The sequence below is a fragment of the Eudoraea chungangensis genome (assembly GCF_029360665.1).
GTDB classification, from domain to species: domain Bacteria; phylum Bacteroidota; class Bacteroidia; order Flavobacteriales; family Flavobacteriaceae; genus Eudoraea; species Eudoraea chungangensis.
On sequence record NZ_JARDUB010000001.1, the window covers coordinates 57,672 to 115,342 of the forward strand.

The 57,671-nt window shown below is 37.0% G+C and carries 47 protein-coding genes (2 of these 47 cut by a window edge); 27 read left to right on the top strand and 20 right to left on the bottom strand.

Annotated elements, in window-relative coordinates:
* The 8 genes from PXG98_RS00290 to PXG98_RS00325 all read left to right on the top strand — a co-directional run.
* Window positions 1-1,275, top strand: partial view of a hypothetical protein gene (locus PXG98_RS00290; RefSeq protein WP_276388280.1) — the 3' portion only. The gene continues 48 nt to the left of window position 1, outside the view; the window shows 1,275 of its 1,323 coding nt (coding positions 49-1,323); the start codon falls outside the window, past its left edge; it ends in the stop codon at window positions 1,273-1,275.
* The gene (locus tag PXG98_RS00295; RefSeq protein WP_276388281.1) at window positions 1,248-1,895 is read left to right on the top strand and encodes a condensin complex protein MksE; all 648 of its coding nucleotides are present in this window, start codon (window positions 1,248-1,250) and stop codon (window positions 1,893-1,895) included. Before PXG98_RS00290 ends, PXG98_RS00295 begins: the two co-directional genes overlap by 28 nt.
* Before the next feature lie 119 nt (window positions 1,896-2,014).
* The gene (locus tag PXG98_RS00300; protein WP_276388282.1) at window positions 2,015-5,143 is read left to right on the top strand and encodes a DNA repair protein Rad50; all 3,129 of its coding nucleotides are present in this window, start codon (window positions 2,015-2,017) and stop codon (window positions 5,141-5,143) included.
* Window positions 5,144-5,280: 137 nt separating this feature from the next.
* Window positions 5,281-6,120 (top strand): hypothetical protein, encoded by an 840-nt coding sequence (locus tag PXG98_RS00305; protein ID WP_276388283.1) that lies wholly within the window; start codon window positions 5,281-5,283, stop codon window positions 6,118-6,120.
* Window positions 6,121-6,147: 27 nt separating this feature from the next.
* A complete protein-coding gene (locus PXG98_RS00310) occupies window positions 6,148-7,332 on the top strand; it encodes a Shedu immune nuclease family protein (protein ID WP_276388284.1) in 1,185 nt (394 codons plus the stop codon).
* A 93-nt stretch (window positions 7,333-7,425) separates the two neighbouring features.
* Window positions 7,426-7,800 (top strand): ArsR/SmtB family transcription factor, encoded by a 375-nt coding sequence (locus tag PXG98_RS00315; RefSeq protein WP_276388285.1) that lies wholly within the window; start codon window positions 7,426-7,428, stop codon window positions 7,798-7,800.
* Window positions 7,797-8,396, top strand: coding sequence for a mercuric transport protein MerTP (merTP, locus tag PXG98_RS00320; RefSeq protein ID WP_276388286.1), 600 nt, complete (start codon window positions 7,797-7,799; stop codon window positions 8,394-8,396). Before PXG98_RS00315 ends, merTP begins: the two co-directional genes overlap by 4 nt.
* Window positions 8,396-8,602, top strand: a complete 207-nt coding sequence (locus PXG98_RS00325; RefSeq protein ID WP_276388287.1) for a GDCCVxC domain-containing (seleno)protein — start codon at window positions 8,396-8,398, stop codon at window positions 8,600-8,602. Before merTP ends, PXG98_RS00325 begins: the two co-directional genes overlap by 1 nt.
* A gap of 16 nt (window positions 8,603-8,618) precedes the next feature.
* On the opposite strand, the gene PXG98_RS00330 is transcribed toward PXG98_RS00325, so the two are convergent.
* The 20 genes from PXG98_RS00330 to PXG98_RS00420 form a co-directional block, all read right to left on the bottom strand.
* Window positions 8,619-9,281, bottom strand: a complete 663-nt coding sequence (locus PXG98_RS00330) for an ATPase (RefSeq protein WP_276388288.1) — start codon at window positions 9,279-9,281, stop codon at window positions 8,619-8,621.
* A complete protein-coding gene (locus tag PXG98_RS00335) occupies window positions 9,265-9,984 on the bottom strand; it encodes a hypothetical protein (protein WP_276388289.1) in 720 nt (239 codons plus the stop codon). The genes PXG98_RS00330 and PXG98_RS00335 overlap by 17 nt, the downstream gene beginning before the upstream one ends.
* A gap of 3 nt (window positions 9,985-9,987) precedes the next feature.
* Complete coding sequence (locus tag PXG98_RS00340) at window positions 9,988-10,272, bottom strand: helix-turn-helix domain-containing protein (protein WP_276388290.1); 285 nt, start codon at window positions 10,270-10,272, stop codon at window positions 9,988-9,990.
* Window positions 10,273-10,594: 322 nt separating this feature from the next.
* Window positions 10,595-11,431, bottom strand: coding sequence for an RteC domain-containing protein (locus PXG98_RS00345; protein WP_276388291.1), 837 nt, complete (start codon window positions 11,429-11,431; stop codon window positions 10,595-10,597).
* A 257-nt stretch (window positions 11,432-11,688) separates the two neighbouring features.
* Window positions 11,689-12,606 carry a LuxR C-terminal-related transcriptional regulator gene (locus PXG98_RS00350; protein ID WP_276388292.1) on the bottom strand — a complete coding sequence of 306 codons (918 nt, stop codon included), beginning with the start codon at window positions 12,604-12,606 and terminating at the stop codon, window positions 11,689-11,691.
* A 9-nt stretch (window positions 12,607-12,615) separates the two neighbouring features.
* A complete protein-coding gene (locus PXG98_RS00355; RefSeq protein WP_276388293.1) occupies window positions 12,616-13,101 on the bottom strand; it encodes an asparaginase domain-containing protein in 486 nt (161 codons plus the stop codon).
* Window positions 13,102-13,185: 84 nt separating this feature from the next.
* The gene (locus tag PXG98_RS00360) at window positions 13,186-15,156 is read right to left on the bottom strand and encodes a heavy metal translocating P-type ATPase (protein ID WP_276388294.1); all 1,971 of its coding nucleotides are present in this window, start codon (window positions 15,154-15,156) and stop codon (window positions 13,186-13,188) included.
* A complete protein-coding gene (locus PXG98_RS00365; RefSeq protein WP_276388295.1) occupies window positions 15,153-15,527 on the bottom strand; it encodes a DUF3703 domain-containing protein in 375 nt (124 codons plus the stop codon). The genes PXG98_RS00360 and PXG98_RS00365 overlap by 4 nt, the downstream gene beginning before the upstream one ends.
* A gap of 55 nt (window positions 15,528-15,582) precedes the next feature.
* Window positions 15,583-15,999, bottom strand: coding sequence for a Fur family transcriptional regulator (locus PXG98_RS00370; RefSeq protein WP_276388296.1), 417 nt, complete (start codon window positions 15,997-15,999; stop codon window positions 15,583-15,585).
* A 16-nt stretch (window positions 16,000-16,015) separates the two neighbouring features.
* Window positions 16,016-17,218 carry an efflux RND transporter periplasmic adaptor subunit gene (locus PXG98_RS00375; RefSeq protein WP_276388297.1) on the bottom strand — a complete coding sequence of 401 codons (1,203 nt, stop codon included), beginning with the start codon at window positions 17,216-17,218 and terminating at the stop codon, window positions 16,016-16,018.
* Entirely contained in the window at window positions 17,218-21,564 is a 4,347-nt protein-coding gene (locus PXG98_RS00380) for a CusA/CzcA family heavy metal efflux RND transporter (RefSeq protein ID WP_276388298.1), read from the bottom strand. Before PXG98_RS00380 ends, PXG98_RS00375 begins: the two co-directional genes overlap by 1 nt.
* Window positions 21,565-21,685: 121 nt before the next feature.
* Window positions 21,686-21,994, bottom strand: a complete 309-nt coding sequence (locus tag PXG98_RS16450; RefSeq protein ID WP_338150215.1) for a DUF6660 family protein — start codon at window positions 21,992-21,994, stop codon at window positions 21,686-21,688.
* A 52-nt stretch (window positions 21,995-22,046) separates the two neighbouring features.
* Window positions 22,047-23,819: an efflux RND transporter periplasmic adaptor subunit gene (locus PXG98_RS00385; RefSeq protein ID WP_276388299.1), complete on the bottom strand. Its 1,773-nt coding sequence runs from the start codon at window positions 23,817-23,819 to the stop codon at window positions 22,047-22,049.
* A 25-nt stretch (window positions 23,820-23,844) separates the two neighbouring features.
* A complete protein-coding gene (locus tag PXG98_RS00390; RefSeq protein WP_276388300.1) occupies window positions 23,845-26,346 on the bottom strand; it encodes a heavy metal translocating P-type ATPase in 2,502 nt (833 codons plus the stop codon).
* An 81-nt stretch (window positions 26,347-26,427) separates the two neighbouring features.
* Window positions 26,428-26,880: a heme-binding domain-containing protein gene (locus PXG98_RS00395; RefSeq protein WP_276388301.1), complete on the bottom strand. Its 453-nt coding sequence runs from the start codon at window positions 26,878-26,880 to the stop codon at window positions 26,428-26,430.
* Window positions 26,881-27,441, bottom strand: coding sequence for a DUF3347 domain-containing protein (locus PXG98_RS00400; RefSeq protein ID WP_276388302.1), 561 nt, complete (start codon window positions 27,439-27,441; stop codon window positions 26,881-26,883).
* A 19-nt stretch (window positions 27,442-27,460) separates the two neighbouring features.
* On the bottom strand, window positions 27,461-28,681 hold the full coding sequence (locus PXG98_RS00405; protein ID WP_276388303.1) for a TolC family protein: 1,221 nt from the start codon (window positions 28,679-28,681) through the stop codon (window positions 27,461-27,463).
* Window positions 28,678-32,424: an efflux RND transporter permease subunit gene (locus PXG98_RS00410; protein ID WP_276388304.1), complete on the bottom strand. Its 3,747-nt coding sequence runs from the start codon at window positions 32,422-32,424 to the stop codon at window positions 28,678-28,680. The genes PXG98_RS00405 and PXG98_RS00410 overlap by 4 nt, the downstream gene beginning before the upstream one ends.
* A gap of 118 nt (window positions 32,425-32,542) precedes the next feature.
* Window positions 32,543-32,962 (bottom strand): HYC_CC_PP family protein, encoded by a 420-nt coding sequence (locus PXG98_RS00415; protein WP_276388305.1) that lies wholly within the window; start codon window positions 32,960-32,962, stop codon window positions 32,543-32,545.
* A gap of 157 nt (window positions 32,963-33,119) precedes the next feature.
* Window positions 33,120-34,325, bottom strand: coding sequence for a site-specific integrase (locus PXG98_RS00420; protein ID WP_276388306.1), 1,206 nt, complete (start codon window positions 34,323-34,325; stop codon window positions 33,120-33,122).
* A 540-nt stretch (window positions 34,326-34,865) separates the two neighbouring features.
* Here PXG98_RS00420 and PXG98_RS00425 point away from each other — a divergent pair.
* The 19 genes from PXG98_RS00425 to PXG98_RS00515 form a co-directional block, all read left to right on the top strand.
* Window positions 34,866-35,354 carry a hypothetical protein gene (locus PXG98_RS00425; RefSeq protein ID WP_276388307.1) on the top strand — a complete coding sequence of 163 codons (489 nt, stop codon included), beginning with the start codon at window positions 34,866-34,868 and terminating at the stop codon, window positions 35,352-35,354.
* 109 nt (window positions 35,355-35,463) lie between these two features.
* A complete protein-coding gene (locus PXG98_RS00430) occupies window positions 35,464-35,982 on the top strand; it encodes a RidA family protein (protein ID WP_276388309.1) in 519 nt (172 codons plus the stop codon).
* Between the two features lie 109 nt (window positions 35,983-36,091).
* Complete coding sequence (locus PXG98_RS00435) at window positions 36,092-37,006, top strand: glutaminase (protein ID WP_276388311.1); 915 nt, start codon at window positions 36,092-36,094, stop codon at window positions 37,004-37,006.
* Window positions 37,007-37,197: 191 nt separating this feature from the next.
* Window positions 37,198-38,010, top strand: coding sequence for a PhzF family phenazine biosynthesis protein (locus PXG98_RS00440; protein ID WP_276388312.1), 813 nt, complete (start codon window positions 37,198-37,200; stop codon window positions 38,008-38,010).
* Between the two features lie 157 nt (window positions 38,011-38,167).
* Window positions 38,168-38,689 carry a GNAT family N-acetyltransferase gene (locus PXG98_RS00445; protein ID WP_276388313.1) on the top strand — a complete coding sequence of 174 codons (522 nt, stop codon included), beginning with the start codon at window positions 38,168-38,170 and terminating at the stop codon, window positions 38,687-38,689.
* 142 nt (window positions 38,690-38,831) lie between these two features.
* A complete protein-coding gene (locus PXG98_RS00450; protein ID WP_276388314.1) occupies window positions 38,832-39,872 on the top strand; it encodes a serine hydrolase domain-containing protein in 1,041 nt (346 codons plus the stop codon).
* 73 nt (window positions 39,873-39,945) lie between these two features.
* Window positions 39,946-40,731 carry a DUF6090 family protein gene (locus PXG98_RS00455; RefSeq protein WP_276388315.1) on the top strand — a complete coding sequence of 262 codons (786 nt, stop codon included), beginning with the start codon at window positions 39,946-39,948 and terminating at the stop codon, window positions 40,729-40,731.
* Between the two features lie 918 nt (window positions 40,732-41,649).
* Window positions 41,650-43,005, top strand: coding sequence for a metal-dependent hydrolase family protein (locus tag PXG98_RS00460; RefSeq protein WP_276388316.1), 1,356 nt, complete (start codon window positions 41,650-41,652; stop codon window positions 43,003-43,005).
* 255 nt (window positions 43,006-43,260) lie between these two features.
* Window positions 43,261-44,325: a ribosome small subunit-dependent GTPase A gene (gene rsgA / locus PXG98_RS00465; RefSeq protein ID WP_276388318.1), complete on the top strand. Its 1,065-nt coding sequence runs from the start codon at window positions 43,261-43,263 to the stop codon at window positions 44,323-44,325.
* A 565-nt stretch (window positions 44,326-44,890) separates the two neighbouring features.
* The gene (gene bla, locus PXG98_RS00470) at window positions 44,891-45,619 is read left to right on the top strand and encodes a subclass B1 metallo-beta-lactamase (RefSeq protein ID WP_276388320.1); all 729 of its coding nucleotides are present in this window, start codon (window positions 44,891-44,893) and stop codon (window positions 45,617-45,619) included.
* A gap of 154 nt (window positions 45,620-45,773) precedes the next feature.
* Window positions 45,774-47,057, top strand: a complete 1,284-nt coding sequence (locus PXG98_RS00475; protein WP_276388321.1) for an agmatine deiminase family protein — start codon at window positions 45,774-45,776, stop codon at window positions 47,055-47,057.
* A 158-nt stretch (window positions 47,058-47,215) separates the two neighbouring features.
* Window positions 47,216-50,401 (top strand): WD40/YVTN/BNR-like repeat-containing protein, encoded by a 3,186-nt coding sequence (locus PXG98_RS00480; RefSeq protein ID WP_276388323.1) that lies wholly within the window; start codon window positions 47,216-47,218, stop codon window positions 50,399-50,401.
* Window positions 50,402-50,755: 354 nt separating this feature from the next.
* A complete protein-coding gene (locus PXG98_RS00485) occupies window positions 50,756-51,079 on the top strand; it encodes a carbohydrate porin (RefSeq protein WP_276388324.1) in 324 nt (107 codons plus the stop codon).
* Between the two features lie 207 nt (window positions 51,080-51,286).
* Window positions 51,287-52,801, top strand: coding sequence for a sulfatase family protein (locus PXG98_RS00490; protein WP_276388325.1), 1,515 nt, complete (start codon window positions 51,287-51,289; stop codon window positions 52,799-52,801).
* 168 nt (window positions 52,802-52,969) lie between these two features.
* A complete protein-coding gene (locus PXG98_RS00495) occupies window positions 52,970-53,440 on the top strand; it encodes an OsmC family protein (RefSeq protein WP_276388327.1) in 471 nt (156 codons plus the stop codon).
* 22 nt (window positions 53,441-53,462) lie between these two features.
* Window positions 53,463-53,828, top strand: coding sequence for a cupin domain-containing protein (locus PXG98_RS00500; protein WP_276388329.1), 366 nt, complete (start codon window positions 53,463-53,465; stop codon window positions 53,826-53,828).
* A gap of 22 nt (window positions 53,829-53,850) precedes the next feature.
* Window positions 53,851-54,294, top strand: coding sequence for a pyridoxamine 5'-phosphate oxidase family protein (locus PXG98_RS00505; RefSeq protein ID WP_276388330.1), 444 nt, complete (start codon window positions 53,851-53,853; stop codon window positions 54,292-54,294).
* Between the two features lie 149 nt (window positions 54,295-54,443).
* Entirely contained in the window at window positions 54,444-55,289 is an 846-nt protein-coding gene (locus PXG98_RS00510) for a hypothetical protein (RefSeq protein ID WP_276388332.1), read from the top strand.
* A gap of 274 nt (window positions 55,290-55,563) precedes the next feature.
* Window positions 55,564-57,671, top strand: the 5' portion of a protein-coding gene (locus PXG98_RS00515) for a phosphoenolpyruvate carboxylase (protein ID WP_276388334.1). The gene runs 604 nt beyond the window's last position; 2,108 of the gene's 2,712 nt are visible here — the first part of the coding sequence; it begins with the start codon at window positions 55,564-55,566; its stop codon lies beyond the right edge, outside the window.

The window sequence follows — 57,671 nt, forward strand, 5'->3', positions numbered from 1 at the left end:
GAACCAGGTGTTTACCAACTACTCTTCCCAAAGAAGGAAGTTGGGTTGGCCGTTATGGTTTTATTTGAGAAAATTAAAGACAAATCTTTACCTGACGGAAAGTTTGTCGAAAAAGACCTTCACAATGCTTTTGCCCAGATAACCAAACCAAACGAAAGATATCCTAAAGAGATTTATAGCGAACATATAAAGGACCTTCAGGAATATTTTTTAGACTATAATCAAGAAACGCAGAAATATTATTTTAAGGATTATGCACATAGGTTCTATGCTTATGCAAAAGAAACTTTAAAGGGTAACTTCAGTCCTACACATATAGAGAAAATATGTAGCCTTCTTACTGCTTCATTAAAACAAAGAGAATCCTTAGAAGATTTAAAGTTTTGGCTCAAATCTGAGTTCAAAAAATATGAGCCCGACCTGAGAGAACAGGTGGATTTTTTAGATAGACAAATTATTGAATCTGTAAATAAGCTTAAAAATAATACCACTAATTCCGATAAGAAATTTATTGACCTTTTACGTGAAGTAGAAAGCAATCTAGATAGAGCACAAGACCAAAGTAGAGAATTAGCAGCAGCCTATTCTGAAACTAAAGTGATACGCTCAATTCTAGAAAAACGAGACGATACAGATTCTGAAGCAGACGATTTAATTGCAGACGTTCACTTCTTTATCAAATATCTCAACGAAAGACTAGATTCTATCGATGGAAAACTCGATAGAATTCAGCCAAAGATTAGGCATTTGTTCTCTATTTTAAATAGACCTCAGTTCAACAGTAAAATTGAAAAATTTCTGCACTTCCTATTGGATAAAAGTACCATTACCAGCAAAAAGGAAACCCTTCTTCCAAAGGTGGTCGAAAATCCAATTTTACATATAGACACACCTAATTTCACCATAGTTGAGAGAGAAAGAGAATTATTCCCTTCTAAACCCAAAAAGAGAGTTTCCTATAAATCAAACGAAGTGAAGATTGAGGAAAATACGCAAAGTATTTTAAAGGTGCTCACTCAACAGGATTTGATTAGAAAATGGGAACAACACATCATTGCCGAAATAGAACTAAGGGGCAGCATCGATTTGTCCGAAACATTTTTCAAGATTATGGAAGAAACAAATGATGGACAGATAGCTGTAAGTGCAATCTATAGCTCAATACAACAAGCACGTAAATCAAAAAGTTTTGATTTCAAAATGAATAAAACCAAACAGACCAATAGCAAAATAGAGCATATAAGTTTATGGAAAATGAGTATACAAAAGATATAAGGGTACAATTTTTAGACCATCCTGACACAGAAGAATTATTTGCCTCTTTGGACTATATGTTGAAAGATGGCGTTCATTTTCAAAGGGAAGGAAGTCAAGCAAGATTCTACAACTATATCTATTCTAATATAGATAGCTTAAAAGCATACTACCAGTCTTTATTCAATGTTGAATTGACTTTTGGTGGAACAGAAACAAGAGGGTATTACTTTTTAGATTTTATAGGTAATACAAGAGGTCAAATAGATGCGGGACATAGATATCATATGAAGAGTGAGCACGTTATAATCGGCTTCGTTATTTACAAGATTTTTTTCATAGATAATCAAATAGATGTTGTTTCTGTAAAAGACTTGCAAAAGAAGATTAGAACTGATTATGAAGATTTAAAGCCAGGTATTTATAGATTGATTGCAAAATCGAGAAATACCAACCCTGGAAATTTAAACGATGATGCCATAGATTCAACTGTAGAATCTGCACTTAGAGAATTCAAAAAAATAGGTTGGGTAACATTAAATGATGACGAGTTCGACTTATTGCCAGCTTTTGATAGATTGATTGCCATACACGAAGACCATATAAACAATATAGACGAAACCCTAAATGAATTGAAATGAAAAGATACCCTAGAATAAAAAGATTATCCACTCTGGGCATCGTGCATCATCAATCATTTGATTATGATTTCAACCCATTTAGAACCGACTTTGTTGGCGAGGGTGGTTCTGGCAAAAGTATGATTGCAGATATTCTACAACTCATTTTTGTTGGTTCTGCTGCATTTCATTCACCTACAGATAGTAGCGAGCCAAGGAAACCCAAAACAATGGTATTAAGGACTGGTGGCAAAGGAACAGATATGGGTTACGCCTTTATTAATGTAGAACTTGGCAAAGATGCCTTTGTAGCCATAGGCATATACCTTGAAAGTACAGGAAGCTCACACTCTTTCATTATTCAACAAGGCGAAAATTTTGAGCCAGAAGATGAATTACTTCCATTTGGTAAAGCCCTTGGTTTCTCAGATTTTCTAAAGGACAACAGCATCTTGCCAATAGAGGATTTAAAAAATCACATATTCGATACTAAAGGATATGTATGTGAATCTTGGACAAGATTAGATAAGTTTCACAAGCTATTATTTGAAAATTATATTATTCCGGTTGACTTATCTATTAATCAAGAATCTTTAAAAAGCTATGCTAAAATTATTCAGGCTTTTTCCAGAGAATCATTGGATATAAAAAAAAGCGAGAAAATTCAGGAATTTCTCTTTGGAAACGATAAGGAAAAAGAGCTTAAGCTAGATTTTGATAAGGCTGTTGAAGAATTGAGTGGCGATATACGTCAGTTTGAATCTAATAGAGATGAGATTGATAGGTTAACACATAAGCAAACAGAACTACAAGAACTTCTTAGTTTAAAAAAGGATAGAGACGAGGCTCAAAGCGATTTTTCAAACACAAAATTTCACTACTTAAATCAGCAGATTGAAAAGTCTAATGTGAAAATGGTACAAAGGTTAAATTCCTTTTTCAATAATCGAAACATCTTAATTGGGCTTAAAAATTTTGCCGAGACTAAAGTTGAAGAACTGAAATTGAATATACCTGCTTTAGACGAAGAATTTGATAAAGCTTCTGCGGCAAGAATGTTATGGCTAGGAAAAAGCAATGACTTGAAAAAGTATTTTTCTTGGATGCAACACTTTGAAAAGACGGGTAAGGAACTGTTAGAACATTATCGAAACTATCATAAAAATAAACAGGACATTGAGCGAATAGAAGAGTTTAAGTCACTTTTAAAAGACAGTGGTATTTACAGTTTCTTTGGAAAAAATAATAAACTCAACAAGGATTCATTGTTGAATATAGCAGAAACAGTCAATGCAATCGAGAAGTCACTCGAAGAGAAAAAGAAACTAAAGGTCCTCAATAATTTAGATGATACTTCATCACTTGCGCATTGGGCGTTAAATCTTAAAAGAGGATTGAGCCCTAAAGAGGAAAGTGTAGTACACAAATATCAAAACGATAATATTACCACCAAAGAACCTATAAATGGGATAAAGTCAAGGTATATTCCAGACCCAAAATTGTTGATTGAAAATCTGCAGGTCACAAAAGATGAAGATGATGGATTTTGGTTGGATTTAGGTGGTGTTCGTGAGTATATTCCTTATGTACCAGAACCAATATTTGATACTGGTAACTCAGATAAAATCAAGGAATATTTTTCAAATCAAAAGGCAACTTTGGACAATGATATCAAGGATTTAGAAAAAGAATTTAGGAACTGGACGATTTTAAAAGGATTGCTAAATAAGCTGGATAACCCATCAGCGTACCTTTTGTCTTGGGAATTAAAAGATGCCAATTCTAAGTTCGATAAGCACGAGTTGTATGAGGAAACAGCGGATGAAGTAAAACGTTATTTGAAATTACTTGATGAAGACGAAAAGATAGATGATGGACTCAAAAAGGCAAACAAGACCTACAAGAAAATAGACAAAAAGCGTTCTGAAAATTCTTCTATAATTAAAGGATTAGGAACAAGTCTGAAAACGATTTCAATTCCTGAAATCGATGATGATGTCAGGAAATTGACCACAAAGTATAATTATCGGACAAAAGACACGGATGGCTTTGAGAGTGTAAAAACAACACTTAATGAACAAAAGAGTTTCTATGATGCTTTTATTACTACCCTACACAAAGAGTCAAAAAATGAAATTGCTATTGAAGATTTAAAATTTGAAGATAAAGCAATAGATGTCTTTAAAGCGGATTTGCAAAAATTAGTTGATGTACACCCAAAAGTTATTTCAGAAATTAATACGGATGAGAGTGAAGTTACCGCAGAAGCATTAGATGCAAAAGATGCAATTAATTCAGAATGCCAAAGACAATACAATCATAAATATGTTTTAGTCATAAAGGAATTTTTGAAAGAAAAAGCCAATCGCTATTTAGAAACAGATGATTTTAAACAGATATGCTCAGAAATTCTACCACCAGAGATTTTTTCGGAAAAGGATTTAGAAGATGATGAAATCATCCCACGTATTAAAAAGTTGCTTGACGACATCAACATCAAGAATAAAAAACTGAATATTAGAAAGCTGCAAAAGTTAACGAGCATCGTTGATAAGGTCAATACTGAGGTAAGCGAACAGATATATTACTCAAGAAAAATTAGGGATTTCATTGATGCAGACGATAAGACGATTACTGGCGGTCACAGGGCAAAACTGTCCATCAATTTTGAAAACAGTTATCCTAGAGGCTGGATGGAAGACTTTATTGATAAAATACGCGAAGATATTAGAGTGTCTAGTGAGAATAATTTATTCAATGATTTACAAGGTGTTTCAAACGAATTGGAAAAGTACACGTCTTTAGAAGAGAAAATGCAGGAAGCTTTTTATAGATGCGGTGGTTCTAGAAATCTAAAACCTAAAGTTTTAGAATTACTTAATCCAAAATCATATTATGGATTAAACTTTACCATTCAATCCTTACACGGAAAAACTAATCCAGGAAGCACAAGCCAAACCTATGCAGCAATTGCCCTTTTGTGTATTGCTAGACTCTCATTAATTAATAGAGGTGCTAAAGATAAAGTAAGGGATGGAATTAGGTTTATGCCCATTGACGAAGCAGCAGGACTAGGAAGTAATTTTGATATGCTTTACGACATTGCTAAGGCAAATGATTACCAGATTATATCGTTATCAATACAGCCATATAAAGTAGATATGTTGAACCAATATATCTATTTGCTTCATAATAACTTAGAAGAATCTGATAAGGTAAATTATGAACCGGTTCCAATATTTGGGGATTTTGAGAACAATAATAATTAAGACGTAAAACACCAATATGTAAAATCAGAATGAAAAAAGATGTTGAATGGAAATATCTGATTGGTCTTAACCAACTATATAAAAACGAAAAGACCAACTTGAAGATTAGCAACAATAGCTTTATTAAACAAATACTAATGAAGCAAAAAAAGTTGATAAAGCCCAAGATGGGTAACCCTAATATTTTGGAAGCCAAATATGGCTTTAAGGTATATTATGAAAAAGAATTTTTGGACTATTTCGAGTATTATTCCAACTTCTTTGAAAAAGCTGGATTAGAGAGTAACGCACACAAAACCTATAATGAGGATGACTTAAAAAGTTTAGCTTTTATTTATTATCAGAAAGACCAACTTAAAAAAAATCTTACAACGGAATATACTTTCTCAGCGAGAGTTTTTAAAGGGAAAGGGGCAAAATATTTAACAAATAAGCCCAGTTTACGCAATGCAGTATTACAGCTTCTGGAAATTGATGAGTTCCCAGAGAAAGACCCGAAGAATGCACAATGGCGATTCGTAGTAGATTGTGAAAATCCTAAGTTGGTTGTTATTTGCGAAAATATAGCATGCTTAAAAGTACCCTACGAATACAAACAGAATAATATAGAATTATGGTATGTAGGTGGTAACAATACCAATCCTTTAAAAGATATTCCTGACAAAAAAATAGAATTACCTCTATTTTACTTTTGCGATTGGGACCATCACGGACTATCTATTTTTTCGAGAATAAAAGACATCTTTAAAGAAAAAGGAAAAGAAATAACATTAATTGAACCTACTTCATTAGATGATGCACTACCTGTAAATTCGCCACATCATAAAAGTAAATGGCGCAAAAAGGAATTTTCAGGATTAAAAATTGAGGACTTTTCTACGCAACAACAAGAAATAATCAACAGTTTAATTCAAGATGATATTTGGGTAGAGGAAGAGTCGATGGACTTGATTGAGCTTCTTTCTGAGATAAATTGAATTAAAAAAACCTATAAATATTGAGATTTGGTAGAGATAGAAAAAATAGATTCAAAACTTGTATTAAAATACTATTCCGATTATGAACCTACGGAATGGTTAGATAAGAAACTGGAAACACTAATTCCTTTTAAAATCAAGCACATTTTTAATGTTGGAAGTAAATCTCTTCTTAAAAGGGTTGAAAATGAATTTGAAGAATCTGAGTACTTTTTTGAGATTGGGGAATTGATGGACAACTATTATGGTGTCTATAGAGAAGTTTTAGGACTTAATAATACTTTCTTCTTTCATAAATCCTTGGATATAAATCTTGATTATTTTTTTGTAAAATCCAAGTCCTCGCTTCTACTGCAAATAGATAGGCATTTACAAGAAGATATTTATATTGGTGGCTCAAAAGAGACAATATTACCAATTGAAGAGTTCGAGAATCTAATTAAAATTTTCCCTACTACCCACGAAATTAGCCTCTATCGTCAGGCAAAAGTTACTTCAATCCTAAAGAATTATTTTGACCATATTTCAGATAAAGAAGAGTCTTATCAAAACTATCTAAACAAGAAAACACCGACTTATGGTAGCAACTTAAGAAAAACTTTTAGAGAAGCTGATATTATAAAATATCAAACGCTTTTAGAGAAACTAAAAGAAATGCTTTCTAACGAGGTAAAGTATACGGAACATCAATGGCAGGCTGAGATAATCGAAATAATATTATTACTCTTTCCCAAGTATATTGCCGTATTTGACGAAGTAAAGTTTAAAGATATTTATAATAATAAAACTAGAAGATTAGATTATGGATTAATTGACTTTATGGGGAATCTTGATATTGTTGAAATTAAAATCCCTTTTGATAAGAATATAGTATCTGCCAATCCTTACAGAGACAATCACATTCCTAATAGAGATTTATCCGGGACGATAATGCAAATTGAGAAATACATATTCTACTTAAATAAAACTGGTGCAATTGGCGAAAAAAAGTTAACTGAAAAATACAAAGACCAGTTGCCATCAAATGTAAAAATTAAAATTACTAATCCAAATGGATTGATTATTATGGGAAGAGATAATAAGCTAACTGAAAGTCAACTTTCAGATTTTGAGATTATCAAGAGGAAGTATAAAAATATCATAGATATTTTCACGTATGATGATTTAATAAGAAGAATGGAAATAATGTTGGCTCAATTAGAGCGTATTTGATTATTTGCTCTTGTCCTCGCCAATTCACTAAAACCAATTCAAATATTCTATTTTAGTATTTGCTTAAATAAGAAATTAATGTAACTTTGTTCAATGGAAAATAATTCTTGCATAAGACAACAAGCCGATTTAGAACAAATTAATCGTTGCAAAGAGACAGTTTCAGAACTAAGTGAATCTTTTGATTATTTAGCGAATGGACTTTCATTAGTTGGGAATAGCGTAAGACTTAAAATACTATACCTACTCTTTGAAGAAGATAGGCTTTGCGTTTGTGATTTAAGTGATATTCTTGGAATGAATATTTCGGCCATTTCCCAGCATTTGAGAAAAATGAAAGACCGAAATCTATTAGAAACCGATAGAGAAGCCCAAACGATTTATTACTCATTGACCGCTGGATATGAAAAACTACTCAATCCGTTTTTTGAAATTCTAGATAAGAACAAAGTTTTAGAAGCGATATGAAAAGTGAAAACAAATTAATTGGAGCAGGTTTACTAACAGCACTTGCAGCTTCCTTATGCTGTATTACGCCTGTTTTGGCTCTTATCGCAGGAACAAGTGGAATTGTTTCAACATTTTCTTGGATAGAACCTTATAGACCTTACCTAATCGGGCTCACAATTTTAGTTCTTTGTTTTGCTTGGTATCAAATGCTAAAGCCAAAAAAGGAAATCGACTGTGAATGTGAGACAGACGAAAAACCAAAATTCACGCAGTCCAAAACTTTTTTAGGAATTGTAACTGTATTTGCAATAGTAATGTTGGCATTTCCATACTATTCAGGAATTTTTTACCCAGACACGGCAAAACAAATTATCGTTGTAGATAAATCGGATATTAAAATAACTGAATTTAAAATTAGCGGAATGACCTGCGCGAGTTGTGAAGAACACGTAAACCACGAAGTGAATAAACTCAGCGGAATCGTGAGCTCAAAAGCGTCGTACGAAAGTGGAAATGCAATCATTGAATTTGACAAATCCAAAACCAATGAATCGGAGATTGAGAAAGCAATTAATTCTACTGGTTATAAAGTGACCGACAAAAAAGAAAAATAATGGAAACTATACTGACATCTGAAATAACTTGTCCAAACTGCGGACACAAAAAAGTAGAAGAAATGCCAATAGAATCCTGTCAATTCTTTTATGAATGTGAGAATTGCAAAACGGTTCTAAAACCAAATGAAGGAGATTGTTGTGTTTATTGTTCTTATGGGACTGTACCCTGCCCACCGATTCAAGAGAGCAAAGGGTGTTGTTGAAAAATCATATTTAAGTTCACTTCCTCTTATCCCCAGCCTCTTTATCAAAGGCAATTAGATTAAACAGTTCTCGCATTCTGCTACGAACACGATTGCCATAACGTTCTTCTAATTCTTCAGCATTTAGGTTGGTGGTTGCGTGAGTTTTGATTTTATGTTTGGTCTCAAGGTATAGTTCATATCGAGATAAAAGTACTTCGCCCATTACGTTCAGGTCTTTACCATAAAAACGTCCGGCAGGTTCAATGCCTAAATCATCAAAGCAGAAAAATTTGGTGTTTCCATACTCTTCAATGGTCTTAAAACCAAGATGGTTAAAACTGAAGGTCACATTTCTGCAAGGAATCATTTCATAGGGTCTTTGCATCGGAACAATATATCTCAGTAATTTCATTAAGCTAGTTTTTCCGCAACCAACTGGTCCGGAAAGTAAGATACCCTTATCGATGTCAATTCCATAGGTTATACAATTGGCTTTATCCTTAATGAAATACGAGCAGAGCTTTAGCAGTATATCTCTATCTTCGTCATAAATTCTGAACTTTTCGCCGAAAAGCAGTTTCCCTTTGGCGTTCAGATAAATTAAGATTTTTGGAAAATCGTAGAGTACACTTTTGCCATCAAATTTTCCTAGCGAGTATTCCACGCCACCTTCGGTAATTTTAGAGGGGTTGTCCATAATCTTTGTTTTTAGTGGTTCGCAAGTTGTCCTTTATTTGGGACGCTTGTTTTTTGTTTGATTCGTTTTTTTCGTCGAACAATTCTGTTCTGTCCATCCAATTTGTGGCTAGAGCTCGCCAATCACGAATTGCTTGACCATCGCTTGTTTGCCAGTTCCGGGTTTCATAGTGCTCAAAGAACTTTTTTCCCTCATCTGCATCAAAACCATTTTCTTCAAAAAAATCAATAACCGCCTGCCTGCCTTTTGGCTGTTTTATATAGTTTTCTTGTTTGGTATTGTTTGTATTAGATACCAATACTTGTCCATTTATGGGATGGTGCTGTCCCACAACTGGTTCACGTATGGGATGGTACTGTTCCGCAAGCTGTTCTAATGTGGGATTGTACCGTCCCATATCTGGTTCACTACTTGTACCAATAATGAACATCTTGATTTTACTTCCTTTGTATGGATTGTTAGATGGGAAATAGGATAAATAAAGCCACGAGTCCAAATCCGTAACGCAGCGATGGTATGTGGATTTTGAGCCTATTTTGGCACAGCGCATCAAATCTCTACGATTCACATAAAATTCATCTGCAAAGCGACTACTGTTCCATTCTTGGAACAGCGCCATATACAGACTGATATGGGTAGGATTTAGGCGGTCATCAAAATAGAACTTTTCAAAAGCCGCATTAAGTAGCTTTATATAGTTCATTATTTAAGAATTTGAACCGTGCTGTACACGGTTGGAAGTCATTATGTTTTGTATTTCCTCGGCATCGTAATAGATAATACCACCAACTTTGGTGTAAGGTAAAGTACCATTGATGCGAAGGTTTTGCAATGTGCCTGGACTTACCTGAAGCAAATCCATAACCTCTGAAGATTTAAGGTATTTTTTGAGTTTACCAGTAGCTTGTTTGGATAATAATTTTTTGATGTCATCGAGCAATTCCATTTTGAATTCCCGAAGGTCGTCTGTTGTAATAATACTTGTCGGCATAATAGAACGGTTTTTAAAGAAAGAGACTATCGCATCGCTTTCAACTAATTTGATAGCCTCTGACCTGATTTGACTTTCGTTCTACAAATTTGAATAGCTTTAATGGATTTTATTCCCCAGTATAACCGTACTACCGTCAAAATTTAACATTTTGAAATTCAGTTTATTTTGGTGGTGTTTTGAGGTGTTTCCATAGTTAACATACCCTTGAATTGCATTAAAATTTATGAAAAATGAGTGAAGAATGTAATTACCGTAGGTCAACCGTAGTACGGTCTTTTTTTAACATATAAAAGAAGGAACGAATGATAGCAACTAGCGACTATTCCTCGCTTTTGTCCATTTCCGAAAGAAGGGAAGCTGTCAACTGGTCGAGGAACAACGTCCGGCTATTTTTGCGATTTTTAATGTCCTGAAATGTTTTGTAGATTTCCTTTGGAGTAAAGTCGAATACTTCTTGCAAAATTTTAGATAATTTAATAATACTTAGACCCTTTTGTTTCGTCATTCCAGCAGCACTTAGTGAATATAGAAGTTCAACCCAGTCTGTATTTGTGAACGGCCATGGAATTTTTTCTGTAGGTTTTATAGTCACACTATTTCCGTTCACTCTACTTTTAATAGAATGTTTCTTTTGGTCCATATAGTTGATAAGAGATATATAAGCCTTGAACTTTCCTAAAAGCATATCTCTCGGTGTACAAAAATCAGGGTCTTGAAAATAGAATTTGGAAGTAGTAATATGATAGATATCAAGATGCTTTCTGGTGTAATAAGCTTTGTCAAAGTGGGTTGCACCAGATTTAACGTATTGGCCGAAATCAAGGTTATAAAGGAAAAAGCGATTTAATTTACTAATCTTCTTTTTTATAAATTTTAATTGTGCAGCTCTGTCTGCTTTGGGAAATTGAATTTCAAAAGAATGAATTTCTGAGAAATATATAAGTTTAACCAATGGCACTTGTTTTATTTTTTTGAAGAAGATTATTTCATTCTCAACACTTTCAAAATCATTGGTCAGAATGTTTCTTTTAAAAACAGTAAGCAAGTTTCTACTTAACTGAATAGAACGATAGGATTGTTCCAAAATCGGTAGATTTTCGAGACTTATCTCGTCTAATGCTACGAGAAGATTTTTGCCTAACGTTTCTAAATCCATTTGCAGCCATAAATACAGTTAAGCCCAACAATATTGGGGGCAGTCTTAGTTTGGGTGGATTAGTTGTTGTTAGAGCTCTTTAGTTAGCGAATGCGCAGGACAGGTACTTTGTTAGCAGAACTTTTTACGACAAGGGACATCTAAAGAGCTACTGAAATGTAATAACATAATTTTGAAAGAAGGTTATTTTATTCCGTAGATATCTACGGAATGAACCGTATTTTCCTACGGTAATCGCTGCAACCCTAGTATAAATGCTATTTTGATTTTTTTCGATAGCGAGAAATAAACTGTCTTCTGTTTTTTACCCCTGTTTTTTTGTAGATGTTTGAAGCGTGTTTAGAAACAGTACTTTCTGCAATAAATAAATCTTTGGCTATTTGTTTGTAACTGAGATTGCTGAGAATGGACAAGGTAATCTCTATTTCCCTTCTTGTCAAGTTTTCATAAATGATTTTCGTTTCTGCTGAGTTAATTGCCTGTTCTTTACTCATAGCAAATACTTCGTACATTTTGGTCTTGTTTTCTAAAAAATATAAATGTCTATCTATTTCAATAATGGATATGGCGTAAAAAGCTGTGTTCATAACTGTAAAAGTCAACCATTGAAAATCCCCGATTAAGGTCAATATAGGTAACAATGCAATACTTGTCACACTAATCATCGATAATCTGTTACGACGTAGGATATATTCATTTGGATTGTTTGGATGCGAAATTCTTTCATAAAACATTCCTAAGAACACAAAGGCAAGAATTGAAATAGGGATGGTAAAAAGTAACCTTGAAGAGTCCAAGGAATAAGTAAAGAAGTATGGGATTAAAAATAGTATAATAAAACTTCCAGAAGACAAAATCGCCAAATTTCTAATGGAAGAATTGTACTTTAATACTATGATATCATATTCTTTATAGAGGTAGTAAACTATATAAACACATAAAGCTATGGCAACACCATAGGTTATGATATACTGAAGAATAAGAGGGCCAGGAAAATTCTTGATTGGCAAAAAACCACCGGTTAGATTATAAGTAATGAATAGAATACCCAAAGATAAAAATCGTTTATAACCACTTGAATCTTTTCTAGTTGAATAGTAGAGTGTAAACAATACAATGACTGTATCTAATAAAAGATAGAAAAAAGTAGTCCAATGTATTGATGTTCCAAACATTTATCTTTTTCATCGCTGCTCAAATTTGTTGGTTTCTAAATTTTTTTTCACATTTCCCCAATGAAATATAGTACCGTTCATTGCTACATATACATCTGGTTTTAGAAATTGAACTGAGCATAAGGCGTAACCTAAATTAAAAGGGGCATCTGTACCATTGGATGTGCCTAGAACAAATGAGCCAACCAAGACTATCGTTTTCTTTAGGTTAAGTTTTCCGATATATTTTGCGGTATCTTCCATAGTGAAAGTACCGTGGGTTAATATTATTTTTCTCGCGCTCGTAGCTTTGATTTTATCAACCAAAAGCCGGCGGTCATCATCTGTAATAAAGCGACTATCTTTATTGAGGACATTTTCTATCGAATAGGAAAATGAAACATTTGCCGACTCAAAAAATTCCTCAATTGAGATTTTATTTTCTTGGGTCTGATTATTTTCTGTATCGTAGTCCAGCCCCTCAATTGTACCGCCTGTTGTGATTATATGTATCATAAAATAGGACTTGTTGTGACCTATAAATATAATGGTTATTATTTGTAATTTATTTTCATTCAGTCAATTGGGCGGTCAGGAATTCTAAGATTCCTTCCATTTCATTCTCTGCAACCGTACCGCATTTAAAATGGCCAACAAAGCGACACCCACATCCGCAAAGACTGCTTCCCACATTGTAGCCAATCCACCCGCACCTAAAATCAGAACTATTGCTTTCACACCAAATGCCAAACCAATGTTCTGCCATACAATTCTTCGGGTAGAACGACCAATTTTAATTGCTCGTGCAATCTTGCTCGGTTGGTCGGTTTGGATGATGACATCCGCTGTTTCAATGGCTACATCGCTACCCAAACCACCCATAGCGATTCCTACATCGCTTGCAGCAAGCACTGGTGCATCATTAATACCGTCGCCTACAAAGGCTACCTTTGTATCGGGTTGCTTTTTTAGTTCTTCTACTTCGTTCAGTTTATCTTCTGGTAGCAAGCCGCCCTTTGCCCAATCAATATTGAGTTCATTGGAAACCTGTTGTGTAATGGAATCTTTATCGCCCGAAAGCATTATGATTTTTGATATACCTGCTTCCCTTATTTGCTTGATAGCTTGGTGGGCATCTTCTTTAAACTTGTCAGCAATCGTTACATAGCCTACAAATTTTCCGTTTATGGCAACCATCACAATGGATTCAACAACATTATCCGTTTCAGAAGGAACCTCTATGTTGTTTGAGGCCATCAAAGCTTTATTACCGACCAACACCGTTTTTCCATTGACCGTTCCTTTTAGTCCCTTTCCGGCAACCTCTGAAACATCGGTCGCCTTATAATCCAAACCATCCGCTTTATATTCCAGTATCGCTTTGGCAATGGGATGGGTGGATTGTTCTTCCATCGCCATCAGGTATTTCATAAACTCAGCTTCGTCAAATGTGATGGACTTGATTTCCTTGATTTTAAAAACCCCTTTTGTAACGGTTCCGGTCTTGTCCATTACGACCGTATTTACCTTGGTCATTGCATCCAAAAACGATGCACCCTTAAACAATATTCCATTTCGGGATGCTGCACCAAGTCCGCCAAAATATCCTAATGGAATGGAAATGACCAATGCGCAGGGGCAGGAAATCACTAGGAATATCAGGGCTCGGTAAAGCCAATCCCTAAACACATAATCGTCCACAAAAAAGTAAGGCAGGAAGGTCAGGCCAATGGCGAGGTACACAACGATTGGTGTATATATCCTTGCGAACTTTCGTATAAATAATTCTGTCTTTGATTTTCTTGCAGTCGCATTCTGTACCATATCCAAAATCCGGGCAATGGAACTGTCCTTAAATTCTTTATTGGTTTCCACTGCAATGACACCATTGAGGTTGATACTTCCTGCAAAAACTTTTTCGTCTTTTGCAATGGTGTCGGGTTTGCTTTCACCAGTTATTGCAGCTGTATTCAACGATGCTTTTTCGGATAACAGAATGCCGTCCAAGGGAATTTTTTCGCCCACGCGTACCTGTATCTTTTCGCCAATCTCGACTGTTTCGGGGTTGACTACAACAAAATTCCCATCACGATAAACCACCGCCTCATCCGGTCGTGCATCCAACAAAGCCTTAATGTTTCCCTTCGCACGATTAACCGCTGCACTTTGGAACAGTTCACCCACGGCATAAAATAGCATTACTGCCACACCTTCGGGGTATTCGCCTATGGCAAATGCACCCAAAGTGGCAATGGACATCAGAAAAAATTCAGTAAAAAAATCGCCATTCTTAATACTGTTCCATCCTTCCTTGATAACAGGAAATCCAACAGGAATGTAAGCTACCGAGTACCAAACGATTCTGACCCATCCCTTGAAAAATGGAAAGGCATCAAAATAATCAATGGCAATACCAATGATAAGCATCACGAAGCTGAAAATCGCGGGCAAGTAGGTTCTTAAGTTAGAAACTTCTTCAGGACTGCTATGGTTATGACCATCGTCGTGACTATGGTCGCCCTGGTGTTCTTTAGGGGCTAGGTCACGTAAATTCACTTTTTTCTTCTTCATTGGGCTGGTTTATATTGGCTTAAAATCTTATTTAAATCACTTGGTAGTTTCATTCTTTTTAGTGGTGGAACACCGGAACCACCTGTATTTCCGGTTGGTACGTGGTCGATAAATGATTTCCACCCACCGACAAGAAGACGAATGATTTGACCAAATATCTCTTTTAGGTCTTTTTGGCGAAAACCAAATTTGAGCATCAACCAATGACTATAAGTGTGTTCCAAAGGATAAGACTGACCGATAATATGTGAGCGTTCAAGATGAAACCAAGCTCTTGAAAAATTGTCTTTTTCGAGATATGAACGATATTGATTAAGCTCTTCAGAATAATGTTTTTTGAGTTCTACGGGTATGATTGTGTTGAATTTCATCAGTACGTTATTTAATTGCCAAATTACTACCTAAGACGATGCAACGGAAGTGCATTTATTGACCACTACATTTCTCGCAGATTCCCTTTAATACTAAGTTGGCGTCCTCAGTTACATAGCCATCTGGTAGGTTGATATGTGGTATTTTATGCTCGGTTAAGCACACAGTTTCATCACAGTTATTACAATGGAAATGAAGGTGCAAATCCTGTTCAAGACTGCAATCGCAACCTGGTTCACAAAGCGCGTACTTCTGTATTCCCGTACCATCATCTATTTGGTGGACAATCTTCTTTTCCTCAAAAGTGCGTAACGTTCTATACAAGGTTGTACGTTCCGCTTTTGCGAAAGCAGTCTCAATATCCGTCAAAGAAATGGCTGCATCTTTTTCTGCTAAATACTTATAAATTAGTATTCGCATTGCCGTTGGACGAACGCCATTTTCAGTAAGTCTTTTTTCTATTTCTTTCATTATTTAGTTTTTTTTATCAATGTCCGTCTTCTTCAGATTCGCCCTTTTTCATTTCTGCCATTAAGTAGTAGGCGTTGTTAAAGGCATATTTTGCATTTAATTTTTGTTCTGTTAAAAATGTAATGGCAATCCAATCACCATCCTGTGTACCCTTAATTATTTCATACGGTATAAAAGCCCAATTATCATCTTCCTTTTCAGATGAAAACACAAAGAACCTATTACCATCAGCAGCTATGGCACTTTCGGGCATAGCCAATGTTTTAGTGTTGTCTGTTTGGATGCGTCCCTGAATATACATTCCGGGAATAAGGTTACCTTTCTTATTTTCAATATCGGCGTGGACGTGAATTGCTTTTGGATTCTGTTCAAAAGTCTTTCCAACGGAATAGATTTCTGCGGTAAGTTCTTTCCCAGGAATGGATTGGACATTGAAAGTAACTTTTTGCCCTTCCTTGACTTTATACACATCCTTTTCAAAAACCATTAAATCCGCGTGCACGTGTTGAGTGTCCACGATTTCCATTAGGTCGGTCTGTGGGTCTACGTACTGGCCTGTTTTAATTTCTACTTTTTGAACAAATCCCTCAATGGGACTTCTGAGCGATACACGCTGATAAATTGTGCCGTTTCTCACACCAGCTGCGCTGATACTCAACTGTTGCAATTGCGCTTCAAGGCCTTTTACCATACTTCGGGATGCCTGATATTCGGCTTCTGATTTTTGAAAATTTGCACCGCTTCCTACCCCAGCATCATATAGGGTTTTTTGTCGTTCATATTCCTTTTTAAGGAACTGACTATTGCTGTATGCATTGAGGTAATCTGTTTGTTTCTGGATGATATTGGGATGAGATAAATAGGCAACGGTTTGGCCCTTGTTGACTTTATCGCCCTCAATGACGTTGATGGACACCACATTTGCACCAACCACGGTCGTGATGGTGGCCTCGTTCTGTGGCGGGACTTCCAATTGACCGTTGGCTTTCACATACCCGCTCATATTTCGCATTTGCAATGTATCGATTTGCATTTGTAAAGCTTCGAACTGTTTGGTAGTGAGCATCACTTCCTCAGCTTCACCTTCGGAATGTTCTTTTTCCATTTCGGAATTTGCCTCTTTGTTCTCTGAGGTATCGCTTTTTGAATTGCCACAAGAGGTCAATGCTAATAGCATCACTAATAGTCCGATGGCTCTATATTTGGATAGGTTTTTCATTATTGTTTGAAATATTGTAGTTCGAAAACTGATTTTAGATAATTGTCAAGAGTGTCCAGCGCATCCATTTCGGTCTGTATGGCATCCCTTATTATTTGAGTAAAAGCTGCATAATCGACTGCACCTTCTTTATAGGCTATCAAAGCACCCCGTCGCTGTTCCTTGGCGAGTGGCAACGCTTTGTTTTTGTAAAATTGCCAAGATGCTTCCCACTTTTGGTAAGCTTGTAAGGCTTGTCGATATTCTGATTGTAATTGGCGTTTAACAAAATCCGCATTAGTCTTGGCGATTTCGCTATCAATTTTAGAAGCCTTGGCCTGACTGCGTTTGGTGCCAGAGAATAGGGGAACGGATATTCCTGCCTGATAGGTGTAGAATCCGCTGCTTCCGTTCACTTGTTGCAATCCGCCCTGAAGGTTGAGATTAGGCAACAAATCAGAACGAGCAGCTTTGTAGCTGGCTTCAGCTTCGTCGATTCGCTTTTGTGAAAGTTCCAGTTCGGGATGATTCTCAATACTAGTGGGTATTCCCATTAAAGCCATTTCACTTTCGTCTAGGGTGTCGGGAACGGTGTAAAAAGTATCGGAAACCAACCATAGATTGAGCTTTTGAAGTGCAATGGCATAGTCGCTCTCGGCTTGTAACAGTTTATTGTTGATTTGCAATGCTTGATTGGTCGCAGACGAATATTCCAATCGTGAAATGGCCTCTACTCTGAAATTGAGTTCGATTGCTTTTTCAAATTGTGAATAGATGGAATCCAGTTCACGGTAGAGTTCATATTTCTGTCGTTGTTGATACGCTTGAGACCACGCCTTTTTTGCTTCCTGTTCCACTTGCAGTCCTGAAAGGTCAAGAGAGGTTTCGGCTAAGGCAATACGCTGTTTTTGCAAACGCTTTTTTGCGCCAATTCCGAAAAGATTTATGTTTTGTTGCCCTACACCTACCAAAGTATAAATACCCTGACCGTCGCTTACTTCCTCACCACCAGTAAACACTTGGGTATTACCGAAGTCATAAGCCGTACCCTTAAGGGCGTTCTGTTTCTGGATTTCCAACTGTTTCGTTTTCAACAGAGGATAGTTTTTTTTAGAAATTTCTACCGCCTGTTCCAATGAAATTATAGGTAAACTATCTCGTTTAGTTTGTGATTGTTGTGCTTCCACCTTCGTGAAAGCAAAAAGGAAACAGACTACCGCCGTCGCGGTAACAAACTTTGGACTTATTTTTTTCTTCCGTTCTGAACGCTTCTCGACCCATTGATAGAAGATGGGAAGGATAAAGAGTGTTAAAAGTGTAGAAGTAATCAAACCACCGATAACGACGGTCGCCAATGGTCGCTGTACTTCTGCCCCTGCGGAAGCTGAAATAGCCATAGGAAGGAAGCCTAAAATATCTGTAAATGCGGTCAGCATAATGGGGCGTACTCTTCTTTTTGTGCCCTCTATAATACGTTCTTTGAGGTCGGTAACACCTTCCTCTTTTAACTCGTTGAGTCCACTTATCATTACTAATCCGTTCAATACCGCAACCCCAAAGAGCACAATAAAGCCGACCCCTGCGGAAATGCTAAAGGGCATATCCCTGAGCCATAAGGCAAATACACCGCCTATGGTCGCCATCGGGATGGCCAAGTAAATCATCAAGGTCTGTGGAAACGATTTTAACGCAAAATAAATCAGGATAAAAATAAGGAACAACGCCACAGGAACTACAGTCTGCAATTTGTCACTTGCCCTTTCCAGATTCTCGAATGCGCCACCGTAGCGAATAAAATATCCTGGTGGTAAATCTAGGTTAGCATCCAGCTTAGTCTTAATCTCGTTGACTAAAGATTCCACATCACGTCCACGCACATTTACACCCACGTAGGTTCTACGGTTGGTATTGTCCCGGCTTATCTGCATCGGTCCCGGTGTGTACTCGATATTTGCCAATTCTTGAAGGGGAATCTGTGAACCGTTCGGTAAATTGATATACAGATTCCTAATGTCGTTGATATCTGTACGGTTCTGTTCGTCGAGCCTAACGACTAAATCGAAACGCTTTTCGCCCTCAAAGATGACACCTGCATATCCGCCAGCAAAAGCAGATTGGACTATCGTATTAAGTTGGTCGATGCTAACACCGTATTGTGCCAGTTTATCACGATTGTACTTTATAGTCATCTGAGGCAGGCCTGAAGTAGCTTCCGCTCTCATATCGCCTATACCTTCGGTACCCGCTATGATTTTGGTAATCTCGTCCGCTTTAGCAGCAAGCACATCGATATCCTCACCATAAATTTTAATGGCAACATCCTCACGGATACCTTCCAACAGTTCATTGAACCTCATTTCGATGGGTTGGGTAAACTCATAGTTGACACCTGGAATAATACTTACGGCATCCTTTATCTTGTCGATAAGTTCATCCTTTGATTCAGCTGACACCCATTCGTCCTGTGGTTTCAGTATAACAAATACATCGGCAAAGTCCATCGGCATAGGGTCGGTTGGTACTTCAGCCACACCTATACGACTCACAATTTTTTCTACTTCGGGAAATTCGGTTTTTACGATGCGCTCTATCTTGGTAGTGGTCTCAATCGTTTCGCTGAGGGAACTACCCGGCTTCAAAATGGCGTGGAAGGCTATATCGCCCTCATCTAATTGTGGAATAAACTCGCCGCCCATTTTAGAAAATACAAATACAGCTATTGCAAATGTTGCAACTGCAATACCCACGACCCACTTTCCTTTTTTTAAAGTTCGTAATAAAAGAGGTTCATACTTTCTTTGCACCCAAAATACAAAACGGTCGCCCCACGATTTCTTTTCCGTTTTTGGTGGTTTTAAAAATAGGGCTGACATCATAGGTACATAGGTTAAACATAGAAACATTGCCCCTATCATCGCAAATATGAATGTTAGTGCCATTGGTTGGAACATCTTTCCTTCTACACCTTCCAATGTTAAAATGGGTAGGAACACAATTAGGATTATCAATTGCCCGAAAAAAGCAGCGTTCATCATCTTTTTGGATGCATTAGCGGCTATTGAATCCCGGTCTTCTTTTTTCAAGGTCTTCTTTTTGAGTATATAGCTGCCCATTAAAAATACGCTGGCTTCCACAATGATGACCGCACCATCTACGATAATACCGAAGTCGATTGCCCCTAAACTCATCAGGTTTGCCCAAACATCAAAAATGTTCATCAGTATAAAAGCGAATAATAAGGATAGTGGGATAGTAGAAGCTACAATCAATCCACCACGCCAGTTACCTAACAAAAAGACCAAAACAAAAATTACTATAAGTGCACCTTCTAGTAAATTGTTGCGTACTGTTCCCGTAGTTTCACTTATGAGTTTACTTCTATCCAACAAGGGCTGAATGATAACCCCTTCCGGAAGTGATTTCTGGATTTCGGTCATCCTATCCTTTACACGGACAATGACATCGTTTGAGTTTGCCCCTTTAAGCATCATAACAAGTCCACCAACGACCTCGCCTTCGCCATCCTGTGTCAATGCCCCATAGCGCACGGCAGAACCGAATCGTACATCGGCAACATCACTTACGGTAATTGGCACACCGTTTTCATTTTTGATAATGATTTTTTTGATGTCATCAAGGTTGCGTACCAAACCTTCGCCACGAATAAAGTTGGCTTGGTGGTTTTTTTCGATATAAGCACCACCCGTATTTTTATTGTTCGCTTCCAAGGCTTCGAAAACATCTGTAATTGTAAGACCAATAGCCTTTAGTTCATTGGGGTCAACGGCTACCTCATATTGTTTTATTTTTCCACCAATGGCGTTGATTTCAACAACCCCTGGAACCATTGCCATTTGTCTTTGGACAATCCAGTCTTGCATTGTGCGTAAATCGGACAAGGAATACTTGTCCTGAAACTCAGGTTCAACTTTCAGGGTATATTGATATACTTCCCCCAAGCCTGTTGAAATAGGCCCCATAGAAGGTTGACCTAGTTCTTCGGGAATCTGCTCACGTACTTCAGTCAGTTTCTCGGAAACGAGCTGACGTGGCAGATACGTTCCCATATCATCATCAAATACAACCGTTACCACGGAAAGTCCAAAACGAGAAATCGAGCGAATTTCCTTTACATTGGGCAGATTGCTCATAGCAACTTCTATTGGATAGGTCACGAATTGCTCTATATCCTCTGTTCCCAGATTGGGCGATTGTGTGATGACCTGTACCTGATTATTTGTAATATCCGGTACGGCGTCAATGGGAACTTTAGTCATACTATAGATACCTGCACCGATTAGTGCCAAGGTTAGCAGACCAATTATAAATTTGTTATTGATTGAAAAATCAATGATTCTATTAATCATAGATTAAGGTGTTAATTCAGTTAAAATGATATTATGCTCTCGCGCAAGCGAAATGCACCAACTGAAGTTTTCAAAATTTGAAAACTTCAAAACGGGATATAGCTATCCTGTATAAACTAAATTAAACCTGCGGGGGTTGCAAAGGGGAAAGGGAAATATCTTTACCTATACTATCAAAATGGTTAAAGTTATCTTGCGGAATTAGTGGTTGCAACGGTTCAAATGTCGTAAGTCCGAAACTTATAGTATGAACGTGGCAACAATGGCAATTGCAAAATGGCGAGCATAGTTCGCAATCTTGGTCGTGGTCGCCATCAAAATCAGATACGGATGTGATTTGGGTGTCGTCTTTAACGTTCCCTGCATCACTACAAGGCACTACATTGAGTGCTAAGAAATATATTGATAGTATGATTGCTACAAATTTCACATTGCAAAGATAAAAATATTTTCGTGCAACTGTGTTGCAAAGATGAGTTACACTATTGAACCGAATCAATTACACTTCCACAAGTTAACATCTGTTCCCCATAATATGGGTTACTAATTTCTTTATCTTCACTTATCCAGAATGCCCCTCTATTATTATTTGCCATTGGACATTTTTGAATATATACCTTCGAACTTAGACCTTGTATAGTCTTAACAATCGGCACGAAATTTTGATTCAACACAACAAAATGACTACGCTGAGTTTCAATGTCTTCACTTTCATTAATTGATACCAATATTTTCTTGATTTTGGAAATATGGGCTTGTTCCATTTTACCCAAACCTGAATCAGAAACGGTCTTTAATCCTTCCAAAGTAGCCTTTGAGAAAGTCGAAACCTTTTGAGCATCACTAGCTACAAAGGCATCTTTCATTTTAAGATATGGGATTAAAGCAGATTGAAACGCAATTTGGGATGTCTCTGGTAATTTCATTTTCATTGTTGAACTGCCATTGGTTTCACTTTCCGTGTTCTGTGTTCCTAAATGTCCTTCGTGACCCGTCATAGTTTTTCCACCTGATTTGTTCATCATTGACTTCTTACCCTGCAATTGAGCAGCTGCATCTACCGTGAATGTTCCATTGGTCACTATTTCATCGCCCTCTTGTAATCCAGAAGCAACCATAAATATGTCGCCAACTCGATTACCGAGTGTTACTTCCTGCATTTCAAAAATGGGTTCATTTGGATTGGTTTTTATATAAACCAACGAGCGTTCACCTGTCCACAATACAGCGCTTGCTGGAATGCGAAGTTGTGCCTCTAAACTATTTGATTTGCTTTTGATTTTACCCGTGACAAACATCCCTGGCTTAAAAAGGCCTTTATTATTTTTCAAATTAGCACGCACTACTACTGTTCTCGTCTGGGTATTTAAAACAGGGTCTATAAAGGAAACCGTAGCATCAAATACTTCATTTGGATAGGCATTCGTCGTAATCTGGATTTTTTGACCTTTCTTAAATTCAGAAATCTGATTTTCATAGGCATCGAATTCTGCCCAAACATAATTTAGATTGCTCACTTTTACAATGGGTTGCCCTTGCTTTACGTAGTCGCCTTCAGAAGCCATTTTTTCCGATACTGTACCACTAACGGTAGCGTATATAGGGAAGTTTTCTCTAACTTTTCCAGATTCCTCAATGCTATTAATTTGGCTGTCCGATAGCTTCCAAAGTTTAAGCTTATTACGCACCGCTCTATATAATTCTGGTTGTGATACCTTAAGTGAAGCTGCGGTAATCAATTCTTGTTGAGCCGCTACCAAATTTGGCGCATAAATGGTGGCAAGCAATTGTCCTTTTCTTACTTCCTGGCCTTCAAAATTGATATTGAGACGCTCAATCCTGCCGTCAAAATAACTGGCTTGAATTGCGTTTTCTTCCTCATTCATTTTGATTTTACCTGAAAGGGAAATCATATTCTCGTTGTCTGCAGATGCATTGCCTACAATGGTGGTTTGAACGTTTGCCAATGCCATTGCATTTTTCGTCATTTTTATTTCGTTCATCGCCAAACCATCTGCACTAGATTCTGCTGGAATTAAATCCATACCACATATTGGGCAATCACCTGGTTCTGGTTGCATAATTTGTGGGTGCATAGAGCACGTCCACATTTGTTCAGCACTTTCGCCAGAATGGTCGTGCGTTTCGGTCATATCCGTCTCATCTTTTTCGGTAGAATTACCACCAAAAATGAGCCATCCACCAAGCAGTCCTACTAGGACTGCGATACTGATGTATAAAATGTTTTTATTCATAACTTTTCAATTTTAACTAAGTTTTCTAATCAATCTTTTTGGAACGTAACCTCAAAGCATTGGCAATTACTGAAACAGAACTAAAGCTCATTGCCAAAGCTGCAATCATCGGGGACAGCAGAATTCCAAAAAATGGGTAGAGTAAGCCCGCAGCTATCGGTATGCCCAAAGTATTATAGATGAGTGCGAAAAACAGATTCTGTTTAATGTTCCTCATAACAACGTGACTTAGGTTACGAGCTTTCACTATACCGTGTAAGTCGCCTTTTACTAATGTGAGAGCTGCACTTTCAATGGCTACGTCCGTTCCTGTTCCCATTGCTATACCAACATCGCTTTTTGCCAAAGCAGGTGCATCATTAATACCATCGCCAGCCATTGCAACCACGTTTCCATTTTTCTGAAGTTTTTCCACTTCCCGCAGTTTGTTTTCAGGTAGCATTCCTGCTTTAAAATCGGCAAGATTAAGTTCCTTTGCAACGGCTTGGGCGGTATCGTGATTGTCGCCTGTGAGCATTATCACATCAATATTTTTGTCCTGTAATGCTTTGATAGCCTTGGCACTTGTTTTCTTGATTTTGTCGCCTATAACAACATATCCTACGACTTTTCCTTTGATGGCTATATAGGAAACTGTTTTGCCTTGCTTTTGATACGTCTGCGCATCATTTTCCATAGCTTCTGAAAGCTTCGCATTTGCGAATTCCATCATTTTGGCATTGCCCAGAGACACTTCTTTACCATTGACGTTTCCTTCAACACCTTTACCTGTAACGGCATTAAAACCATCGGTTTTTAGAAATTCTGTCTGTTGTTCTTTCCCGTATTTAACTGTAGCTTCAGCAAGGGGGTGTTCACTTTGGCTGTTTAATGAAACTATGTATTGTAGTACTTCGTTTTCGGTAAAGCCATTATCAAAAGACCCAACTTTTTCGACCGTAGGTTTTCCCTCTGTGATAGTTCCCGTCTTGTCAACAATGAGCGTATCTACCTTGTCCATCTTTTCGAGTGCTTCAGCATTTTTGATAAGCACACCATTTTGCGCACCTTTACCAACGCCTACCATAACAGACATTGGTGTGGCTAATCCCAAAGCACAAGGGCAAGCGATTATTAATACGGCAATGGCATTGACTAAAGCATAGACATAAGCTGGTTCCGGCCCCCATATTGCCCAAACAGCAAAAGTTATCAAGGCAATTATTACCACAACTGGCACGAAATATCCCGAAACCTTATCGGCCAAATTCTGGATTGGCGCACGGCTACGACTAGCATCATTTACCATATGGATAATTTGGGATAATAGCGTGTCCGAACCAACTTTTTCAGCTTTCATTAAAAAGGACTGGTTGCCATTGATTGTTCCGCTACTGACTTTATCTTCTACGGTTTTATTTACGGGAATAGGTTCACCTGTAATCATTGATTCATCAATAGAAGTTTCCCCTTCGATTACAACACCGTCAACAGGAATCTTATCGCCTGGTTTTACTCTTAGAATATCACCCAACTCAATTTCATCGATACTAACTTCTTTTTCTTCACCATCGACAATTTTGATAGCCTTATTAGGTGCTAACTTCAACAGTTCCTTTACCGCAGAATTGGTCTTACTATGAGCACGTGCTTCGAGCAGTTGACCCAATAAGACTAAAGTGAGAATTACGGTAGCTGCTTCAAAATAAACGTGAACAGTACCTGCTTCGGTCTTAAATTGGTCTGGGAAAAAATCGGGTACGAGCATTCCGAATACACTGAATAACCAAGCAACACCAGCACCGATACCAATGAGGGTAAACATATTGAGGTTCCACGTTTTTATACTGCGATACGCACGCTCAAAGAACATCCAAGTGGCGTAAAACACCACAGGTATGGAAAGCACAAACTGAATCCAGTTCCAATACTTCATTTCCAATATATCATATAATGGATTGTTGGTCAGCATTTCGGACATTGCAATTATGAAAATGGGTAATGTAAATGCGACCGCTATCCAGAATTTTTTGAGCAGTTTTATATAGGTCTTTTCCTCTGCGGACAGGTCGGGTTCCATAGGTACTAAATCCATCCCACAAATTGGACAGCTTCCCGGTTCGTCCTTGACGATTTCGGGATGCATCGGGCAAGTGTATTGCGTATTAGAAGCAGTCGATAGATTCATTTCTTCAACCAAATCCATTCCGCAGACTGGACAATCACCTGATTTGTCATAAGTTTTATCCCCCTCGCAATGCATCGGGCAATAGAACGTTCCCGTTCCTTTACCTTTAGGCTTTTCTTTCTCTTTAGCTGACGAGTGATGATGTTCGCCCAGTTTATGAATACTGTATGTATCACCATCTAATTTTAAGGCTTCCTGAAATTTCTCGATGGGAATATGTGATTCCATCTCAATGGTAGCTTCCCCTTTTTCAAGATTGACAACTACCTTAATTACCCCTTCTATATTAGAAAGTGTATTTTCCACGTGGGTTCTGCAACCATTGCAGGTCATTCCGTGTATGTGATAGGTGTGTTTCATTTAAATTCATATTTGTGCCTGACAAGGGAAGGGGATGCTATTAACCATCAACCAAAATTCCCTTCCCACATCAGGACTTTATTATAATTCATCCTTCAAAAGATTCATATAATCGATTAACTCTGTTTTACTATCGTTTGAAAGAATTGCGTCTTTATGTACTAAGGTGTAAGAACCTAATGGCATTTCATTTCCTTCAATCTGACTTATGATTGACCTTAGCTTACTTTTCTTTCGCCTGTTAGAATAGTTACCCCATTCATTAAAATTGAGTTCATCTTTACCATCGTTTATATGATATTGTAAATACCAAGCCATAGGTTGTACTTTATTGTACCAAGGATAACTTGTATTGTTACTATGGCAATCATAACAGGAAGTGCTAACCGTTTTCATTACCGATGCAGGTACTTTGTTTACAACCATAAAATCAGTTTCAGGAACAGTATCACTTTGATTGCGTTCGGTAGGTATAAATTGAATACCCACCAATACAATTACTAAAATCCACGCTATGGTTTTAACTACTCTCAATTAGTTTATTTCTCGCTGTACTTTACCGCATTTCAACATTTTACTACCGTAATATGGATTCCGTACTTCTTCTTTTGTACTTAACCAAGCTGTGCCGCCATCATACATAGGACAGAATTGCTCGTATATCTTTGTATTTGTTCCAGTAATTGTAATCAAATCTGTAACATCTTTGCTTAGAGTTTTAAAATGTTCTCTTTGGTGTTTGATATCACTTTCGCTAATATGTTCAGCGTGTTCGGTGGCATCTTCAATAATGTCCTTCAGTTCCGTTTTTTCACTATCTGAATAATTCGATTCATCAAAAGATTTAAGCGATTGTGCCAACGTATTCCCAAGTGTTTTAGCTTTAGAATTATCATCATTTACCAACGCATCCTTTAAATTGAAATAGTCATTAAGGACTGCGAGGGCTTTTGCATCTTGTTTACCTTGCTTAACTTGTATTTCACTTTGTGTTGAATTTGTAACTTTTTCTTTGTTGCCATCTTTACAAGACGTTGAAGCAAAGGCTGTAAATACTAATGCGCTTGCTATTAATGTTGTTTTAAGTGTTTTCATTGTTATCGTTTTTTTATGTTTATTGACTTATTAAATAATTGATTATCGCAGATTGAGTGTAATACATTTGCACCGATACGATTTGATTAATTTGAAATTTTAGTTGTAATTCTTGAATGTCTAGCACGTCGTTAAAATCTATTGTGCCCGTTTCGTAATTCTTTATCAGTATTTCTTCAGCATCCTTTGCTTGTTTTAAGTTTTTATCTTGAGTATTAAATTTTATACGTGCTTGATTGCGTTGTGATTTTGCTTTTGCGAAAGCAGTTTCTAACGTGTTTAACCGCTCGTTTTTTTGCGATGTTATTTCCTGTTGTCGCAACTTGTTCTGTTTGGAAACAGAACTATACTTATTATTGAAAATGGGAATGGAAAGTGTAACCATTGGCATCACTATATCCTTTCCGTTATCGTTAAAGTTCATCGCTGGTCGCTCTGCAACAGGAACATAGTCTAGCCCAAACCCTAGATTTGGCGCACTTTCCTTTTGATTCAAAAGTTCAGATTGTTCCACGGATTCATAGAGCTTATCATATTTCAGTAGTTCAGGATTGAGCGTCAATCTTTCATTGCTAAAAACAGGGTCTTCAACGGGAATTCTCATTTCTGGAACGACTTCCACGGCAGTACTTTCCTTCCGATTCAACAGGTTATTGAACACAGTTTGTTCGGCTAAATATTCTTCTTGTAAAACTTCCTTTTGTTGTTGCAGTTCGTTTTGACGGATTTGCAAACGCAATACATCCACAGCCGAAGCTTTACCAACTTCAACTGATGTCAATGCCAACCGCTCGTAGGTTTGTAACAATTGGATATTGTCGTCCAGTACATTTTGTTTCGCCGTATTGGCATATAAATTGTAATACGATTGGGCAACTGAAAGTGCCAATTTGCGTTTCGCAATGGCGATTTCTACAAATTCCGTTTCTGCCATTGAACTGGCATAATTTTCCCTTGCTGTAATCGTTCCGAACCAAGGCAACATCTGAGATATTGAAAAACGTGCACGTTGCGCACCCGTTCTGGTTTCTGGTTCGCTTACAAAATAGCCTGCGCTTATTTTGGTGTTTGGCAATGTATTGACCTCGTTTACCTTTTCACGGGCAATATTATACCGGAATTCATACGCTTGGATAACTGGATTGTTCGCCTCTGCTTCTTGAATATAGGATTGCAAATCTTGCGCTTTCGCGAAAGCGGAAACAAGCAAAAGGGATACTATAATTATTATATTTTTCATTTGCTCGCTCGTTTTAATTGGAATTCTTTTTTCATACTGAATAGCACGGGAACAACAAACAGCGTAATCAATGCTATTAGCATCCCACCAAAACTTGGTATGGCCATAGGTATCATTATATCGCTTCCTCGACCCGTCGATGTCAAAATCGGTAATAGGGCGAGTATCGTTGTTGCTGTTGTCATCAAACAAGGACGAATTCGCTTTTCGCCAGCTTCGACTATCGAATCACGAATTTCATTTTTGTTTTCCGGTGTATTGCGGTCAAATGTTTGTGTGAGGTAGGTCGCCATCACAACACCATCATCGGTAGCAATACCGAACAGCGCAATGAACCCAACCCAAACCGCTACACTTAGATTTATAGTATGCATCTGAAATAAATCCCGTAGGTTCTCACCAAAGAAATTGAAGTTTAAGAACCAATCTTGACCATAGAACCATATCATTAGAAAACCACCTGCAAAAGCAACGGCAATTCCAGTAAACACCATTAGCGAAGTAGCTACGGAACGGAACTGGAAATAAAGAATCAAAAAGATAATTATTAGTGCCAATGGAACAACCACGGACAATGTTTTCTCTGCACGTAATTGGTTCTCATACGTTCCCGTAAACTGATAGTTAATACCTTTTGGGACAGTTAATTCACCACTATCGATTTTCTCTTTAATCAACGTTTGGGCATTTTCTACCACGTCCACTTCTGCAAAACCGTCCAGTTTATCAAAGAGAACATAACCCACTAAAAAGGTGTCCTCACTTTTTATGACCTGTGGTCCTTGTTCGTAACGAATATCCACCAACTCACCCAGAGGAACAGGATTTCCTTTTTCTACGGGGACATAAATATTCTTTAAGTCCGTAGGGTTTTCTCTTAGTTCACGAGGATAGCGCACACGTACTGCGTAGCGTTCCCGACCTTCAACAGTTTGAGTAAGCGGCATTCCACCGACGGCCACTTGCAAGATTTCCTGGACCTTCATTATTGATATGCCATACCGTGCAAGTTGTTCTCTATCAATATCAATAAGTAAATAAGGTTTTCCGACAATACGGTCGGCGAATACGGCTTGCTCTTTCACACCCTCTGCCTGTTTAAGAATGGCTTCGAGTTGCAATCCGAAATTCTCGATTTCACGCAAGTCCTGACCTTTTACCTTAATGCCCATAGGTGCACGCATACCCGTTTGCAACATTACCAATCGGGTTTCGATAGGTTGCAATTTGGGTGCAGATGTAATGCCAGGCAGCTTTGTAACCCGAACGATTTCATTCCAAATATCATCTGGACTTTCAATTTCTGGACGCCAATTTCGATAGTACTCGCCATCATCGTCAATAATCAATTCATTCCTTGTAACCGTAGTTTGTAGCTGTGATGCTTCATAGTTTGCATTATTCTCAACTTCATTGTTAGGGTTGATGACCAGCTTGTCATTTGTTAAAACAAAAAGGCCATCATCGTTGACTTTGTACCGTTCTCGTTTTCCTTCTGAACCCATCATATATTCAGACTTATACTGAATAAGATTTTCGTACATCGAGAGCGGTGCAGGGTCAAGTGCGGATTCGGTTCTTCCAGATTTACCAACCACCGTTTTTATTTCGGGGATAGTGGCGACCGCCATATCCAATTGCTGTAAAATTCTCTTGTTTTCTTCGACCCCAGCGTGCGGTAAAGATGTTGGCATCAACAGGAATGAACCCTCATTTAGTGAGGGCATAAATTCCTTACCTGTGTTCTGCATTATGAGAACGCCGAAAACTATTATAGTTGTTGGCACGGAAAGGAAGAGAAACTTATTGCGTAAAGCCCATCTTAAGATTCTTGTGTAATATCTGCGGAACACCCAAAATGTACCTAGCAGTCCGAAACAAACAACACTTACAAAAATGAGGTTCATTACAATGCTTCGGTCAAAACCTAATGGTCGCCAGTATTCAGCCAATAAAAAAACAATGGCTAAGGATGAAATGATGATGTTGACCAGATTAGCTTTCTTTTCGGTCAGCTTTCCTTGCAGTCCAGCAATTCCCGAAGCACCAAAGGCAACCAATATAAGACCTAACCAGTAGCCATATATCATTGCTATTATTCCCGCAACAATCAAAGAAATATTAAGGATGTATTTGAATGGATTTTTGAGGCTTTTCTTTCCGAATAAAAAGGCTGCAAATGGTGGGATTAAAAATAGTGCAACTATAATAGATGCCGTAAGTGCCATTGTTTTTGTGAAAGCTAATGGATGGAATAATTTTCCTTCAGCACCTACCATCGTAAAGACGGGGACAAAGCTAATAATGGTGGTTAGTACAGCTGTAAGAATTGCACCTGATACTTCTGCGGTAGCATTGTAAACCACGGTATTTATAGGCAGTTTGTTTCCTTCGGTATCGGTGTTTTCCATATCCAAATGCCTAATAATATTTTCGGAAAGGATTACACCCACATCAACCATAGTACCTATGGCAATTGCTATTCCAGAAAGTGCTACGATGTTTGCATCTACATTGAAAAGTTTCATTGTTATAAAAACCATCAGTACCGCAACGGGTAACAGCCCAGAAATTAAGATGGACGCTCTAAGGTTAAAGACCATTATGATGATTACAAGAATGGTAATCAGAATTTCTAGGGTTAGCGCCTCGTTTAGCGTACCTAAAGTTTCTTGAATAAGTTCGGTACGGTCATAAAACGGAACTATGGTAACTTGTGAAGTGCGACCATCAGCCAATTCTTTAGACGGTAGTCCAGCACTTAAACCATTGATTTGGTCTTTTACATTGTTAATGACTTCCATAGGGTTTGCACCATATCTAGCCACGACCACACCGCCGACAACTTCCGCACCCTCTTTATCTAGGATACCACGTCTAGTAGCAGGTCCTAAATGGACTTTGCCAACATCTTTTATCCTGATAGAAGTGAAATCTTTAGAGGTAACAACGGCATTTTCGATATCCGTAATGGACTTTACATAGCCCAATCCACGGACAAGATATTCGGCCTGATTCATTTCCAAAGTCTGGGCACCGATGTCTTGATTGCTATGTTTAACAGCCTTTACAATATCAGTCAAACTAATGTTATACTGGCGCATCAATTCGGGATTTACGTCTACTTGATATTCCTGAACATAACCACCAATAGAGGCAACTTCTGAAACACCGCTTGCCGATGACAGCGCATATTTCACATAGTAATCTTGAATGCTACGAAGTTCCTGTAAGTCCCATCCGCCTGTGACGTTACCATCTTTATCACGACCTTCTAGTGTGTACCAGAAAATCTGACCCAATCCCGTAGCATCAGGCCCTAACGCTGGGTTTATACCATCAGGCAATAGGCCACTTGGTAGTGAGTTGAGTTTTTCAAGAATTCTACTTCGCGACCAATAAAACTCTATATCCTCTTCAAAAATTATATAGATGCTCGAAAATCCGAACATCGAGGAACTTCTAATAGTTTTTACCCCTGGTATTCCCAACAGAGAAGTAGTAAGCGGATAGGTAATTTGGTCTTCAATATCCTGTGGGGAACGCCCTTGCCATTTGGTAAAGACGATTTGCTGATTTTCACCAATATCGGGTATGGCATCTACGGCCACGGGGTTACTTGGTAGAATACCAGTTTCCCAACCAAAAGGTGCATTAACAATACCCCAACCCACAAATAGAGCGAGCATCAGTACGGCAACGAGTTTATTTTCGATTAAAAATTTTATGCTTTTATTGAGCATATAGAATGATAATTAGACAGTTATACAAAAGGTGGTTTGATGTGATTCTGAAAAAAGAACACAACGAAACGAGCCCAAAACGGAAATACCGCAGGGCGAATAGTTTACTGTCTAAAAATCAAATTAAATATGTCTCGTAAAGAGTTTGAATGTCCCGTTCGACAAAGGGGGGCGAATAATGCTTAAAAGGAACGATATTTTCATCCAGACCTTCAAAACGATTTATGTAAGTGTAGAAAAATGTGGCAACAAAAGTTTGCTGCTCAAAAGTTAGTTTATCAAATGAAGTTTTTAATTCGTCGTTACCTTCTTTTACAATCTGTTGGTCAGTACAACAATCTTTTTCAGTCATTATGGGATTTTCACAACTTTTAGTAGGTTGTGCTTTTTCCATACCACAACTTTCTGCTTTAGTAAATACCGAAAAGTCAACTAAAGAATCCCCACAATAATGCATATCAACCGTGAATGACATCGTAGTAAACAATACTACAAAAGCCATCAAAACGGATAATATTTTATGGAAAATCTGCTTCATTATTGTGCAAAGGTACAAAAATTTAACAATTTTTATTAGGATTAACAGAACTTTAATTTCGCTTGAACCCCCTTTTTAACCTCTGATTAGCTATTCTAGCAAGGGTATTTTGATTCAATAATAGTAGTCAAACAAAGAGTAAATCGAAAAATTATAATTAAAAATTCACCACACTATCCAAAGCATCATCGGCATCTTTATGGATGAAGTTGGCTTGGTAACGTATGGTAGTTGTCACCGAAGAATGGCGATATAATTTTTGTAGCATTTGAATCGGGATTTTATCCCCAGATATATTTCCAAAACTATGCCTTGCGATGTGCATACTTATATTTTTCTTTATACCTAACTTTTTGGCAGCAATCTTTAGTCTTCTATTTAGATTCCTTGTAATTGATTGCGTTCTTTTTGATACTTCTTCTGTATCATTAAGATTCACACCGCTTAACTGCGGAAATATTAGACCATTATTGTCCGAATCGTTCTTGTAAGTTTCAAATATTTCAATCGCCTTTTCGGGTATTTTAAGAGAAACAAGCTTGCTGTTTTTGTTCATACGATATAGTAATCTACCATCATTAAAATCAGACCATTTTAACTGTAAAACATCACCGACGCGAATGCCTGCAAAATAAAAACTGACAAGCCAAATATGAATTGCTTTCTGTTGTGCTTCGGTTATATCTTTTGCATTTTCGAGCTTTTGGATTTCCTCAGCAGTAAAACCAATCTTTTGAGATTCTGGAATTCTTATGGTCATTTTACCTTTTCCAAAAGGATATAAACCTCTGTCAGTAATAGATTCAGAAATAGCTAAATTGTAAATGGTTCGTATAAGAATCAGATAATTTACAACCGTTCTGGGCGATAGGTTTTTATGATGTAATAAGTATGTTTCAAACTTTTTTAGGATTGCAACGTTGAGCTCATTAAAAGGAAGTGACTCTTTACCTAAAAATTCTTTAAGCTTTTTTAATCGACCAAATTCAGTATCGTATTGATGATGTTTATTTCTATTTTTAAGATTTTGAAGATGCATATCTGCAACCGAAAAAAAATCAAAACCTTTCTTTTCAATAATTTTATTTCTAATTTCTGATACTGTTTGATATTCTGGTTTCATTTCAGATTTCAGAACCTTATCATTTGCTTCAGCAACTTTAGTAGTGATGAAATTATTTAGAACTTTCGCATTAGGATGGGATTTCCTGATATTACGATTTTTTTCATCCCAAAATTTTTCATCGATATACTGACCCGTGTTTAAGAAAGTACTTTTGCGGTCTTTTGTAATTCGAATAGCAATAGGGAACTGTCCAGCTCTATTCTTTTTTCTTCTTATAACTGCTCTTATTGTTGCCATATTGAAATTAATAAAATAAATCAGGTTATAAAGATAATCATTTTGGGTACAACATAGGTACAACATTTGTTGATTTTGTTTGATATCATTTGATGCTAAATCATATTGAATGTTAATTAAATCATTGTATATCAGTATATTTGTATTACTTTAACACATAAGTATCAAAAACTCATAACCCGAAGGTCGCTGGTTCGAGTCCAGTCCCCGCTACAAAGAAAGCCGCTAACAAGACTTAGCGGCTTTTTCTTTATATAAAAGGGAAGTTTGCTTCAACTATGAAGTAAAGAAAAAGACAAAACTAAGCAAGGTATAGTGGAAGGCTTTTTTGTAAAGCCCCCTCGAGGCCAGTTCTGAGAAAACACAAGTAAGCATTTTAGTCTCCGCTGTAAATAAATCCTATAATACGGATGACATACTCGTCAAATAATTGAACAAAATTTAATGAAGACTTAGAAATTTCTTATATTCAATGGATTCTGTGAAGACGGCCAGCTTCTTATCACAAACCCATCAAACAGTTTTAAAATAAATCTCAACATGAATCTGCTTATTTTTCTTCTTGCATTCATCTTTTGCAGTCATTTATATGCTCAGGAAGAAAGAAATAAGGGAGCCTCTTTTGTACGAGTATATGACCTAAATGGAACAAAACTATCCAAAGGAAGAATCCTCCAACTGACAGACTCTTCTATGGTTATTGTTACCAAAGACAATTCGTTAACGATTAAAGTTTCGAAGATTGGTTCCATAAAAACCAAGCGATCTGCGGGGCATAATATCCTCGTGGGTGCCACTATAGGAGTTGGAACAGGCGCTATTTTGGGGTTGGCTTCAGGAGGTGAAAATGAATGGTGGGGGAAGGGGGAAGGCGCAGGTGGTTTTGGACTAGCCTTCGGTCTAATGGGCGCTGGAATAGGGGCAATAACTGCGATTTTTAAAAATGATATATTATATCCCATAGCAGGAAATCTTTCTAATTGGAAGGCCTTTAAAGAAGCGTTTGAAGCAGAAGCAATAGAGAAATAACTCACGAATGCTAAAGATACAAACACGTAGTGCTTCATAAAGAAAAACGAAACTTATGAAAAAAGGATAGCCGTAAACCAACCAAAGCAGGTAGTAAACAAATAGAATTATGAAAGAAATAAACAACCGATTAACTTTTCTCGCTACACTTTTTGTGTTGACCTTTGGATTTCAAAGTTGCGAACAAAAACAAAATGAAGAAACTAAAGGAATGGAAAAAGAAATAGTTGCTGAATCCGTAAAACCTGAATATTTTCTATTGCGTCCAGAAGTAGAAAAAGCATACGGATATTCACACGCCGTGAAAATTGGGAATAGCATTAAGATTTCTGGAGCAGTAAGTATGGACCACAAAGGAAATCCAACTGCTGTTGGCGATATAGAACAGCAGATAAAAAACTGTTATGCTGATTTGGAAAAAATATTAAAACACTTTGGTTGCACATTTGACAATGTTGTAAAAGAAGATATTTTCACAACTGATATGGCACAAATGCTTGAAAAATCAGCATATCGCACTGAAATTTATAAAAATGGATTTCCAACTGGTTCTTGGCTTGAAGTAAAAGGATTGGCATTACCTGAATTTATGGTTGAAATAGAACTTGAAGTACACAAATCTCAATAAAAGTACTTACGAAATTCGAACAAAATTCAGTGATGCAATTCTTTTTTTGTTTTTCTTTATCATTTAACAACTACTAATAGTTCAGACCGTTGCGTGCAATTTGAAACTAATGAATATTGAAAGAATAATCCAAGAAGTTTACCAAAAAATTAAAGGCGTTGACAATAAAGGAAAAATAGCAACTTACATTCCTGAATTGAGTAAGGCCGATCCAAATAAGTTTGGAGTACATATTTCAACAATTAGTCAGATGAATTTCGGTGTTGGAAATTACAAAGACAAATTCTCAATTCAGAGTATGGCAAAAGTACTTTCTTTAAGCCTAGCGTACCGCATCCTTGGTGATAAATTATGGGAAAGGGTTGGAGTAGAGCCTTCTGGAACAGCTTTTAATTCTCTTGTTCAACTAGAAGCAGACAAGGGCATACCAAGGAATCCGTTCTTAAATGCCGGAGCCATTGTAATATCAGATATCCTTCTAACACATTTAGAAAACCCGAAAAATGATTTCTTAGATTTTGTACAAAGTTTATCCTACAATAGCGGAATATCGTATTCAAATCGCATAGCTCAATCAGAAAAAAAAGTGGGATATAGAAATGTGGCACTATGCAATTTCATTAAATCATTTGATCGAATTGAAAACGAACCCACTGATGTACTTGATTTCTATTATGATCTATGTTCTCTTGAGATGAACTGTAAAGAATTATCAGAATTATTCTTATTCTTAGCCAATAATGGCAACGAAATTCATAGCAATAAATCTATCCTCAGTGAAAGTCAATCAAAAAGAATAAACGCACTCATGCAAACCTGTGGTTTTTATGACGAATCTGGAGAGTTTACTTTTAAAGTTGGCCTTCCTGGAAAGAGCGGAGTTGGTGGAGGAATAATTGCTATCCATCCAGACAAATATGCAATTGCCGTTTGGAGTCCGAAATTAAATAAGAAAGGAAATTCGTATAGAGGGATGAAATTTTTAGAAGAATTCACGACTAGATCCGAATTATCAATATTTTAAATAATTCATACAACAATGTTTAACGGTAATTACAGCCTGCTGATAGCTTTTGGGATATCTACATCAGCCCCCCTTTCTATGGTATGACGGGTACTAGGGATTGCTGGAGGCTATTAAGTCGAAAGTTTATGTTTATTAATCCGTAACTAAGGGTAATAAGGTTAACACCAATTAGAAACAGACAAAAAAGAATGATAGAAATAGAAACATATATTGTTGATTCATTTACTGACCAACCATTTAAAGGAAATCCAGCAGGTGTTTGTTTATTAAATAATGAACTGTCCGATGCAGAAATGCTCTTAATTGCAAAAGAAATGGGACTATCGGAAACGGCGTTTATTAGAGAAATAAATGAAAATAATGACTATCCGATAAGATTTTTTTCGCCAATAATGGAAATCCCATTATGCGGACACGCTACTCTTGCTTCATCAAAAGTTCTTTTTGAAAAAAGCGGACATAATTCAATCAGTTTTGTAACCAAACAGAACTTGAGATTACCAATTTTGTGTAATAAGGAATTCATAAAAATGAGATTTCCAATATATGAGACTATCCCTAAAGAAGTCCCTTTTGCTTTGCTTAAGGCTCTTGGAATTGAGGAAACAAATAATAGCGTTTACAATGCTGAAACCAAAATATTGTTACTCGAAATCCAAAGTGCTGAATTGTTGAAAAAACTTACACCTGATTTTGACAAATTAAAAAAGTCACATAAAGGTATTAATGGAGTTCTGGTAACTGCACTTTCAACAAAGGTAGATTTTGACTTTGAGTCAAGATATTTTTGGCCATGGAGTGGAACCAATGAAGACCCTGTAACAGGAGGAACACATACCTTTTTGGCAAAATATTGGGGTAAGAAATTAAATAAATCAAAGATGAATTCTTTTCAATGTTCCGAAAGAACTGGATTTATGGAAGTTGAATTATTGAATAAAAAGGATATGACGATAAAAAGTAAAGCTCAGATTGTTTTGCAAGGAATGCTGAGAATTTAAGTAGTAATAACACAGAAATAGTATGAGGCTTTAAGCATTAAACTGACAGCAGTAATATATAACAGAGATTAATGCAAAATGGAAAGGTATATGCGTAGAAATCAGACGAATCACAAACAATACCGTTAGCCATTGCTTAATGGAACGCTCTACACCAATGAACAATATAGAAATAAGACTAGCGAAAAAAGAAGATGCTCCATTTATTGCTCTTCTTGGGAGAATTACTTTTAGGGAAACTTTTGGACATCTATTTAGGGATAAACAAGATTTACTCTACTATTCCCGTTCAACATTTTCAGTAGCTAAAATTGAAAATGGAATTAAGAAACCAAACAATGTCTTCTGGATAGCATTTGTAAACCGACTACCTGTAGGATATGCTAAATTAAAATTAAATTCTAAATCCGAATTTATCGAATCAAAGAGTATTTGCCAACTGCAGAAAATCTATGTTTTAAAAGACTTTTTATCCATGAAAATAGGACTTGAATTGCAAAATATTCTCTTAAAAAAAGCAAAGGAATTAGAGTATAATATTCTATGGCTTTCGGTACTTAACAGCAACGAGAGAGCAATAAATTTTTATAAAAAAAACGGATTTGAAATAATAGGAAATCACGATTTTGAAATTGGAAAAGAACATTTTAAATTCTTTGCAATGAAAAGAAAAATATAAAATCAATGCTGATAATGGAGCTTTACCTCCACCCTATTATAAAAAATTATAACTTTAAACAGCTTGACTTCTAATCTGAAAAATTCTATCGGTTTATCGCTGCGAAATTAAAGCCAACACCTGTACAAAAAAATAGAATACTATGAGAATCATCTATCTAATGACCACAGTCATTTTACTATTGTTTTTCAAACAACAATCCGCTGACACTATAAAAACTGATTTAACTTCTCTAGATAAAAAACTAACCAAGAAAGGCTTTTCAGGGGTAATACTAATCGCTAGAAATGACAGTATCTTATTTAACAAAGCATATGGACGAAACGACTTAAATACCGTCTTTGATATTTGTTCCCTCACTAAACAGTTTACTGCTGCCGGAATAATGAAATTATCAATGCAAAATAAAATTTCTCTTAATGACAGCTTATCACAATACTTTATTACCGTTCCTGAGGACAAAAAAAACATAACCATTCATCAATTACTCACACATTCTTCTGGATTAATAGACATTGTGGGAAATGATTATGATACGATTACAGAAGAAGAGTTTCTAAACAAAGTTTTTAGTACAGAACTAATAAGTCCCATTGGAACAGAATACCATTATTCTAATGCAGGGTATAGCTTACTTAGTTTGATAATTGAAAAAGCGAGTGGAATGGGCTTTGAGAGCTATCTAAATTTAGAAATTTTTAAGCCGTCCCAAATGAACCATACCGGCTATGTAATTCCAAATTGGAATACGAATGAAATTGCCATGGGTTATTTAAATGGCACTGAATCAATAAAGCCAAATGAAGAGAATTGGAACGAACAAGGGCCATATTTAAATCTCAAAGGAAATGGAGGTGTTTTATCAAGAGCAAATGACTTGTTATTGTGGAGTAAAGCCATAAATAATAATTTGGTGCTCGATGAAAAATCAACATCTAAATATCTATATCCTCATATTTTGGAATACAAGGATGGAAATTCGTATTATGGATATGGCTGGGTTATTGAAAATAATGAGTCAGAAGATAAATTAGTAATGCATAATGGCGGAAGTGCAACCTTTGCATCAGATATGTGGATTTACCCTAAGAAAGGAATTACAATAATTGTACTTTGTAATAAGCCAGAAGATTATGTCTATTCACTAACAAGAAAAATATCAAATATTCTATTGACCAATTAAAATCCATCTAAACCCAAAAGTTTGTGTTTATATACTAAGAAGGTCATTTTTCATCACGACAAACCGTTAACCAATGATAAAATTCTTTCGAAAAATTCGCCAGAGCTTACTCTCTGAAAATAAGTTTAGCAAGTATCTTATTTATGCCGTCGGAGAAATTGTACTTGTGGTTATTGGCATTTTGATAGCACTTCAAATTAATAACTGGAATGGAAACAAAGCGGCACAGGCAAGAATTGATAGTAGAATAATAAATCTTACTAAAGATATTGAGTCTGACATTACAGAAATGGATGAAATTCTTCAGGTGGCTAAAGACCGAATTATTGTTGTTAAGTCGATTTTAGAAGGTTCAAATCGCTTGGGCAGTTTTGGAATTTCAGAGGGTTCAACTAGCCTAAGCAATTTTGAAGCTTTTAAAGAGCCAACTTTTGAATCCACTCTAGAAAATTATGAAAATCCCAATAGTAAATTGTCCCTTTTGAGAACTCTAGATGGTAATGGTCCTACCTACAATGAGCTAATAAATTCTGGAGAATTTCATCTAATCAAAGATCGACTCCTTGCCAAAAAAATACAAAACTATTATTTTAACATTGCTGAGACGAAAGACAGAGAAAGTATAAACAATAAACCGTCGAACGTTGATATTTATAAATCAAAAAATAGGCTTGGATTAGGAACCCATTCTAAAGAAGGCACTATGGAGAAATTAATTGAAATGGCGAAAAATGATCATCAGTTTGGCGCTGAATTAGAACACAGGTATATAATGGACGTGGCCCAATATAATAACACCTTAAAACTTAAACTACAAGCGCTGGATTTAAGAGAGGCCATTAAATCAACCGAGAGATAAAGAAAAGCCACATTGCTTTTACTTCAAGGCCGACATAATTTCGATGAAAGAAGCTAAACCTTAATATAAAGAAGCCCTTGTAAAATAGGACGGTTAAACTATTTTAACTGGGAGTGAGAAAGATTCTTATAAACCAAGTAAAGGCACACTCCGTGAAAAACAAATTAATCAATTGGATTAGACCAAATTACTCTTCTGGCGGCGTACTTTCCATAAAATAAAAAGCAAACAACTTAGGGAGTTTTTCGGACAATTGATTGGAAAACGGAAATAACTCGCCTTACAGACAGGATGCATCAGAATGCGTTAATAGCCATGGCAGAACCAGGTCCCCCATACTACCGTCAATATTGAATGTCAGATAGTCTCAGGAACCTTAGATGCTTAATCATATCCCATATATCTTATTGGTTAATTTCCTGAACAATTTGTAATGGGAATGAATAATACAGAATTTGAAAAACGACTTAATTCCTATCCAGACAAAAATATGGAGTTCATAACACTATTACGTACGTAATATTTGGAAAGAACCCCGCCTTTTTGAAGAGAGCTATAAAAAGGAATTATGGAAAAATACGGTATCACATGCTATCCTATAGGTCTTTTTGATGCTATTCAAGCCAAAATTCGCGGCCGTTTGCAGTATTACTAAAATTGAAGCCATAGGAATCCTAATTTAATAGACCTGAATTGAAATTTTTAGTTATTTTTATTAATCTAAACAACTTCTACTTGGGATAAGATTAGATTTCAAATTTTCAAAATTCGAGAGACCAAAAGATGGTCTTAAGAAGCAGACAATATTTAGAATTTCAAGCAACTCATAACATCTCATACCCATTGTGAATTTTAAAAAAGAAAGTTGGCATAACCCTCGATTTTCGAGAATATAAATATTTTAATCAATGGAATCCTATGAAAAATAAATTCTGCCTTTTAATTCTCTCTGCACTTTTTATGTCGTTTGGGCTTAATACCTATGCGCAAGAAGACACAATTTCCAACATCCTTATTACTAAGGTGGATGTTTTTGATGGCGTGAATGAAAAACTAATGGAGGATGTAGATGTCCTTATTCAGGGAAATCTAATTGTAAACGTTTCTAAAGGAATCGAAGCGCCCAAAAATACCCTGGTTATAGATGGAACAGCAAAGACACTCATACCGGGACTGATTGACAATCACTGGCATGTGATGTTTTCAGGGTCCTCCATGGCAGATATATTGGGCAGAGATGATTTCTACGTTGGCATGCTGGCTACTAGACAGGCCGAAGCTACCCTTATGAGAGGCTTTACTACCGTGCGCGATTTGGGCGGTAATTCTTTTTCGGTAAAACAGGCCATTGACCAAAAGCTCTATAGCGGGCCAAGAATTTACCCATCTGGAGCAATGATTTCACAAACTTCAGGACATGCCGATTTTCGTCCGGCCAATGAGCGGGCAGTTGGTATGTGTAAACACGATTTCGTTACTGAAAAATCTGGTCACTTGGCAGTTGCCGACGGCGTACCTGAGGTCTTGTTTACTGTACGCGAGCAATTAAAAAGGGGAGCTACACAAATTAAAATTAGTGCCGGTGGAGGCACCACTTCTCAATATGATCCGCTGGATGTAACCCAATTCACTTTTGAGGAAATAAAAGCCGCTGTTGATGCGGCAGCAGACTGGAACACCTATGTCTCTGCACATGTCTATACCCCAAAAGCCGTGCAAAGATGTATCGACGCTGGGGTGAAGGTAATAGAACATGGACAATTGCTAGACGAAGAGACTATAAAGAATATGGCTGAAAAGGATATTTGGCTTTCTTTACAGCCCTTTTATGTTTCTTCTGAAGATTCGCCCAAACTCTCTAAGAACCCTGTAACCAGAGCCAAGCAATTAGAAATGGTTCAAGGAACGGCCACCGCCTATAAGCTGGCTAGAAAACATGGTGTAAAAGTCGCCTTTGGCAGCGATTTTATCTTAACCCCAAATGAGGTAGAGCAACAAAATACGTATGTGACGCTTCTTGAGTCTGCATTTGGATATAGTCCATATGAAGCCCTCAAAGAAGTTACCTCAAATAACGCCGAACTTCTAAAACTTTCAGGACCTCGAAACCCTTACACTAAGGGTGTTTTGGGTGTCATAAAAGAAGGTGCTTATGCCGATTTAATCATAGTCGATGGCAACCCACTAAAAGACTTAAATCTGATTGCGGACCCCAAAAGGAATTTTGAAATTATCATGAAAGACGGAATAATCTATAAGAATACCTTAAAATAAATTGGCTACATGATTAACTAGTATTCCCTTGCTTCGATTACACCAATACCAAATCTTGTTAAAGCCAAGGCGGGAAAAGCTAAAGAAAATTTGAGATGAAACTTATGAATACAATAAGGGTTTTAAGGATTGGCCAGTTCTCGGTAAATTCTGAAAACCTTCACGGCTTTTAGTTTGGTGAATTCTTGTAAAGTTAATTGTTAATGTAGGCAACGATAGATAACCATTACCGCTGAACTTAAAAGGAGCACTAAAATGACACTTGAAGATTTAGGATATAATAGAGAGTTAGAAAACTATCGAAAAGAGCAAAAACTCGACTCTTTTGGAATTGGAAGAGTCATTCTGGAACACAAAGACCGTTATACGGTTAAAACGGTATCGAATGAATTTAATAGTGAACTTATTGGAAACTTAAGGTTTACAGCGACCAATAAAAACGAATTACCTTCTGTTGGCGATTGGGTAGCAATTTCTGAATATGATGAAGACAAAGCGCTGATTCATGCTGTACTCCGCAGAAAGTCAGTTTTAGAGAGAAAGGCTGTCGGCAAATTAGGACAGACGCAGATTATTGCAACAAATATTGATTTTGGACTAATAGTTCAATCCGTAAATAGGGATTATAATATTAACCGATTAGAACGTTATTTGGCCATTTGTAACGCTTCTAGAATTGATCCAATTATTATTTTAAGCAAAGTAGATTTGATAAACCCTAAAGAATTAAACAGCATCCTAGTTCAAGTAAACAATAGAATAAAAAATGTTCCGGTAATTCCGATGAGCAACCAAACACATTTGGGAATTGAAGAAATTAAATCAAAATTGATTAAAGGCCAAACATATTGCCTTCTAGGATCTTCAGGTGTTGGTAAATCAACCCTCATTAATACGCTAACAGGTATTGATCTAATGAATACAGGAAAGATAAGTGAGAGTATTGACAGAGGAAAGCACGTTACCAGTCATAGAGAATTGATTGTATTAGAGAATGGTATATTAATAGACAATCCTGGAATGAGAGAAGTTGGTATTACTGATGTTTCTGATGGTCTTGAAATGACATTTGATGATATATTTAATCTTGCTCAAGATTGTAAATTCAGTGATTGCACGCATACCATTGAAAAAGGTTGCGCCATATTAAATGCAATTGAAAAGGAAGAATTGAATTCTGACTCTTATGCAAACTTCATCAAAATGGAAAAAGAAAAGAATTATTTTGAATCAAATGCCCAAGAGAGAAGAAAAAAAGATAAAGACTTAGGAAAAATGATAAAGGGAATTCAAAAACAAAGAAGAAATAATAAGTACTAAGCACAGCAATATCTAATTAAAGATTCCCTATCGTTCGCAACTATCTATCTAAGTTAATATACCAACACTTATAGAACAATGAATAAACCCTATCCTTTATTCTTAATTGTATTTGCATGCCTTGTCAATAGTCGCAACAACAAATAAGATAAAGCAAAAATTAATGTGTCAATCAAGGAAGAGGAAGAAATATATTTTGGTCAGAAACCGCCGGGAGTAATCCCTGAATTTTTTCTCCAGAAATTCTTAAAACTGAATTTAGACCGGCAGCTGGCGTCTTTATTTCAGACGTATAGGAATTTTATTTTCGCAGAAGATGAGGTATTTATAAAAACAATGCACTGATCATTGTTTAATTGGTTAATAACAAATGGACGGAATCACTTGTGGCGGAAAAAACAAGAGAACCTTTTAATTCAACTAATTTTAGATATTTAACAAGAAATTGATTTACTAAGTTTGTAACAGAAATAAAGGCAGACATAAAACTTTACATAAAAAATATGGCTACGAGCAGTAGCATAGTGTACCTTCCTTCGGGAAGACAACAAACCCACGGCACATTATGAAACACTTTGCATTTGTTTTTGCGGTTCTTCTTTTTTTAAACTGTTGTGATTCTAACAATACCCCTTTAGAATCTTACTCTTCAGAGAATTTAAGAATCGAAAAGATCAGCGATGAGCTTTTTAAACACGTTTCTTTTCTCGAAACTCAAGACTATGGTATTGTTCCCAGCAACGGATTTATATATATTAATAATAACGAAATAATAGTGTTTGATACGCCTGTCGATGATGAGGCAGCGGCAGAATTAATCCAATGGTCCGGCAAGAATAAAATTAAGGCGGTTGTGGTAACGCATTTTCATATAGACTGTTTAGGAGGGCTAAAGGAATTTCATTCTGCTAATATACCTTCCTATGCCAACCAATTAACTGTAGACCTAGCCAAACAAAACCATCGGGTTCTTCCAAAAAATGCATTTGACTGGGAAATTGAAATTAAAATCGGAGAAGAATTAGTGCTTGTAAAGCACTTTGGAGAAGGCCACACAAGAGATAATGTTGTTGGCTATATTCCTACCGAAAAAGCATTGTTTGGGGGGTGTTTAGTAAAGAGTCTAGGTGCTGGAAAGGGAAACTTATTAGATGCTAATCCGAAAGATTGGCCAACTACTATTAACAGTATAAAAAAGGAACTTCCCGAAATAGAAATTGTGATCCCAGGGCATGGTAAACACGGAGGGCAAGAATTGTTAGATTACACGGAAGAGCTTTTTAGTGTTAACTAGAATCTTAAAGAAACCTCTACAAAAGAAATGCAGAAGGTTTTCCAAATTAAATCTTTTCCAAGGCCGTTAATTCTACGTTCATTTTTTAATTTAGCTTTTAATGGATTTACCCCAATCCCCATGGATTAGCTGTTCAAAATTTAAATAACTTTATATGAAGAAAATACTGCTTGTTTTAACCATCGCCTTAGTTTTTACCTTTTGTAAAGAGCCAAAGGAAGAAAAGACTCTATCGGTTATTAGACAGGCGGCAGAATTTGAACCTCAGGAAGCCATCTGGTTAATTTGGCCCGACATAGATCACAAAGTAGGAGAGTCTGTGGAGCAAGTGACGCTTTCCATTATAGACGCCTTGGTTAAAGAAGAGCGCATTGTTATAAGCTGCAAGAGTGAAGTCCTTTTAAAAAAAGCCAAGGAAACTGTTAAAACCCATTTGGGCAACCTAGAAAACGTAACTTTTTTGGAAATACCTTCGTCTGAAATTTGGGCAAGAGATATGGGACCAATATTTGTAGAAACCAATCAAAATAATCTGGCCATAGCCGACTTTAATTTTAATTCCTGGGGCTATTCGGATACTCTAGATGTGGATACTAAGAGGGAAGAAATGTTTGATGTAAGAGTTGGCGAACATTATAATATGCCCGTTATTTCCAGTTCTATGATCAGTGAGGGCGGCAACAGAGAAGTAAACGGAAGAGGCACTCTGATAACCACAGAATCTGTTGAAATGGGAAGAAATCCAGGCATGACGAAGATAGAAATGGAATCAGAATACAAGCGTCTTTTGGGTATTTCTAAAACCATTTGGTTAAAGCAAGGATTAGTGGAAGATGACCACACCTTTCTCGGACCTGTAGAAACTTTAGACGGTATAAAGGCCTATACCGTAGTCACTACCAATGGGCATGTAGATGAATTTGCCCGTTTTGTAAATGATTCTACTATTCTTTTGGCCCAAATAGACAGTGTGGATTTTGACGACCCAATTGCTTTTGAAAATCATAAAAGACTTGAGAAGAACCATGAAATTTTATTGGCTGCAAGGGATCAGGATGGCAGACCATTTCGCATTGTGAGATTACCGCTCTCGAGAACTATCTTCACCCATATGCGGGCAGGGGATAGCGTATATGACTACATAAAAACTTTGGAATATAAAGACGGGAATTCTTTTCCAGATGGCAAACGTATTACCGTAATGGCGGCCCTTAGTTACCTAAATTTTATAATTACAGACAAAGTAGTTGTTGGACAAACCACTTGGAGAGAAGGGATGTCGGAGGATTTTAAACGAAGAGACCAAGAAGCAGAAAAGATTTTACAGTCGGTTTTTCCCCATCGGAAAGTACTTATGATCGATGCTCTTGCAGTTAATTTGGGAGGTGGCGGAATACATTGTATCAGTATGCAACAACCACTAGCCCCAGATAAATAGAAACCGCCTAGCTACTCTAAAACCGCATCTCCATTACAGCAAAAAAAGATGCTATTGACATTAAAAATAGTATATTGTATGAAGAGAAAAAAGCTGGATTTAGGCTAACATATATTTCCCCTGCATCCATGCTAAAGAGTTAAACTAAATATATATAAATGAAAAAGATAGTAGTCTTCATTAGCTTACTTGCCTTATTTATTAATTCCCTAGTAGCACAGAATTTTGATGCCTTGCAATGGCGATTTATTGGCCCTATTGCTGGGAATCGAGGTTCTGTAGTATTGGGACATCCTACCGAAAAAAATACTTTTTACCATGGAGCCAGCAATGGTTTATGGAAAACAGAGGATGCAGGATTGTACTGGATGCCTGTAGGAGATGCTTATTTTAAATCGGGGAATATTGGTGCAATGGAATTTGCACCATCAGACCCAAACATTATCTATGTAGGCATGGGGGAACCCCAAATGCGAAATAATGTTAGCTGGGGAGATGGCGTCTACAAATCTACGGATGGCGGTAATACCTGGGAACATTTAGGTTTGGAAGAAACGCACCATATTGCACAGGTGCGTGTGCATCCCAGTGATCCAAACACAGTTTATGTCGCTGCCACAGGGCATGCTTTTGGTCCTAATCCGGAGCGTGGTATTTTTAAAACCGCAGACGGTGGCAAAACATGGAACAAAGTTCTCTATAAAAGTGAAAATGCGGGAGCGATAGATTTGATAATGAATCCAACAAATCCTGAGGAGTTGTTTGCCGTAATTTGGGAATTTGAACGTAAAGTATGGGGAGTTAAGACCGGAGGAGCAGAATCTGGTATTTACAAGACCACCGATGGAGGAGAGAATTGGAAAGAAATTACCTATGCCGCGGGCTTACCTGAAGGAGGTCGCGGACGTAGTGGTCTAACTATGAGTGCCGCCGATGGCAACCGAGTCTATGCCTTAATTGATTCAGAGACCGAACCCGGACTTTATCGCTCTAACGACCATGGAGAAAACTGGGAAATGGTTTCTAACTATTTTCAAATTATTGGTCGCCCATTTTATTACAGTCACATTTATGCCAATCCAAGCGATCCGGATAATTTATGGTGCCCTAATAATCGTATGTTTCAATCTAAAGATGGAGGGAAGAATTGGATCTTAGAACCGGGTATTAAAGATGATTTTCACGACATATGGATAGATCCTAAAGACCCGAAACGAATGATTGGCTCAAACGATGGTGGTTGTCAAGTCTCCTTAACCGGAGGTCTTACCTGGAGCAGCCAGCACAGTCAGAAAAACGTACAGTTCTATCGTGTAAATGTAGACAATGACTTTCCTTATAATGTTTATGGTACCGGGCAGGATGTGCTCTCCTACAAGGTGCCCTCTGCTTCCCGATGGGGTGGTATTTCAAGGTATGAGACCGAAATTGTTGGGAATGGCGAAACAGGAAATGCCATCCCAAATCCCCTAAAACCACATATCGTCTATAATATCGCAAGCGGAGCTCCTTTTGGTAGTGGTGCCCCTTTTGCGGTGAACGATTTAAATACTGGTCAAAATCAAATTCGTTCCGTAACACCTTTCCCAATGTTCGGCTTAAACGCTTCGGATTTAGAATACCGATTTAACTGGAATACCCCAATGCTACTTTCAATACATGACAATAAGACCATTTATTTAGCGGGAAATGTGGTTTTTAAAACTACGGACGAAGGGATGAGTTGGGATGTTATAAGTCCGGATTTAACAAATGATCTGAAAGATCGTCAGAAAATTTCTGGAACTCCCTGGCTGAGTGAATATTTTGGGCAGGAAGTATATAGTACTATACATCGCATGGTGGAGTCTCCTAAAAAAGAAGGACTTCTTTGGACTGGATCTGATGATGGCAAAATATATATTACCAAAGACGGAGGAAAAAATTGGAAAGATGTATCTATAACAGATACAGCCCTCCCCCAATACTCACAGGTATATGAAATTGAGGCCTCCCCTTTTGATGAGGCAACGGCCTATATAGTGTTTTCCAATTATAATACTTATGACGACTACAGACCTTATATTTTTAAAACCTCCGACTATGGAACTACCTGGACCAACCTATCGGATTCCTTTCCTCAAAACGAATGTACAAAGACTATAAGAGAGGACATCATAAAAAAAGGTATGCTTTATGTTGGTACAGAAACAGGGGTTTATTATTCCACTGATGATGGTACTAGCTGGACCTCATTACGTTCCAATATGCCCTCAGTACCCATAGTAGATATCAAATTAAAAGAAGAGGATTTAGTAATTGCAACCAGTGGAAGAGGGTTTTGGATAATGGACGATATTACTCCTTTACGCCAAAAAGTTGATGAAAGAGAAGGCTCGGCGCATCTGTTTCCAATACCGGATCATACACGCTTTGGCTATAATTGGTGGATAGACTATGTGCCCGGAGGAGACCCAGGAGACAAAAAGAACTATTTTGTACAAAATATGCGTCCCGGGCTAACGTACTATGAAGAGGGATTTAAACCAGTAAACGGGGAGCGGAAAAGAAAGTTTATTGATGCTGGTGACCCAAAACCTTTAGGTGTAGCCTTCTACTTTCGTTTATGGGAAGAACCCAAAGAAATTAAAATAGAAATAAAAGACGCGAATGGGCACGTAATTAGAACCTATGGAAAGAAAGATATGCATTTGACTTTTGGTAAAGGAGGGGATTTTAATAGCGGTCTAAACAAGTTTGTTTGGGACTATCGGGTAGAGATGGTTACTGGCATTCCCAAGCGTCCGCCTACTGCAATTCGCCCAATAACAGCTCCTGGTAAGTTTACGGTTGTTCTTACGGTTGACGGACAGGCAGAAGAGCAAGCTTTTGAAATATTTGCCAGTCCTAAAGAAACGTATTCCCAGAGTGAAATGGAAGAAAAATTTACTTTTTGGATGGATATGTACAACCATGTAGAAGAATCCTCTCAAAATGTTATCCGGGCTGTTGTTTTACGTGATGAGATCGCTAAAAAGTTAGAAACCTATAAAAAAAGTGGCGCGAACGAGGCCAAAATTAAAAAGGCAGAAAAAGCGGCAGCAGATTTAACCGAACGGATTACCCTATACGAAGGTGCCTTTGTTTCAACTGGAAGGACCCTTGCGGAAATTATTAATTTACCAGCGACTATTCTCTCAAAAATGGCTTTTCTGAGTACTATTCTGGAACAATCTGAAGGACCTGCCACCAGGCAAATGCACGAAACCCTTGATCAATTAAAAAAGGAATCCAAAATGGCTCACCAGGCATATGATAAGGAGGTTGAAGCATTAAGCCAAAAATTTAACAAAAGTATAGAGTAAACAAAAAGAGTTTTATTCTCTTTTTTAGGATGAAAGAACTTTACTACTTCGTAGTATGCATTACCTGTGTGCTATAGACGAACGGTCAGACTGCCACAAACCTTAACAAAAATAAAGAAGGTTTCGCTGAAAAAACAGCTATTGAATTTGGTCTTAACTATAACTCGGTATTCATTTACGGCACTGAAACTATTTCCAACGAATACTTTTGCAAGGCCGTTGAAGTAGCTTCTAAACTCAGTTTTGGAGTGCGTTATTTTAAAAATTAGCTATTACCTATTTGCATGGAGATGCCTATACGAACACCAATAATATAGCGATTGATGCTGGAAGCGGTATTGCCGTAAGCGCCCATTGGTTCTTTCGAGAACGCTTTATTCCATTGCCCGTTTTGGTATTTCCGATGGGAATGGAGAGAATGTTTTTTACACCGCAGATGTACAGATTGGGCATGGATATCGTTTCCTGAATTACGATATTTTAGGTATCAGTCTAAGCTGGAACCAACCAAATATTTCAGAGGTAAAAGATCAATATTCTATGGAGCTATTTTATCGAATTAATATGACGGGACACTTTGAAATTACCCCAAGTCTTCAATATATAAGAAATCCTACCTTCAACGCAAATGCGACCAATCTGTTTTACCTTGGTCTTAGAGGGTGGATTACCCTCTAATAAAAGCGATTATCCAGCCCTATAGAATTTTGAAATAGTAAGACTCTCACGCGAGTAAAACATCTAGATGATAAGTTATAAAATGGAAAACAATGGATAGAATTTTGGAAATTAACATAGATTCTAGGTATCTTAAAGCATCTCCTTATCGTAGCAGATATGGGAATTTTAATAACACTGTAAAAAACATAGTAGATACCGATAGACATGACAAATTTTAAACACCTACTACTCTTTATCCTTTTCAGCTGCTGTCTAAATTTAAGTAGCGGTCAGACAGAAGAGAAACCTAATATCCTCTGGATTTATTTAGAAGATACTTCTCCTCTACTCGGCTGCTATGGTTCTTCTCTAATGTCTACCCCTAATATTGATATGCTTGCAGAGAGAGGAGTGTTATTTCAGAATGCTTTTATGCCTGCTCCTGTATGTTCTGCCAGTAGATCCAGCATCATAACAGGAGCTATGTCTACAAGCTTGGGACTGCACAACCACCATAGTTCAAGGACGAAGGAAGCTGCCATCTACTTACCCGACACGGTGAAAACCATTCCAGAAATATTTATTGAAAATGGTTACTTCACTTTTAACAATGGGAAAGACGATTACAATTTTACCTACGATCGACAAGAATTGTACGCACAAGATTATTCTACACATCCCTTATACGGCAAAAAAGGTATACCTTTAAAAATATCCGCCTTAAAGAATAAAACACCCTTCTTCGGACAAATACAACTTGCCGGCGGTAAAGAGATATTTTCTTCAAACTTTAAAGAAAAGGTAGACATCCCTATAGACAGGTCTAGAATAATCCTTCCTCCTTATTTACCAAATCACCCTGCTATTGTAGAAGAGTATGCGAATCATCTAGATGCCATACAAATAACAGACCTAAAAGTTGGAGAAATAATTTCAGAATTAGAGAAGAATGATTTATTACAGAATACGGTAATCTTTTTCTTTTCAGATCATGGAATGCGCTTAACTAGACACAAGCAATTCCTTTACGATGGCGGAATACATGTACCCTTAATCATTGCCGATTTTAGTAACTCCGGTAGGATTGGAGCTGGCATTAAAGAGGATAATCTTGTTAGTGGTATCGACCTTGGAACTACGGCTATGGGTCTAGCCGGTATTCCCATTCCAAAACATATGGAAGGCTATGATATTTTTGATAAATCCATAGCGCCTAGAGAATATGTTATTTCTAGCAGAGATCGTTGTGATTTTACCATTGATCGCATTCGATCCGTTAGATCAAAAGACTATAAATACATCCGAAATTTCATGCCAGAAAGACCCTATACCCAACTTACCTATATGGATGTAGACGGGGTTGAATTTGTTCGTGTGATGAAGGAATTACATCAAAACAATAAACTAGACGCAAACCAAAATCGATTTATGCTAGACGAACGACCTCGAGAGGAATTATACGACCTCAAGAAAGATCCCAATGAATTAAATAATCTGGCAAACCATCCGGAATCTAAAGAGACTCTGCGCAAGTATACCAATATTTTAAATGCCTGGATTCTGGATACAGACGACCAAGGACAATATCCCGAAAAAAAAGAAGATTTAAAGTTAATGTTGGGAATTTGGGGTAAGAATGCCATAAATCCTGAATACGATGCTCTACGAAAAAAATATCCGCAATTAGAAGGCTCCTTGTGGGAATTAAAGAATGCAAAATGGAAAACGATTAAAAACTAGATCCCCTTGACTAAATTAAAGTATCCCTCAAAACCTCAGCGGATATTTTAATCTTCTGGGAAGTCCAATTCATGAGTCATTTTCATCGCCATAATATAGGACGATTTTATACCTTTAACTTGAACATATGGAAAATCTATCCATAATATATTTAAACTTAAAAAATAGATGAAAGAACATCAATACCAAATAGACATAGAATGGACTGGAAATGAAGGAAGTGGAACACAAGATTACACCTCCTACAGCAGAGCCCATGCCATACATGGTGTTGACAAGTATCAGAAAATACTTGGCTCATCGGACCCGGCCTTTCGTGGCGATTCGTCTAGATACAATCCTGAAGACCTATTTCTTTCTTCCTTGTCTAGCTGTCATATGCTCTGGTATTTACATCTGTGCTCTATCCACAAAATAGTGGTCACAGAGTATTCAGACCGGGCTACAGGCATTATGACCGAGGTGGAAAATGGAATCAGTAAATTTACGGCGGTTAGGCTTAATCCTAAGGTTAAAATTACGGATCCCAAGAGAATAAAACAGGCAAATGAATTACATGAAAAAGCAAATAGTATGTGTTTTATTGCTAATTCCTGTAATTTTAAAGTGGAGCACAGTCCATTAACTGAATTGTGTTAAAAGGTAATTTGTAAAGAAACAGATGGAAATTAAGAAAGTTAACCTCAAAGAAAAACTAGCTCTAGTCAAGGAATATTGGAGTCCTAAGATCCTAGGAGAACTAAACAACCAGCTGGTTAAAATTGCTAAGTTTAAGGGAGAATTTGTATCACACAAGCACGATAGAGAAGATGAATTATTTTATGTAATTCAGGGTGAACTGCATATAGAATTAGAGAACAATACTCTCCACTTAAGTGCAGGAGAATTTGTTATTATCCCAAAAGGAGTAGTGCACAAACCATATGCTTTGGAAGAGGTTCATATAATGCTTTTTGAACCTTCAGCGACTCTCAATACGGGAAACATTAAAAATGATCGTACGCTGACTTCTTTAGATAAAATTTAAAAATGGCCTAACCACGTAATTTATGGACGAAATTAAAGCATTAATAGAAAAAAGTGTGCTATGCTGGTTAGCAACCTCATCTAAGGAAAACATACCCAATGTTTCCCCAAAAGAAATCTTTGCATTTTATGGGATAGACCAAATTATAGTAGCCAATATTGCTTCCCCCCAAACCGTGAGAAACATAAAAGAAAACGGAAATGTATGTATAAGTTTTATAGATATTCTCGTACAGAAAGGCTATCAATTAAAAGGGACAGCCACTATCGTAGATAAGTCGGAGAAGACTTTTTCGCAAATGGCAAAACCGTTATTAATAATGACAGAAGGGAAGTTTCCATTTCAAAGTATCATCTGTCTTACTATAAAACAAATAAAGCCTATAATTGCACCAAAATATGTCCTCTTTCCAGAAACTACAGAAACTGAGCAAATAGAAAGTGCTAAAAAGGCTTATGGTTTTTAACTCTAAAAATGGCCTATAAGTGTTTAAATATATCTCACTTCAGTGTACAAATAATGCTTATGTTTGGTTAGGGCTTATTCCTATTCCAGAAATAGGGAGCACCAAAACAATTCTTAATTAAAATCTATTGAATATTAAATTAAAATAATATGAAGGCAACGACTATCTTACTTTTACTAATATCTCTTTCTTATTTCACTTCAAATAGCAACTTTAATAACACCAATGATTTAAAATCTTTAAAATTTGATCCTAAAAAGGATTTTCTTTTAGCAAATTTTGACTGTAAAACCGATGTAGATGATCTTCATTCTGTTGCAGCATTTGCAACCCTGATGGCCAACAAAGATTTTTCCGAAGTAAAATATCATGCTGTGGCAGGAACCTATGGCGTTCAGGAAGGTTTGTATGTGCCAGCCAATAATTTATTCGATTTAGCATTTGGCGAAAATTGGACAGATGCACACAACAATATGGAGGCTGCCATGAAAAAAGTTAAGCCGATGGTAGACATAATTCTCAAAAATGAAGGGGATATCTGGATAGCCGAAGCCGGACAATCAGATTTCTCTGCATTACTTGTAAAGGCTATTCAAAAAGAATTTCCTGATATAAATACCACGGAACGTATTCATCTGGTTCAACACAGTGACTGGAATGAAGAAGTAACGACTCCAGAAAGCTTAAAATTTGTCAAAGAAAACACCGACTATCATAAAATTCCTGATGGCAATGCCGTGGGTAACGGAACCCCTGGATTTCGCACCCCAGGCTATGACAGTTGGAAAACAGAACTAACAGATCCGGAACTGTTGAAAATTTGGCAACTGGCGGTAAATCTTGGAATGAAATATAATGGCAAAGAAGATCGATATAACAATGAGGCAGTAGCAGAGAACGGTGTGGACTTTTCCGATATTTCAGAAACTTGTTATATCCTAAATATTAAGAATGTCAAGGATACGGAGGACTTCTTTAAGGCTTACAGCAAATAATTCCTAAGCTGCTACTTTCTACCATATCAGCTGTTTTAAAATTAGCTACCACATTTAAGTAAACAGGCTTTTAACTAAATTAAAAAAATAAGAATCCTAATAGTAAAATAGTCTTTCTGGACTTATTTTAGTAGAAATTTTGGCTTAGACCTTTTTTAGTCCCGCCTTAGGCGAACAAGAACAATGGAAGTAAACAAATACTTCTGAAACAACTATTTAGGAATAAGAAAGTCCTATTTAAGTAGCATTATTCTGCGACCTTAGTAAACATAAAATGAAAAAGAAAACATTAGAATTAGAGGGTTTAAAAAAAATAAAAACAGATTTCACTTATCTGATAACTACTTTTAAAGAGATGCTTCGTGGTCTTGGGGAGGCGGAATTAGCGGCTATGCTGCCCTTCGAAGCCAATCCTCCCCTTTCAAAGGATATTCCTGATGAAAAAATGGCTCAGGCCATCGGCATTTCTTTTGAATTACTTAATGCTGTAGAAGAGAATGCGGCCACGCAATTTCGCCGGAAAACTGAAACTCAATTTGGTTTAGAAACCACTCGCGGATCTTGGGGGGAAACTATAAAAATTTGGAAGGACTCCGGAATTTCTGAAAAGGAAATGAGCAACTTGCTGCCAACTATAAATGTAATGCCGGTACTTACAGCACATCCAACAGAAGCAAAACGATTAACCGTTTTAGATATTCACAGGCAGCTATATATTTTGTTGGTTAAGAATGAGAATCCCTTATGGTCTAATTCAGAAAGGGAAGAAATTAAAGAAGAACTTAAAAGTTTGTTGGAACGATGGTGGCGAACGGGAGAGATTTACTTGGAAAAGCCAAGTTTAAAGGATGAGCGAAGTAATATAATGCACTACTTTGTAAATGTATTTCCTGAAGCCCTTCGTTTAACAGATCAACGCTTAATCGCGGCATGGAGGGATGCCGGATTTTCAGAAAAGCAATTGGAGAATCCAGAACAATTTCCCATGTTACAATTTGGAAGTTGGGTAGGCGGCGACAGAGACGGGCATCCCTACGTGACTCCGGAATTTACTGCATCCACGTTAAGACTACAAAGAGAAGCAGCGCTCAAAATTATTAGGCAAGAATTATTACAATTAGCAGAGCAGCTTAGTTTTTCGGCTTACCTTAACAACACCCCACAGGCATTCCTTTCAGATATAGAAGCCAGAGCAAAAATATTGGGAAAAGAAGGGCAACGGGCTTTAAACCGTAATCCTTCAGAACCTTTGAGACAGTACGCTAACCTATTGATAGTTCGATTAGACAACACCCTTGATGAACGTTACGGTCTTGACGAAAAAACATATTATTCCCGACCTGATGATCTTATGCTTGATCTAAAGAAACTTCGGGATGTTTTATTACAATTAAAGGCCAACCAAATTGCAAAAATTTGTTTGTTTCCTATTGAGCGTTCCCTTAGTTGTTTTAGGTTTCATCTGGCTAAACTAGACATTCGTCAGAATTCCGAATACCACGAAAAAGCAATTAGTCAGATATTGAAAATCTCAGGGCAAGCGGATACAGACTATGCGAGCTGGAACGAAGAAAAAAGATTGGCTTTTATCAATAAGGAACTAAAAAGCAATCGTCCATTCCTGGTTACAGGCACCTCATGTGGTCCTGAAGCAGACAATCTGCTTGGCTACTTCATGGAAGTAAAAAAATATACGGATTTATACGGTACAGAAGGTATCGGGACAATCATTGTGAGCATGACACGAAGTTTAAGCGACCTTCTTTTGGTCTACTTATTTCTGCGCGAAGCGGGTCTAAAAGATACAGATATTCCAGTTGCTCCCTTGTTAGAAACCATAGATGATTTAGCTGCAGGACCAGCTATTTTAGAAGCTTTTTTAACCCATCCAATTTTAGCAAAACAACGAAATACAACAAAACCTTTTGTACAAGAGGTGATGTTAGGTTATAGCGACAGTAACAAAGACGGAGGTATACTAACAAGTCGATGGAATATTTACAAGGCAGAAGAAAACCTCACTGAAGTTGGCAACCGTTTGGGTGTGAAGCTTTGCTTCTTTCATGGACGAGGGGGAACCATTAGCCGAGGAGGAGGAAAAAGTCATCGCTTCTTGGAAAGCATGCCTCCAGGATCTCTGAGCGGGAACATAAAAATGACCGTTCAAGGAGAAACTATAGCTAATCAATTTGCGAATCGATTAAACGCATGTTATAATTTAGAAATGTTGATTTCCGGTACTGCTAGACAGACTATGATAAATAAAAAGGATAATGGAGATAGCAGGATATACGATATCATGGATCGGCTAGTTGCTTTAAGCCGGGAGAATTACAGAAACTTACTAGACCATCCTAAATTCATAGAATTTTACAGCCAGGC

Excerpts from the sequence above, each read along its gene's own strand:
- PXG98_RS00295 (WP_276388281.1), top strand. The coding sequence starts at position 1,248 with ATGGAAAATGAGTATACAAAAGATATAAGGGTACAATTTTTAGACCAT.
- PXG98_RS00300 (WP_276388282.1), top strand. The coding sequence starts at position 2,015 with ATGATTGCAGATATTCTACAACTCATTTTTGTTGGTTCTGCTGCATTT.
- PXG98_RS00305 (WP_276388283.1), top strand. The coding sequence starts at position 5,281 with ATGAAGCAAAAAAAGTTGATAAAGCCCAAGATGGGTAACCCTAATATT.
- PXG98_RS00315 (WP_276388285.1), top strand. The coding sequence starts at position 7,426 with ATGGAAAATAATTCTTGCATAAGACAACAAGCCGATTTAGAACAAATT.
- merTP (WP_276388286.1), top strand. The coding sequence starts at position 7,797 with ATGAAAAGTGAAAACAAATTAATTGGAGCAGGTTTACTAACAGCACTT.
- PXG98_RS00325 (WP_276388287.1), top strand. The coding sequence starts at position 8,396 with ATGGAAACTATACTGACATCTGAAATAACTTGTCCAAACTGCGGACAC.
- PXG98_RS00330 (WP_276388288.1), bottom strand. The coding sequence starts at position 9,281 with ATGGACAACCCCTCTAAAATTACCGAAGGTGGCGTGGAATACTCGCTA.
- PXG98_RS00335 (WP_276388289.1), bottom strand. The coding sequence starts at position 9,984 with ATGAACTATATAAAGCTACTTAATGCGGCTTTTGAAAAGTTCTATTTT.
- PXG98_RS00340 (WP_276388290.1), bottom strand. The coding sequence starts at position 10,272 with ATGCCGACAAGTATTATTACAACAGACGACCTTCGGGAATTCAAAATG.
- PXG98_RS00345 (WP_276388291.1), bottom strand. The coding sequence starts at position 11,431 with ATGGATTTAGAAACGTTAGGCAAAAATCTTCTCGTAGCATTAGACGAG.
- PXG98_RS00350 (WP_276388292.1), bottom strand. The coding sequence starts at position 12,606 with ATGTTTGGAACATCAATACATTGGACTACTTTTTTCTATCTTTTATTA.
- PXG98_RS00355 (WP_276388293.1), bottom strand. The coding sequence starts at position 13,101 with ATGATACATATAATCACAACAGGCGGTACAATTGAGGGGCTGGACTAC.
- PXG98_RS00360 (WP_276388294.1), bottom strand. The coding sequence starts at position 15,156 with ATGAAGAAGAAAAAAGTGAATTTACGTGACCTAGCCCCTAAAGAACAC.
- PXG98_RS00365 (WP_276388295.1), bottom strand. The coding sequence starts at position 15,527 with ATGAAATTCAACACAATCATACCCGTAGAACTCAAAAAACATTATTCT.
- PXG98_RS00370 (WP_276388296.1), bottom strand. The coding sequence starts at position 15,999 with ATGAAAGAAATAGAAAAAAGACTTACTGAAAATGGCGTTCGTCCAACG.
- PXG98_RS00375 (WP_276388297.1), bottom strand. The coding sequence starts at position 17,218 with ATGAAAAACCTATCCAAATATAGAGCCATCGGACTATTAGTGATGCTA.
- PXG98_RS00380 (WP_276388298.1), bottom strand. The coding sequence starts at position 21,564 with ATGATTAATAGAATCATTGATTTTTCAATCAATAACAAATTTATAATT.
- PXG98_RS00385 (WP_276388299.1), bottom strand. The coding sequence starts at position 23,819 with ATGAATAAAAACATTTTATACATCAGTATCGCAGTCCTAGTAGGACTG.
- PXG98_RS00390 (WP_276388300.1), bottom strand. The coding sequence starts at position 26,346 with ATGAAACACACCTATCACATACACGGAATGACCTGCAATGGTTGCAGA.
- PXG98_RS00400 (WP_276388302.1), bottom strand. The coding sequence starts at position 27,441 with ATGAAAACACTTAAAACAACATTAATAGCAAGCGCATTAGTATTTACA.
- PXG98_RS00405 (WP_276388303.1), bottom strand. The coding sequence starts at position 28,681 with ATGAAAAATATAATAATTATAGTATCCCTTTTGCTTGTTTCCGCTTTC.
- PXG98_RS00410 (WP_276388304.1), bottom strand. The coding sequence starts at position 32,424 with ATGCTCAATAAAAGCATAAAATTTTTAATCGAAAATAAACTCGTTGCC.
- PXG98_RS00415 (WP_276388305.1), bottom strand. The coding sequence starts at position 32,962 with ATGAAGCAGATTTTCCATAAAATATTATCCGTTTTGATGGCTTTTGTA.
- PXG98_RS00420 (WP_276388306.1), bottom strand. The coding sequence starts at position 34,325 with ATGGCAACAATAAGAGCAGTTATAAGAAGAAAAAAGAATAGAGCTGGA.
- PXG98_RS00425 (WP_276388307.1), top strand. The coding sequence starts at position 34,866 with ATGAATCTGCTTATTTTTCTTCTTGCATTCATCTTTTGCAGTCATTTA.
- PXG98_RS00430 (WP_276388309.1), top strand. The coding sequence starts at position 35,464 with ATGAAAGAAATAAACAACCGATTAACTTTTCTCGCTACACTTTTTGTG.
- PXG98_RS00435 (WP_276388311.1), top strand. The coding sequence starts at position 36,092 with ATGAATATTGAAAGAATAATCCAAGAAGTTTACCAAAAAATTAAAGGC.
- PXG98_RS00440 (WP_276388312.1), top strand. The coding sequence starts at position 37,198 with ATGATAGAAATAGAAACATATATTGTTGATTCATTTACTGACCAACCA.
- PXG98_RS00445 (WP_276388313.1), top strand. The coding sequence starts at position 38,168 with ATGAACAATATAGAAATAAGACTAGCGAAAAAAGAAGATGCTCCATTT.
- PXG98_RS00450 (WP_276388314.1), top strand. The coding sequence starts at position 38,832 with ATGAGAATCATCTATCTAATGACCACAGTCATTTTACTATTGTTTTTC.
- PXG98_RS00455 (WP_276388315.1), top strand. The coding sequence starts at position 39,946 with ATGATAAAATTCTTTCGAAAAATTCGCCAGAGCTTACTCTCTGAAAAT.
- PXG98_RS00460 (WP_276388316.1), top strand. The coding sequence starts at position 41,650 with ATGAAAAATAAATTCTGCCTTTTAATTCTCTCTGCACTTTTTATGTCG.
- rsgA (WP_276388318.1), top strand. The coding sequence starts at position 43,261 with ATGACACTTGAAGATTTAGGATATAATAGAGAGTTAGAAAACTATCGA.
- bla (WP_276388320.1), top strand. The coding sequence starts at position 44,891 with ATGAAACACTTTGCATTTGTTTTTGCGGTTCTTCTTTTTTTAAACTGT.
- PXG98_RS00475 (WP_276388321.1), top strand. The coding sequence starts at position 45,774 with ATGAAGAAAATACTGCTTGTTTTAACCATCGCCTTAGTTTTTACCTTT.
- PXG98_RS00480 (WP_276388323.1), top strand. The coding sequence starts at position 47,216 with ATGAAAAAGATAGTAGTCTTCATTAGCTTACTTGCCTTATTTATTAAT.
- PXG98_RS00490 (WP_276388325.1), top strand. The coding sequence starts at position 51,287 with ATGACAAATTTTAAACACCTACTACTCTTTATCCTTTTCAGCTGCTGT.
- PXG98_RS00495 (WP_276388327.1), top strand. The coding sequence starts at position 52,970 with ATGAAAGAACATCAATACCAAATAGACATAGAATGGACTGGAAATGAA.
- PXG98_RS00500 (WP_276388329.1), top strand. The coding sequence starts at position 53,463 with ATGGAAATTAAGAAAGTTAACCTCAAAGAAAAACTAGCTCTAGTCAAG.
- PXG98_RS00505 (WP_276388330.1), top strand. The coding sequence starts at position 53,851 with ATGGACGAAATTAAAGCATTAATAGAAAAAAGTGTGCTATGCTGGTTA.
- PXG98_RS00510 (WP_276388332.1), top strand. The coding sequence starts at position 54,444 with ATGAAGGCAACGACTATCTTACTTTTACTAATATCTCTTTCTTATTTC.